The following is a 57,671-nucleotide window of genomic DNA, read 5'->3' as shown; positions in this document are numbered from 1 at the left end:
TCAGCCATGTATATGCGGACAGGTTCCTGTAAGCTTCCTGCATGGCAGGATCTGCTGCATGGGAAATCACTTCCATTTCCAGGATTGGGCGGGCCTCTCCTCCCTCCTGTTCCAGGGCATGCCCAAGGCTGTCTGTAAAATGCCGTGTGCCAATCATGCCGATTCTGTATCCGGCCAGAGGACCGGTAAAACTGCATTTCATATCGCAGTTCATATGAAAGGAGGCGGTTTCGCCCACAACAATGACGGCCGGGGTGCCGATCCCCTCCTCCATGACCTTGGCGTGAATCCCTGAAAGCGGCGCCCGGACTACCTTCTGGTCCGGCAGCGTGCCCTTTTCAATGACAGCCGCAGGCGTGTCCGGGGCCAATCCTCCCCCAATCAGCCTGGCTGTAATGGCCGGAAGCTGTCCCAGGCCCATTAAGAACACCAGAGTGCCCGGCAGGGACCCGTATGTTTCAAACTCAGGGGGGAGACAGTCCTTTCCGTCCAGGGTGTGGCCTGTAATCACATGGAAGCTTCTGCTTACCCCCCGGTGGGTTACGGGTATCCCGGCGCATTCCGGGACCGCTATGGCGGATGTCACGCCGGGAACGGTTTCGTAGGGAATACCGTGGGCTTCAAGTGCCTGGATTTCCTCGCCGCCCCGCCCGAACACAAAGGGATCCCCGCCCTTTAAACGAACCACTGTAAGCCCTGAAAGGGCCAGTTCCACCAGAACCGCGTTTATCTCATCCTGTTTCATGGAGTGATGCCCGGCCTGCTTGCCCACATAGATTTTGCGGCATGTGGAGGGCACCCATTCCAGGAACCGTCTGGATGCCAGATGGTCATAGACCAGGGCGCCGCAGGCGCTAAGAAGCGCCCGGCCCTTCAGGGTCATCAGAGACGGGTCTCCCGGACCTGCGCCTACCAGATATACCATTCCCGTATTCTCCATATCACATCAATCCTTTCCATGCTTCTAACGCCAGTTTTTCCATATCCTCCCGGGACGTACCGCCGGTAAGATGAATCCTCTTTACCTCTCCCCTGCGGCTGCTGATGCCCCATACCTCCAACTGCCCATTATCAGGGACAGAGTAGATGCCGATAGGCTCATGACATCCGGCATCCAGCAGTTTAAGGACTCTCCGCTCCAGTTCCAGGCACAGGCGTCCGTGGGCATGGTCCATGGCCTGGGTGAGGCTGTGAGCCATGGTTCCTGCTTTTGCCTCCACCGCCATCAGGCCCTGGCCTCCGGCAGGTATGAATTCTTCCGGATTGAGAAAGGTATATTCGTAGGTATCCTGTTCAAGCAGTCCCAGTCTCTTTAATCCGGCAGCCGCCAGGATGATGCAGTCAAAGTTCCCCTCTTCCAGTTTTCTGAGCCGGGTATGCACATTGCCCCTGAGGGTGCTGCATTCTGTCCCGGCAGCCCCCGGCCACAGTGTTTTACACATCAACCCGGCCTGAAGCTGCCGCCTTGGGCTGGAGGTGCCGATGCGGACCATGCTCTCCGGCTGAATCTCATGGCCTCTCATGGTGACCAGCACATCTCTCGGGTCTTCCCGCCCGGATACCGCTGCAATGGTCAGTCCTTCGGCCAGCTCCATGGGAAGGTCCTTGGCGCTGTGGACCGCCAGGTCTATGACCCCTTCCTGTATGGCCTGCTCGAACTCAGATACAAAGACACCCTTGCCCCCGAATTCCTGTAAAGGCTTGTCCAGTATCCGATCGCCCAGGGTATCCTTTGTCACGATTTCCACCTGTATGCCAGGACAGACCTGCCTTAATTCATCAGCTACAAGCTGTGTCTGAATCAGCGCCAGCGCGCTTTTTCTTGTTCCAATGCGGATGATATCATTCATGTTTCTGTTCCAGCTTTCTGTTTATTATGATTTGCGCCTGTTCCTGTGTGAGACAGCCGTTATGGCTGAGCCCTTCCTCCGCCAGCTCGTAAAACAGGGCTGAACGGACCTGGGGCGAGTCAGGGAACAGGTCTTTGACCGTCTTTCTGTAAGCCCCCAGCCGGGCTGTCAGATCTCCCAGGCTGTCCGGCATTGCGGACTGGATTCTGGCCTTCAGATACCTGGCTATGACAGGGCTCATGCCGCCGGTAGAAATTCCCACCACCACAGGACCGTCCCGCACAATGGACGGGAAGATAAAGGAACATTCCTCCTTCACATCCACCACATTTACAGGAATCCTTTTTGAACGGCACAGGGCGGATATCCTGCTGTTAAGGCCAGGCTCAGACGTGGCCGCAATGACAAAGTCGGCCCCGTCCAGGTCCCTGTCCCCGAATTCTTTTCTTGTCAGCTTAAGGACGTCCGTGTATGCATTGTCTTGCGCCAGCGCATCCAGACCAGGGCACATGTCCGGGGATACCACCTCGATGACCGCTCCATAGGGAAGCAGATCCCGCACCTTTCTCAAGGCCACGCCTCCGCCGCCCGCAATCAGCCATTTCATTCCCTCAATATCTGCAAAAAACGGAAAATATGCCATGAAGTTTGCTCCTCCCATTATATCCCCGGGCATATCCGTCCGGGCGAAAGTACCGAAAAAGACGCAGACAGCCATTCACGAAACCTCCTGTCTGCGTCTCTTTCCTGCTATTTTTATCTGTCACATAATGCGGATCAGCGCATGTCATGCTGCTTTCTTCGTTCATCTAACAGGCGCTCGAAATCCTCTTCCGTATAACCTATATCCGCCAGACGCTGTCTGCGCTTTTCCCTGAGGATGCGCTGGCGTTCCCGCTCCGCTGCCTGCCGTCTTTTAAACCAGAATACTCCGCCGCCTGCAAGCAGTGCCAGAACCAGGACCGCGCCGCCGCCTATGAGCACTGCCCTTGGAAGCGTAAAGCCGGTATTTCCCTCCTGTCCGTCCTCTGCAGGCCGGCTCTCCGGTGGAGTGTCCCCGCCGGGCTCAGAGGGAGTTGCGTTTACTGCCTGCGCACTGGAGCTGTAAATCCACGCGTCCCCAACCCTGCGCTCGTTATAGGTGTAGACCAGTCTGGCCACGGCTTCCTGGGGATGGCCCTCAGGCAAATCCGTCTCAAGTGTCTTGTTCGCATCTGTAAACTGCGCGTCATTGGGGATGGTGATGACTGCTCCGCTGTCAATGGAGAGTTCCGAAGGATTATATGTCTCCGCCCCAATGGTTACAGGCGCGCTGCCTGTGACGTATTCGGTTTCATTGTCAGCTATGTTCACATTCTTGAATTTTGCAAAGCAGAAATCCAGAATGGTCTTTGTATCCGAATAGTGGGTTTTCTGGGTACTCTTAAGAGTGACTGCAATCTGGCCTCTGCCCTCCCGTCTGGCGTAGGTGACAAGGGTCTGTCCGGCCTGGGATGTCCAGCCGGTCTTACCTGCAATGGCGTCGGGATAATAGTTGGAATCGTCTGACAGCAGCATCTTGTGCTCGATGGAAAATGTCCGCCCATTGGGATTGTTGGTAGTGGCTGGTATGGAAGAAGTCCTGGCTGAGGCAATCTCCAGCACGGTGGGGTTCTGGAAACAGGCCCTGGCTATGATGGCCATGTCGTAGGCCGTGGTGCGCTGGGTGTCGTCGTTCAAACCGGAGGGATTGGCAAAATGGCTTTCATTACAGCCAAGCTCCTCAATCCTCTGGTTCATCATGTCCACAAAAGCCTGTCTGCTGCCCGCCACATACTCCGCCAGGGCGTTGGCCGACTGGTTGGATGACTGGAGCAGCATGGCGTAGAGACATTGGCGGACGCTTAATACATCCCCTTCCTCCAGGTTGAACTTGTTGCCGGCCCCGGATTCCACGTTGTATATGGCGTCATGGGAAAATGTAACCGGCGCGTCCAGGTCATTGGTATTTTCAATAACCACAAGAGCTGTCAGCAGTTTGGTGATGCTGGCCGGAATCTTTTGCTCGTGTATGTTCTGGGCAAACAGCACGGCCCCGGAATCCATATCCATGACAATGCCTGCCTCTGACTGAACCCCTGTATCTATGGGCCAGTCCGGTTTTGCAAAGGCAGTGATGGTGGTCATTGAAAAGACCATGATTAGACTTGTGATTATGTAGGATATACGACGCATAATTACCTCTTCTTTTTCATCAAAATAAAACAGCCTATCCATGATTATATTTTAATAAAGGGCCGCTGTCAATGAATTAAAATTTCTAATTGTATCTCGTTGAAAAACTAATTAGCCATGCAATGGGAATTGCGGTATACTTTAACTGGCACACCCTGGAAACAGTGCCATTATTTTATACATCATTGGAGGAACCGAACTTATGGAAAGCTTTTCGAGAATGCTCAATGCCCAGATGGTACTTCTGGTTTACCTGGCTGTGGGGATGTACTGCATGAAGGCAGGACTCATTGACCGGGAAACCAAGAAAAAACTGGTGGACATCATACTTAAAATCACCCTGCCGTGCATGATTTTTAATTCCTTCAACAAGCCCCTGACCCCGGAGGTGCTGATACAGACAGCCTTAATCCTGGTGGTGGCTGTTGCCATCTCCATCCTCTCCTTTCTGTTGGGAAAAGTTATATATAATAAATACCCGCAAAAGAAAAAGAGTATCCTTCAATACTGTACTTTGGTCAATAATTCAGGGTTTTTAGGAATGCCTATGGTGTCGGCGGTATATGGAAGCGACGGTCTTTTTGCCGCATCCATCTTTATCATTCCCAACCGTATCTTCATGTGGACCGCGGGCCTGGCCATGTTCACCACCGCTGATTTCAGGACAAAATGCAGGAATATCCTTCTGAATCCCTGTATCGTCACTGTATTTCTGGGCATTATCCGCAGGATGACCGGATTTCCGGTTCCGGGCTTTTTAGACGAGGCCGTTGCCAATATAGGAGCCGTCACCACACCTCTTTCCATGATGGTGATTGGCACCATGCTCATCGGGGTTCCGTGGAAAAAACTTCTGGAGCCAAGTATTTTTTATCTGGCTTTTGTGCGTCTCATAGCGCTGCCCTTAGTGGCCCTGTTTATATTGAACCTCATTCACGCGGAGCCCATGCTGGCAGGTGTCTCCCTTATCCTTACCGGTATGCCTGCGGGAAGCACCAGTGCCCTTCTGGCAGCCAAATACGGGGCGGATGAGGATTACGCCTCCCGCTGTATTGTCACCACCACCATCATGTCCCTGGCAACCATACCGGTTCTGATGCTGCTTTTATGAGAATACAGATGAAACGAACAGGGCAGGACAACAATACATGTCGGGACGGTCCGGCACCTGGTATTTGCCATGTTCCGGCTGGTAATCATAAATGCAAAGCTCCCTGTTGAATGGGCTTAATGCATAGGTGTGATGCTCATGGATGACGAAATTCGGAATTGCGGCCTCAATCTGCAGGGCTGCCGCAGGTTCCGATATCCGGCTGGATCACCTGGATTGCATTTTCCTTAAAATAATCCGCATACTGCCATCTTGTATAAATCCGTTCCCCGTTTGCAACGGTCAGTCCCGTGTTATCGTGAACATATTTGCTGAGCTGGGGCGTGGGGGTCGTGGGCTCCTCGAAGTAAAAGATATCATATTTTTTTGCTGTCAGGCCAATCTGAGTGGATGACTGTGCGTCTGTAAAGGAGTGATTTTCAATAATAATGTCCACATCAGGCCCAATCGCTTCACGGACAGCCTTCAGCCTGGACGATTAAAAGAATCGGGAAATTAGAAACCACGCTGCTCCTTGTCTCAAAGCTGCATCCCTATGCTGCCCGCAAGACAATTGCCTGGAAAAACAACGCGGTACATTCAAATGCCTGTGTCAAGTTTTTAGATACTGTACTGGATTATTATCAAAATGTGTGATTTACAGAAAACAGTATGAGCAGACAGCGGGGAAATTCTGTCTGCTCAAGTATATGCAATATACAGCTTGCCGTCTTACATTTCAGCTGGTCCTTCAAGTCCTGTCAGACCGAACATTCCGTTGAATACTCAGAATCCGCTGTCGTTGAAACAGCTGAATGCAATGGCGTTTCAGACAGGATCTAGCGTACCAGGCAGGGTTTCTTGGAATTAAACTTCCAACCCGGAATCAGATACTGCATGACAACGGAGTCATCCCTGCCGCCCAGACAGTTGTCCAGATACAGCTGATGGGCTTTCTTTACCTGTTCCAGGTCCACATCAATGCCAAGTCCCGGTTTCCTGGGAACTTCCACACAGCCGTTTACAATCTGCAGGGGTTCCTTGGTCAGGCGCTCCAGTCCCTCCTGCCAAATCCAGTGGGTATCCAGCGCATTATATTCACCCGGCACGGCTGCTCCCACCTGGGTAAACATGGCCAGCGAAATATCAAAATGGTTGTTGGAATGGCTGCCCCATGTATATCCGAAATCATGGCACATCTGGGCAACCCTTACAGAACCGTTCATGGTCCAGAAATGGGGGTCGGCCAGAATAATATCCACTGCCTGGGATTCCAGGGAATGACCCACCTCTCTCCAGTCTGTCGCTATCATGTTGGTAGCTGTGGGGAATCCGGTACGGCGGCGGAACTCGCTCATAATTTCACGGCCCGAATAAACGCCCTCGGCCCCGCACGGGTCCTCACAATAGGTCAGGATGCCCTGCATACCTTTTACATACTCCACGGCTTCCTCCAGGAGCCATCCTCCGTTGGGATCCAGGTCTATTCTTGCATCCGGAAACTCCTTCTTTAAGGCGCGGATTACTTCCATTTCTTCATTCCCTGCAAGGACTCCGCCCTTTAACTTGAAATCCTGGAACCCGTATTTCTCCTTTGTGGCTCTGGCAAAAGCCACAATCTTGTCTGCGGTGAGCGCCTCCTCATGGCGGATTCTGTACCACTGGCAGTCCGCGTCCGGTTCGGCATCGTATGCCAGGTCCGTCTTATTGCGGTCCCCCACAAAGAACAGGTAGCCCAGCATTCTTACCTTGTCCCTCTGCTGTCCATCGCCCAGCAGCTCACATACAGGAACATCCAGATGTTTTCCCAGCAAATCCAGACAGGGCGCCTCAATGGCTGTGATAACATGAACTCCGGTCCTCAGGTCAAAGGTCTGATTTCCTCTCACGTCCTCCTCACCTTTTGAATCCAGGTATCTCTTTATCTTTAACAGAGTGCTTTTATACTCGCCAATCCTGGTTCCTTCCACCATCGGAATGCATTCCTCCAGGGCCTTGGTAATCTTTTGGCCGCCAGGAACCTCACCCACGCCCATCTCGCCGTTATCCGCGTAAAGAACCACCACATTCCTTGTGAAATAAGGTGCGTGGGCGCCGCTCAGGTTCAGCTCCATGCAATCCTTTCCTGCTACCGGATACACTTCCATCTTTGTGATTACAGGTGTTGTCATAATCGTTGCTCTCCTTTTATTTGATAGGATTTGATTGAATTTCGTTGTTGTTATCTTTATTTTATAAGAGAATGTACACTTAGTCAAATTACTTAAATTTATTTTCATTCTTAGAAAAACTTATTGTTTTCGGCTGCCCGGCTTTTGGGAAAACCGTGTTTATATGAAGGCCAATACGGAAAAATGTTCAAAAAAAGCGGCAGTAAAAACTGCCGCTTCCGATTTGTTTACCCCAACATTATATTGATTATAACATGCAGCTACGGAGGGTTCCAGTGGTTGGGATTAAATTAATGAATGGATTTTTCATCAGGTTATCGGCGCAGGATTAAAGATGCACAAATCATTGTGCAGTTTATACTTCTCCGCAAAGCTCTGCTTCCTGCCGCTGGCCACATCCACAATCTCATGGAACAGCTGGGTTCCGATGTCCTGGATGGTGGCGTCTCCGGTGGCAATGGGGCCTGCGTTTACATCAATCAGGTCCTGCCACTGCATCTTCATGTCATTTCTGGAACACACCTTGATGACCGGGGCAATGGCCAGGCCGTAAGGAGTTCCTCTTCCTGTCATGAACACCTGAAGTCCGATGCCGCTGGCCAGCTGGCAGGGTCCGCAGACTATGTCGCTGGCCGGTGTGGCAGCGTAAATCAGCCCCTTTTGGGAAGGTTTTTCCGCCGGAGACAGTACTTCCACGATGGGGGAGGTGCCGGACTTGGCAATGGAGCCCATGGCCTTCTCCACGATGTTGGAGAGCCCGCCCTTTTTGTTGCCCGGAGTGGGGTTGGCGCTGCGGTCCACCTGGCCGTTTTCCAGGTAATGGTCATACCATTTCATCTCGGCTGCCAGTTTCTTCCCCACTTTCTCGCTGACGCAGCGCTCTCCCAGAAGGTACACGCCGTCCCTTACCTCCGTCACCTCGGAAAACAGGACCGTGGCGCCGCCCTTTACCAGCATGTCCGCGGCATAGCCTGCGCTGGGGTTGGCCGTGACGCCGGAAAAGGCATCGCTGCCCCCGCACTGCATGCCAATCAGAAGTTCGGAAAGGGGCAGTGTCTGGCGCCTTCTCCGGTTAAGCCTGGCCAGCTTCCTGTCCGCCATCTCCATCAGGGAATTTACCATATCGTCAAAGCCCCTTTTCTCCTGCAGTATGATGACATTGTCAGGGGAAATATCCGCCTGGTCAAGGAGCATTTCCACGGTGAACTTTTCACAGCCCAGCCCCACGACCATCAGCTCCCCGCCAAAATTGGGATGCTTGGCCAGGTTTCTCAGGGCGCGGATGGGGACCTTTGCCTCGGGTGCATTGATGGCCACACCGCAGCCGTAAGCATGGTTGATGGGGACGATGTCGTCCACATTGGGATATTTCGGAAGCAGCTCGCTCTTCATCCTGGCCACGGCTATATTCAGAACGCCTGTGACACACTGGACCGTGGTGCTGATACCCAGTATGTTGCGGGTTCCGGCATATCCTCCATTTGGATTTACATACCCTTCCCAGGTGTCCACAGGCGGTTTTGGCAGATCTGTCACCAGATTGGCGGCAAATTTCATCTCGTCCACTGAGGGCGGGGTGGGAAGCTCCAGCATCTTTTCGTTAATCCACTGCCCTTTTCCGATGGGGTTAATGGCATATCCCAAGACCACGCCGTACCGGATAATCTTACCGCCTTCCGGTATGTCGCACAGGGCTATCTTATGGGCCTGCGGAATGTCCTGCTTCGCGCGCACGCCGTCCATGACCAGGGTTCCGGCCGGAATGTCATTGACCGCAATGGCCACGTTGTCTTTATCGCTGATTTTAATGTATAAAGGACTGCTCATTTTTGTCTCCTCCTGCTGTGATTGGATTCAAAATCTATGGTATTTTTCATTGGCTTAATTATATCAATGGGGTACTCATAAGTAAAATTATTAAATTTAAGCTTTCTCTTAGAATTATTAATAGTTCTGTTTTGCTTTCAAGGGCTGTGTTTCTTTGCTATAATAACGTTAAAGAACCGGCAAAAAACTGGTTCAGCGCAAGGAGGCCAGCCAATTGGACACAAAATACCTGAGTTATATATTGACCATAGCCAAAAAGGAGAACATGACAAAAGCCGCGGAGGAACTGTTTGTATCCCAGTCCACTCTGAGCCAGTATCTGTCCAAGCTGGAGAGCGAACTGGGCACCCCGCTCTTTTACCGGAGCAAGGGCAGGCTTACTCTCACAGCAGCAGGCAGGCTCTATATTGACGCGGCGGAAAAGGTCATGGCCATTAAGGACAATCTTTATCAGAACATACAAAACCTGGACAACCGGGGACACATCACCATTGGAGTCACCTCCCAGTTTGCCCTCAGGATGCTGACAGAGCTGATTCCGCCTTTCAAATCCAGATTCCCGGATGTGACCATCGAGATATCCGAAACCAATGTTCCCTCCCTTACCCAGCTTATTCTGGAGGAAAACATTGACTGCGGCATCATGGCTCTCAATACCGTGGAGCCCTTTTCGCGGGACCAAGCCCATGTGCTCAGACGGGAGGAAATATTCTTTGCCATCCCCAGAACCCATCCCTACTGCAGGATTAATCCGGGGCGGCCCGTTACCATACCTGAGTTTGCCAGGTATTTCAGCGAGGATAATATACTGATGTCCAAGAGGGGCTCCACTCTCCGCTGTCTGACCGACCAGATTATCGAGGCCGCCGGCTGGATTCCCAGTACCATGTGCGAGACCAACAGCATCATAGCCACCCGCAGCATGGTGGCTATGGGAATCGGCATCACCTTCATAGGAGCCTCCTGTGCCATAGACAGGGAGCATGTATCCTACTATCCGCTGGAGCCCAGGCTGTACCGTTTGAACGCCTTTGTGACCAGAAAGAACTGGGTCATGAACCGGCCGGAAAGCACTCTCTGCCACGATATCCTCCACTACTTCTCCAATCAGGGTTAAACGTCATGGCCCCGGAACAGATGGATTCTGTCCGGGGCCATGTTTTCCGTCCCTGCTGCCTGAAAGCCTGGATTAGATGGTTATTTTGCTAAATCGTCTGCAATCTCCTTGATTTCAGTGTAGATTCTCTCATCGTTTTTCTCGGAGTCGGCTGCGCTTAAGTAATATGGCTCCATCTCCACTTTCTTGATGGCTTCCTGGGCTTCCGGATCAGATGTCATCTCTTTTACCAGGTTGTCATACCATGCGATTACGCTGTCAGGTGTTTCCTTTGGAAAGTAGAAGGAGAATTCGCAGTTAGGGTATACCAGGTCAACGCCTTGCTCTTTCAGGGTTGGGATGTCCTTAATCAGGTCATATCTCTCCTCAGTTGGAGCGCCCAGACATACAAACTGTCCTGCTTCCAGATAATCCTTGCAGTTGATGTAAGCGCCCGGCATCAGGTCCACCTGTCCGGACAGCATAGCTGCCACCTTGTCGGAGTTGGATCCCACGTCCACTAAATCCAGATCAATTCCCGCCGCCTCCTCAAATGCCAGCAGCTCGTAGTAGGTGTAGGCGCCAACCTCGGTACATGCCTTTAGCTGTCCGGGAGCTGCCTTGGCTGCCTCGATGAACTCGTCCAGGGTCTTGTATTTATCCGGGTTTGCATACATCTGCTGTGCAGGATCAAGTGCAAATGTGGGTCCTAATTTAAATGCAGTGTAGTTATAATCCGTTACACCGGCAATGTTGGCTACGTTTACCAGATTGTGGCCGTACAGGAAGGTATGGCCGTCCGGCGCAGCGGAAAGCACCTGGTTGGCAGCCACGGAGCCGGCCGCGCCGTTTGCGTTTACAACGATAAAATCAGCGCCTGTCATCTTCTTGGCATACTCCGCGAATACACGGGCGGAAAGGTCAGTATTGCCGCCGGCGCCAGCCGGAACCACGATGGAAACCGTTGTGCTGGGGGCCCAGTCAGATGCCTGTGCCTCTGTATCTGCCGCGGCTGCCTGAGCGCCTGTCTGGGCAGCGGTGGTATCAGCTGCCGCTGCGGCAGTGCTGTTTGCAGTTCCTCCTCCACAAGCAGTCATGCTCAGTGCAATAGCTGCTGCCATCATTCCTGCTAACCATCTTTTTTTCATTGTTTTTACTCTCCTTTTCTGATGACCCATCCGGGTCTTTTGTTTAGTTGGTAATACCCCTCTATATGTACCCGCCCCGGATTCGGCTGATTTTTCGGAAATTCCGGTTCAGCCGATTGGGGCCGGAATCATATATAAATTTTCTTACTCATCCTGCTTTGAAACCTGCCGCATTTTCCTTGCCTTAGTCATCTTCCATTCTTTATAAATGGACCAGACCACAACGGCTATGGCGATGAAGAAGAACACATCGAATATAGGCCGCTTGAAGAATGCGCCAAAGGACTTATACTGCATGATACCGCGCCGCAGATAGGTTTCCACCATCTCGCCTATCAGGAAACAGAGCACAAAGGGCGTGGTGGGAAGTTTGAACTTGTGATATAAGTAGCCCACGGCTCCGAAGAGGATGATGGACTGTACATCGAAGATACGGTTGTTGGTGGCATAGGCGCCCACACAGCACAGAACCAGAATGAGAGGCATCAGGATGTGCTTCGGTATCTTGAGCAGCTGAACAAATCCCTTGATTCCAAAGAACTCGATTATCAGCATAAAAAGGCTGCACAGCATACAGGCTGCAAATATACCGTATACCACATCCGCGTTTTTGACAAAAAGCAATGGACCTGCTGAAAGTCCGTGAATCAGGAATCCGCCTAACATCATGGCTGTAACACCGTCTCCCGGTATGCCCAGTACCAGCAGGGGAATCATGGCCCCGCCGATGGTGGCGTTATTGGCGGTCTCTGTGGCAACGATACCGTCCGGGCAGCCTTTGCCGAATTCATCGGGATGTTTGGACATGTTCTTGGCAGTCACATAGGACAGCATGCCGGACGTGCTGCCGCCAATGCCGGGCAGGATGCCGATTCCTGTTCCTATCAGTGCGGAACGGATGGCGTTGGGAATCTGATATACAAACTCCTTCCATGTAAATCCAAAGCCTTTGATGGGCTTCATCTTCATGGCTTCCACCTTGCCGTTTCCCATGCTCTCTGCCGTTATCAGGATCTCGGAGATAGCGAAAATACCAATCAGGGTTGGAAGGGTGTCAAATCCGGCCATCAGTGAGCTGCTTCCAAAGGTAAACCTGGGAGTTCCGTCAATGGGCGCCATGCCGACCAGGGCAAATATAAGCCCCAGCATACCGGCCAGCACTCCCTTTACCATGGAACCGGAGGCCAGTACCGCCACCATTGTCAGCGCAAAGAATGAAATGCCGAAGTTCTCAGCCGGTGTGAACTTCAGGGCAATGTCTGCCAGCAGCGGCGCGCAGAAGGTGAGCACCAGGAAGGAGAACACGGAACCCAGGAAAGAGAATACAATGCCGTATCCAAGGGCTCTGCCGGCTTCCCCATTCTTTGCCATGGGGTGTCCGTCAAAACAGGTTGCGATGGATGACGCGGTTCCCGGCATGTTGAGCAGAATGGCTGAAATCAGACCTCCTGAGATACCGCCTATGTACACGGCCACCAGCAGGTTCATGCCCATGGAAGGCGTCATGCTGAAGGTCAGAGGCAGGAACAATGCCACTGCCATGGCTGCTGAGAGTCCCGGAATGGAACCGAATATTATTCCCACTGCCACTCCTGCCGCCATGAGCAGTAAGGATGTGGGGCGGCAGATGCTTACAAAGGCACCGCCCAAAGATGCTAATGCGTTCATGGTCTACCTCCTATAAGTTGATGGTAAAGATACCTGCAGGCAGCACAATCTTGAATCCGTAGCGGAACAAGAAAAATACCACGAAGGTAAACAATACGTCAGTGATCAGCAGCTGAATGACATCCTTTTTTCCTCTCCGTTCTTCCGGCGCCAGGATGAACATCTGGACGGGAAGATAGACCAGAGTGCTGATGATGAAGCCCACGGACTTGAGCACGAACACATAGACCAGGATAATGATAAAGCTTGTGAGCACCCTCTTGTAGTCGGCCTTTTCCGGTCCCTCGGCCTCAGCCTGGGCCACATATATTTTCATGTTTTTGATATTGAGCAATACCAGGGCTGCTGCCAGTACAAAGGTCATGACGCCGATGCACATGGGCATAAAATCAGGTCCGATATCCATGACCGTTGACTTGGGAAGCATCTTGGCCATGACCATCATGGCTGCGGATAATAAAATGAAGAATACTCCGACAATGATATCCCCATACTTTTTAATAAACATTCTCTCTACCCCTTTTTTTATGATTTGCCTGGATTTACCTGACCAGCGCAGGCTTTTTGCAGTCGTATTTCCAGCCGGGAATCAGATACTGCATGGCCATGGCATCATCCCTTTCATGGGAGGGAAGGCGGTTGTAGCGCCCATTGGCCTCCATGACCTTGCCCATGTCGATGGTAACACCCATACCCGGCTTATCCGGTACCTGAAGATACCCGTTTGCGATTTCCGGCGTATCCTTTAACAGATTCTGTCCGTCCTGCCAAATCCAGTGTGTGTCAAGTGCCGTGGGAGTTCCGGGAGCAGCCGCGGCCACATGGGCAAATGCGGTGAGGGTGATGTCAAAGTGGTTATTGGAATGGCTGCCCCAGGTAAGACCCCAGTCGTTTAAAATCTGGGCCATGCGGACGCTTCCCCCGAATCCCCAGAAATGCGGATCTGCCAGGACAATGTCCACGGATTTAAGGGCTGCTGCATGATAGAACTGCCGCCAGTCCGTTGCTATCATGTTGGTGGCCACAGGCAGCTTTACCGCATTCTTGAATTCCGCCATCACCTCCCGGCTGGAATAGCCTGCTTCCGGGCCGCATGGGTCCTCCACATAGGTAAGCACTCCCTCCATGGGCCTGCAGATGCGGATGGCCTCCTCCAGGCTCCAGGCCCCGTTGGGGTCAATGTTAATCCGCCCCTCAGGAAACGCCTTTTTCAATGCGCACATGGCTTCCATCTCTTCCTCTCCCCTGAGGACCCCGCCTTTCAGCTTGAAGTTTCTGAAGCCGTATTTTTCGTTTAATGCCTGCGCCTGCTCCACGATGCGCTCAGGCGTCAGCATTTCCTGCCGCCTGAGACGAAACCAGGCATCGCTGCTTCCTGTTTCATCGATATAGGGAAGGGCCGGCGCAGCCTTTTCCTTATCACTTACATAGAACAGATACCCCAGGGTCTCCACCTGGTCCCTCTGTTTTCCGTCGCCCAGAAGTTCACACATGGGCAAATCCAGATACTGGCCCAGAAGGTCCAGAAGGGCGCATTCGACTGCCCATTCAGCTTTGACAACGAATTTCAGCTTGCTGATATCCAATGTCTGGATACCCTCCCCATCGTCCTCCGCCGCCCGTGTACTGCTCTTGTGAATGGTATCCAGGATATTCCTGTATCTGCCCACTGGCTGTCCCACTACCAGAGGGATGCAGCTGTTCAGCGCCTCGCATGTGTAATCCCCGCCGTGAATCTCGCCAATGCCCGTGTGACCGGAGCTGTCCCTTAAGATGACCAGGTTCCTGGTGAACCAGGGCGCATGGGCTCCGCTTAATGTCATCAGCATGCTGTCATATCCGGCTACGGGAATGACCTGCATATCAGTTACAACAGGTGTGCCTTTGTGTTCCATCATATTGTTTGTCCCCTTTTTCTTGCTTTGTACATAGTGCTTACATACGAGTTGAGCGCATCCAGATAAGGATGTTATTATGTATGCTTTTTGCTGTATAATTCCTCTTTATGTATGCATTATAACAGGAACGATTTTCGGATTCCAATTGTTAATATTAATCGGGTCAATAAGAATCTCTAATTGCTGTCCTTACGTTTTCTTAATGTTATTCGCCCCAGCTCCCTTGTTTCTTAATGTTTTCTTAACACTGTCAAGTATAAACGACCAGATTCATCAAGTAAAGTTTATAAAACTTATATTTACTCTTAATAAATCTTATAGTTAATCTTGCACGCTTTCCCTTTATGGGTTAAAATAAATACATCGGGATGGAAAAAGGAGAATACCATGGACACACGGCAGATTGAATATATTTTAAAAATTGCGGAAGAAAACAACATTACCCATGCAGCTAATAAGCTGTTCATCACCCAGTCCGCTTTGAACCAGCAGCTCATTAAACTGGAACAGGAATTAGGCACTCCCCTGTTTCACCGTTCCCGCACCAACTGGCATCTGACGGAGGCCGGGGAAATTTACATCCGGAATGCCAAGGAAATTATGAGGCTGAAGCGGGAAACCTACCAGACCATCCACGACCTGTCTGACGGCAAATGCGGCCATCTCTCCGTGGGCTTTACGGCAGGACGCGGCATCAATATGTTTACAAAGGTATACGGCACCTTCCACCAGCTCTATCCCAACGTCATCATCGAGCCCCAGGAGGGCATTGTAAAGCATCTTCAGAAGATGATATCCATTGGCGGCCTGGACATTGCCTTCCTGACGCTTACGGACAAGGACAGGACCGACGATATCTATGAACCCATATACGAGGAAGAACTATATCTGGTTATTCCCGCCGGACATCCGCTGGCAAGCGTGGCGCCTGAGGAGGGGGAGGACTATGCCACCCTGGATATCCGAAGGCTCCAGTACGAGCCCTTTGTGCTCATGGACCGCCATTCCACCATGAACACCATGCTGAACCGTATTTTCTCGGAGGCAGGCTTTACACCCCAGGTCCTCTTTGAGACAGGCAATAACCATACCATTATCTCCATGATACGGGCCAACATGTGCTGCGGAATCCTGCCCTACTACTATGTGAAGGACATGGACCAGGACTTCTGTTGTTTCCATCTTCCCTCCCGCCCCACATGGCAATTTACGGCCAGCTACAAAAAAGGCCGCTATCTCAGCCGCCCCGCACGCAGCTTCATCGATCTGATGAAGGAACAATGGGGAGACCGGACAACGGCCTTACATACAGATTAAGACTTTATAAGGCTGGAGCCATACATAGGCAGGCGCCATACATAGACAGGCGCTTTAAATCAGCCCTGCCTGTTTCATCTCTGACTTGATTCTGTCCAGTACAGGGCCTTCAGGCGTGGCCAGGTTTGGCTTATAGGGAAGTCCGACGGAGCGTCCCCTTAAGTTAGCCATATCCTTTGCGGCCACAGGGAAGCTGGCTCCATCCATGGAAAGCCGGACCGGATTCAGCTTGAACTGGGCTTCCAGGGACCTTTTCAGGTCTCCGGCCACATATTTATTGTATACATCCACTATAAGCTCAGGCATGAAATTGGCAGCCGTGCACACGCCTCCCACTGCCCCATGGCACATGGAAGCGTAGAGCAGGGTGTCCTTACCGCCAAACACCTTGAATCCCACATCCCTTGTCCTGCGGATAAATTCAGCTGTCTGGGTTATATCGCCGCTGGTATCCTTCATTCCCACGATATTGGGAACCTCATGAGCCAGGCGCTCCACCAGCTTTCCGGACATGGTATAGTTCACCCTTCCCGGATTGTTGTACAGAAGCACAGGGGTCTCCGGCACACATTCCGCTATGGTCTTAAAATGAAGATAAAGCTCATCCTCTGTTGGTTTCAGAAACATGGGCTGCAGCACGGATATGCCTGCTGCCCCGTTGTCTGCTGCCATCTTAGCCAGACGGCAGCATTTTTTTGTGCTGATTGCGCCAATGCCGAAATAAACGGGCACACGCCCCGCTGCCTGGTCAATCATGATTTTAAGTCCGCGCTCCATCTCATCCTCTTCAATGACATAGAATTCGCCGTTGCTTCCAAAGGCCAGGATGCCTGACACCCCTCCTTCAATCACATAGTTCACCTGTTCCCGCAGCTTCGCCTCGTCAATAAACTCATTTTCATTAATGGGGGTGAGAATGGGTACAATAACACCCTTGATAAAATCTGTATTCATAACGCTTCTCCTTTATATCCGGGTCCAGGTCCGATTATGATTCAACTGTAGTATTGGCAATCTTTTCGTAATACTTGACAATGCTTGCGTGGTCTTCCTTCTCATAACCGTCAGCCTTCAATCCCTGCATGATTTCCATAAGCTGTCCTGTTAAGGGAACCGGAGAGCTGATTGCATGTGCGGCGTTCAGCGCATTGTTCAAATCCTTGATGTGAAGCTCAATGCGGAATCCCGGCTTAAAGTTCCTGCTCAGCATCATGGGTGCCTTCGCGTCCATGACAGTGGATCCGGCAAGTCCGCCGCGGATGGCCTGATATACCAGCTCAGGGTCGGTTCCCGCCTTCTTTGCGAAGGTAAGGGCCTCAGATACGGCAGCAATGTTCACAGCAACCACAATCTGGTTTGCCAGCTTTGCCACGTTGCCGGAACCCAGCTCGCCTACGTATACCACGGAACCGGCCATTACCATGAGCATGTCATAATACTTGTCAAACAGCTCTTTTTTGCCGCCTACCATGACAGACAGTGTCCCGTCGATGGCCTTTGGCTCTCCGCCGGAAACAGGAGCATCCAGCATGTCAATGCCCTTTTTCGCCAGCTCAGCGCCGATGGCCTTGCTCTCGGTCGGGTCAATGGAGCTCATGTCAATCAGTACTGTTCCCGGCTTGGCGCCGTCTGCAACACCGTTTTCGCCCAGCACGGCAGCGCGTACATGGGGAGAGTTGGGAACCATGGTGATGACCACCTCGCACTGCTCCGCCACTTCCCTGCCGCTTGCGGCAGATACAGCGCCGCATCCTGTCACTTCGTTTACAGCGTCCTTGTTAAAATCAAAAACAACCAGCTCATAACCGGCTTTTAATAAATTCTTGCTCATTGGCTTACCCATGATTCCTAATCCGATAAATCCTACTTTCATATCATTACCTCACCTTTCTTAGAAACATTTTTAGTTACATCTTTTTACAAACATTTTTTCCCGTCAGCTTGTTTTTCTGACCTATGCCCACATTATAGCTGTACCCTTCCTTCCTTACAATTGGCATTGTAAATGAAAAAGGCAGCTTGTTTTATACAAGCCGCCTATGATTTCAAATCGCATTTCACATTTGAAACAATCGTTTCATTTATAGTTCATTTATAGTTCGATATTGTATTTTTTCATCTTTCTCCACAGGGTTGCCTTGCTGATTCCCAGGCAGGCAGCGGCGCGCTCTCTGCTGCCGCCCTGGGCTGTCAGGGCCAGGCGTATCTGCCGTTCCTCCTCACAGGCAACCGGCCCCCCTATCCCCTGTCCGTCCGGCATCATCCGGACCGGAGCAGAAGAAGGAAACAGTTCCCGCAGCAGCTTCCTCACCAGAATCTCGTCGATGCTCCGCTTTTCAGCTGTCAGTATCAGCCGCTTTAAGAATGTCTCCAGCTGGAGAAGGTTTCCCTGCCACGGATATGATTTCAGGCACTGCATCCCACCCTGGGTCACCACATGGTAACGGGAATATTGGTCGCAGGCTTCCTTGACCGTGTCCCTGATTGCCTGTTCCAGATCCTCCGGCCGTTCCCGAAGGGGCGGCACCCGAAGGACCAGTCCCGTGAAGAGATAATACAGGTCCTGCCGGAACCCTCCTGAAAAAGCAAGATGACTCAGGTCCTCCGGTGTCAGGATGCTGGAGGCGATAACGCGGATATGAAAGCCCATGGTCCTGGCAAAATCCCTGCTGCCTGTCTTATAGCGAATGAGCTGGTACAGGCCGTATTGGCTTTTTAAGGACAGTGTCTCCACATCCTCCAGATACAGGGTACCGCCTTCTGCCAAAAACACGGCTCCCTTGTTTCCAAAGAGCATTTCCTCCTGCTCCTCCCAGGTAAGGCCTGCGCAGGAAAGGGCCAGGAAGGGGCCTTCACTGCAAATCCCTGTATTGTGGATGCTCTCAGCCAGCGCACGCCGCTCCGTGCCGGTTTCCCCATAAAGCAGCACAGGCTGTTCCGACTGGGAGTAAAGCCTGGCCAGGTGGACGCACTCCTTCATGGCCCCTGACTCCTGGAGTATACTTGAAAAACTTCTCCTGGCAATCAGGCCCTGAACCCTGTTTGCTCCATCCCGTTCCGGGCGCCGTTCACCGCGGCTCTGCTGCTTTACCTTGTGGCAGGTAAGAATGGCCCCCTCTGTCTCATTTCCCACGCGGACAGGGGCCAGAATGGCGAAGATGGAGGTCTTTCCGGCCTGCATGAAGGAGGAATAGCTCTCCTCCTTTCCCTCCAGGACCTGTGAAAGCTTATCCCTGTCTATGTCGGAGAACACCTGGGTAATGTGCCGGCCTGCCACCTGTTCACCGTCAGCTCCCAGTATGTCCCGCATTACCGGATTCACCGTGGTGATGACTCCTTTCCGGTCCATGTTCACCACCCCGTTAAAGGAATAGTCCAGAAGTGTCTCAATCTGGGCAGTGCTCCTCTTCTCTGCGCCCATGGCAAAATCCAGGCTCTCAGCCATGGAAAAGGCAGTGCGCAGGGAATCCTCGGTGATCGACAGGAACAGGGACGGGATATCTGCCTCCTTGGCAGTCTCAACCGCTATGTCCCCTCCAATCATAAGGTCAGCGCCCTCTTCCACGGCTTCCATGGCTTTTTGCTTTAACCCGGAACCATTGGCGGCAAAATAAGTGCGCAGCTTTATGTCATAGATCGTCTCAAAGTATGTCATGTCGCAGAACATGTTCTGAAAGCCCACCACAGCAATGATTGGCCTGGCCTTTTTTACTATCTGCCTGGCCTTTACCACCAGGAGAGCCATCTCCTGGGCAGTGGCCACGATTTCCACCACAGGCACATCCGTATACTGCTTGATGAGGGATGCCTGAAGGCCCCTGGCAATGATGATGTCCGCCCCGGCGGCAATGGAATTCCTGGCCTCCACCACCGTATTCTCTGTCTGGATGACACGCATCTGCGCAATGGCATACTTCTTTTCCTGAAGAATGTTGTGGGCCAGGTAGAGCATTTCCTCCCTTGGCACCAGAAGAACGATTTTCCCCATGCCGCTTTCCCCTTTTTACATGACTACTTGTCCAGACGTGCCTTTAAAAACTCCAGCCCTGCCAGTATCACGCCGCCCAGTATGAAAAACAGGATACTGAAGGTGGAGGGACTCATGGGCGCCCTGGGCACATCCAGGGTGGTGGGCCCCATGGTGATGGCATAGAGGGAGCCTGTCATCAGGCCGATGATGGCGTAAATGGTCTGGGAGCGGAACCGCTCCAGGCACATCTTGATGATTTTAATAATTCCCACGATACCTGTGACGACGCCCAGACCAAATACCATCAGGATGGGGAAATAGTCCATATTCATGTGCAGGAATTCCTTCACAGCACCTATGATGGGCACATAGAGCCCGAATATGAGAAGAAGCGTGGAACCTGAGATGCCCGGCAGCACCATGGCGGTAATGGCAATCATGGCAGTGAAGAACACATACACCACCAGTCCCAGTGACAGATGCTCCACTGATACACTGATGCCCTCACCGCCGGAGGGATTAAAATAGGTGATGCCGAATACCAGCAGGACTCCTATAATGGTAAATGCGATATTTCCGTACCTGCCTTTAAGCACTTCCTTTTCCTCACGGATCACCATGGGAATGGCGAATAAGGTCAGTCCAAGAAACAGGGAGCTGATTCGGTAGATGTGAACCTCAAAAAGGCTGGACAGAATCAGCACCGACATGCAGAAGCCGATGACCCATCCCACTCCCAGCTTTACCAGAAACAAAAAGGCAGCTTTCCTTCTGCCGTTGTCCCGGCCCATAAGGTCGTTCAGGGATTCAATGAATGTATCATAAAAACCCAGTAAAAAAGCAATGGTTCCTCCGGATACCCCCGGAACGCTGTCCGCCAGGGCCATGCAGAAACCTCTTATTCCATTTAAAAGCACGTAATCTTCCTCCTGTCATTTTGCTGCCATCCGGCATGACCGGGCGGCAGCATGATTTTCTCTGAATAATTATACAGGAATTGACAGAAAATTCAAGCACGGTTTTTCATTGCCGAGGTGCGCCAGATTCTGGAACGGGAGGGCTGGAGTCTCCACGCCATCATCAACACCCATTCCAATGCGGACCACATCGGCGGCAGCAAATACCTGATGCAGCAGACCGGATGCAGGATTTATGCCAGCAGCATCTATATCAGGTCCATGAAGCTTAACTGCTCTCCCGCTCCCTTGTCCTCGAATTCCTGAAGATAGGCAAAGAGCTTATTGATATCGGTTTCCATCTGCCGTTCTCTGCAAAGGCGCTTAAAGAGCGCCATAAGCTCTTTCCTGCGGGGGCTCCCCACCTCGTAGGCATTTCCATATGTATCCATGTACTGTTTCTTCAGGCCTGGATAATGTTCATCCAGCTTGCTGTAAAAATATTGTCTGTCTCCATCCCTTAAGGTTACTCCAATGTCAAAGGCAAGAATGCCGTGGACCCTGGCCCTTTCCCCGTATTCGATGATACCCTGGATGTTTTTTGCGGTGTCATTGATGAAGGGAAGGATGGGGCACATCCAGATGATGGCGGGAATCCCCTCGTCCCGCATGATTTCCAGCACCTGGGCCCTGCGGCTGGTGGTGCATACATGGGGCTCAATTATCCTGCACTGGTCTTCGTCGCAGGTGGTCAGGGTCATCTGGACCACGCACTTTGTTTTTTCGTTGATTCGCTTAAGCAGGTCCAGATCCCGCAGAATCAGGTCTGATTTCGTCAGGATGGAGACTCCGAACCCATAATGTTCAATGATTTCCAGACATATTCTCAATTAAGATTTGCATCTAAATCAACAACGGATATTTCCTGATTTCAAGTCCGGGAGAAGAATGTGTACGCCCACGCCACCAGAGAAGCGAAGAAAAAATCCGCAAAACTTCTGGATATGGTAGTCGGGCAGTAAAACATTTGCCCTTGTTTCAGCTCATAAGGGCAAAAACAAGGGCAAACCGTAAGGATTGAACATTTAGCGGTCAAAATTCCTTGAAAATACAAGGATTGGAGGAATGCCTTCCTAATCCGTTTAACTGCGGCTCACAGCCTTCCATCTGGCTTTCTGGCCTTCAAACTGCTCGTTCAGCCAGTCCACCCCTTTTGCTATGCCGTCCGCGTCAAAGGACAGAATTTGTTGTTCCTTTTCTTCCTCCGGAGTGGCGTCATAACCATAGGGCTCAGGCCAAATGGTAACTCCCAGGCGCGGTCCGTCCTCACCTTCCATATCCAGCTTTTCCATACGAAAACGCATGCCATTGTGGCTTCCGGTAAATTTTTCTTTTTTCAGGAAATTAATCGGCATGAAATTCTTCAGCTCCAGCATATGCTACCCTCTTTTAGACTACTTTTCATACTGGCTCAGATCCACCAGGTTCATGGTTAAATTCGTGATGGTGTCATCGTCCACCTGGGCTGCCGTATAAAGGGTGTACTTGGTGCTTCCCCACTCCCAGGAAGCCAGGCGGCCGCCGCTGTCCGTGGTCTTAATCAGGACTTCCAGGCTGGTTTCACCGTAATCATAGTTCTGTGTAATGGCCTCATCCTTAAAGCGCTCGAAAATCCCCGCAAAGTCCTCTGCCGTATCCGAGGCCCTGTAGGTGTATGCCACACCGTCCAGAGTGAACTGGGCATCCGCCACCTCCTGGTTGATGATGAAAAAGCTGGTATCCTCAGCCCCCTCAGGCAGCACCATATGGACGCCTATGGTCTCAAAGGCCAGGACATCCTTCACCTCCACCATGGGATTTGGCAGTTCCTGCGGCTCGGTTCCTGTCTCGGCCGTTGTCCCTGTCTCCGCGGGGGCGGATGTCTCTGCCTCAGAAGTCTTAACAGGCTCCTTCTGGCCTCCGCCGCATCCTGCGGCCAGCAGGGCTGTAAGCGCTATGGTCAGCAGAATACCCTTTCTGCCCAAAAGCCTTTTGATTCGATTCATGTAATTCCTCCTTCCATCCGCCCATGCACAGGCATCACTGCCCTTTCTGCATGGGAGCCACCGTCTCACAATATTCCTGCAGCACCCTGTGAAGCTGTCCCTGTGAAGTCTCGTCGCACAGCATCACTATCTTGTCCCCTGCCCTGAGCACTGTATCGCCTCTGGGCACAAACTCGGCCTCCCCGCGCATAAGGGACACCACCAGGGAGGTCCTTGGCCAGGCAATGGCTGAAACCTTCTTTCCCTCGGCTGCGCTTCCATGGTAAATCATGCCTTCCACCAGCACCTTTTCCCCTGTGAGCGTGACCTTCTTGTCCGGGTTCTGCTTTGCCAGAAGGCGGTGAAGGAGCTGGTCGTACACCGGTGCGCAGTGAACCATGTCCGGAACCAGATAGGCTGCCAGTGAAACCATGGACAGGGTCAGCAGATGGGAAAAGGATCCCGTCATCTCACTAATCAGTATGATGCCTGTAATTGGCGCCCGCACAATGGCTGAGAAATAGCCTGCCATGCCCAGGATGATGAAATTCCCCACCAGGCCGCTCAGAGAGGGGCTGACAAGGAGGGCCACATTGTAATATATGGTTCCTATGATGGCCCCCATCACCAGCAGGGGCAGGAAGATGCCTCCCGGCGCCCCGGAGCCGAAGCTTATCATGCTGAAGGTGAATTTGACCACCAGCAGCAGGCACAGGGCACCCAGAGCCATCTCCCCTGCGGACAGTTCTTCCACCAGGGCATGGCCGCCGCCCAGCGCGCCGCGGTATGTAAAGCCAAACACGCCTGCCAGCAGAAAGGGAATCAGAAGCTTCACTGTCCTCCAGGGAATCTTCCCGTACAAATCCTGGGTTTTGGACAGGGTGGTATTATATACCACGCCCATGGCGCCCATCAGCACGCCCAAAACAAGCACATGACCATAGGTGCCCAGGGGCATCATATGGGTGATGTGAAAGGAGAATACCGGCGTAAGGCCAAATACATTCCTGGATACGAAATCCGAAGTAATGGACGCTGCCATGGAGGAAAGGAGAAGCTCCGGTGAAAAATGCTTATGTACCTCCTCCAGGGAGAACAGTATGCCTGCGATGGGAGCATTAAAGGCAGCCGACAATCCGGCGCTGGCTCCGCAGGTAATGAGAAGCTTTTCCTCTGTTTTCACCCGTTTGGCGGCTCTGGAGAAGCCCTTTGCCGTCATGGCTCCCAGCTGGATGCTGGGCCCCTCGCGCCCCAGTGACAATCCGCATCCCAGGGATATAATGCCGCCGCCCAGCTTGGCAAGCAGCACACGCCACCATGTTTCATTGATTTCACCGATGATTTCCCCCTCAATCTGGGGAATGCCGCTGCCTGATATCAGGGAATCCCATTTAAGGAGAAGGGACACCACACATGCGGCGGCGGTCAGAATCAGAATCCATACCGGCACAAACCAGGTATGGCTCTTGCCATAGTCCAGTATCATGTTCAGCAGTATATCTGCGGAACCAATGAGATAGCGGAAGGCCACCACCACGGCGCCTGCCAGGGCGCCCACCACTACTCCCTCTAAAATCAACTCATAACGAAAACTCCGGTAACGGTTAATGGTATGAGTAACCGTATGTTCTTCCGGCTGCATAACGTTTCCCCCTGTATCCTGTCCGGCCTGAGGCCTACATCTCACTGTAGGTGCCCTTGAACTTTACAAGCTTGGGACGGTAGCCCGCGCTGGTAAGGGCAGATACAATCTGATTCTTATGGTCTGTTCCAAATGCCTCCATGGTGATGCGCAGCTCCACGGCAGCATTGCGGTTGATGCTGATGAACTGGTTGTGCTCCAGCTTGATGATATTGCCCTGCTCCTTGGCAAGAAGGGCGGATACCCTGGCCAGCTCTCCCGGCTTGTCAGGAAGCAGCACGGAGACGGTAAATACACGGTCCCTCTCAATCAGGCCGTGCTGTACAATGGAGGACATGGTGATGACATCCATGTTGCCGCCGCTTAAGATGGATACAATCTTCTTTTTCTGTACGTTCAGATGCTTTAGGGCAGCCACAGTCAAAAGGCCGGAATTCTCCACAATCATCTTGTGGTTTTCTACCATGTCAAGGAAAGCCACAATCAGCTCGCTGTCTTCGATGGTGATGATGCCGTCCACATTCTCCTGTATGTAAGGGAACAGCTTTTCGCCGGGACGCTTCACTGCCGTACCGTCCGCAATGGTGTTCACCTGGGGAAGTCCTACCACCTTTCCCTCCTTAAGTGATACATGCATGCAGTTGGCGCCTGCGGGCTCGACGCCTATGACCTTAATCTTCGGGTTCAGAAGCTTGGCCAGGGTGGAAACGCCGGTACAGAGACCGCCCCCGCCGATGGGAACCAGGATGTAGTCCACGGTGGGAAGCTCTTTGATGATTTCCATTGCAATGGTGCCCTGTCCCGTAGCCACGTCCAGATCGTCAAAGGGATGCACAAAGGTATATCCGAACTCGTCCGCCAGCTTATATGCGTGATCGCAGGCCTCGTCAAAAACATCCCCCTCCAGCACCACGTCAGCGCCGTAGCTCTTGGTGCGGTTCACCTTCATAAGAGGCGTGGTGGTGGGCATGACCACGGTGGCCTTCACGCCGGCCAGCTTGGCCGCGTAGGCCACTCCCTGGGCATGGTTGCCGGCCGACGCGGTAATCAGTCCCCTGGACTTTTCCTCCTCGGTCAGGGTGTGTATCTTATAGTAGGCGCCCCTCACCTTATAGGCTCCCGTGTACTGCATGTTCTCCGGCTTGAAAAATACCTTGTTTCCTGTCTGGGCTGAGAAATACTCACTGTATATCAGTTTTGTCTCTGTGGTCACATCCTTCACAAGCTCGGAGGCCTCTTCAAATTTTTCCAGTGTCAGTTCTTCCATATCTTGGTCCTTCTTTCCCTTACTTTTATCCTATACTATAGCACGTCAATGTATTAAATTCAAGGCTGCACATGGAACAGGGCATTTACAAAATCATTTGCATTAAACTTCTGCAAATCGTCTATCTTCTCCCCGATTCCGATGTATTTTACAGGAATTCCCAGTTCGGACTGGATGGCCACGGCAATGCCTCCTTTGGCTGTGCCGTCCAGCTTGGTCAGGATAATGCCTGTGATTTCAGCCACTTCCATGAACTGGCGGGCCTGAGCAAGGGCATTCTGTCCCGTGGTGCCGTCTAACACCACCAGAGTCTCCCTGTAGGCATCCGGATATTCCTTGTCAATGATGCGGTTGATTTTCTTAAGCTCTTCCATCAGGTTCTTCTTATTGTGAAGCCTTCCGGCCGTATCACAGATTAGCACGTCCGCCTTCCTGGACTTGGCTGCCGCCACTGCATCGTAGATAACAGCCGCCGGGTCAGAGCCCTCCTGCTGCGCTATAAGCTCCACGCCGGCCCGTAAGGCCCACTCTGTCAGCTGCTCAATGGCAGCCGCCCGGAAGGTATCCGCCGCCGCCAGTATGACCCTGCGCCCGTCGTCCTTAAGCTGTCCGGCCAGCTTGCCCACGGACGTGGTCTTGCCCACTCCGTTGACACCGATGACCAGAACCACGGACTTCCTGTGCTCGAATTCGTATGCGTTTTCCCCCAGGTCCATCTGCTCCTTTATGCTGTTGATTAAAAGCTCCTTGCACTCCTCCGGTTCCCGGATGTGCTGCTCCTTCACCTTCTTACGCAAATCCTCCACAATGGACATGGTGGTCTGGATTCCCAAATCTCCCATGATAAGGGTCTCCTCTATCTCCTCATAGAAATCATCGTCAATGGCGGAAAAACCACTGAAAATGGAATCTATCCCTGACACGATATTGCTGCGGGTTTTGGCCAGGCCCTCTACCAGGCGCCCGAAAAAGCCCTTCTTTCCCTCTGCCATAAATCATTCTCCTTTTTGTGTCTTACATATTAGGTCTTATATACAATCAATATATATGAATCATCATATCACAACTTGCACTATTTATCCAGGTCATCTGCAATGAGGTTCACGCTGACCAGCGTGGACACGCCCTTCTCCTGCATGGTGATGCCGTAGAGGCGGTCCGCTGAGACCATGGTGCCTCTTCTGTGGGTGATAACGATGAACTGGGTATTCCTGGTCAGCTTGTGAAGGTATCCTGCGAAACGGTCCACATTGGAATCGTCCAGGGCTGCCTCAATCTCATCCAGAAGACAGAATGGGGACGGCTTTAGGTTCTGGATGGCAAACAGCAGGGAAATGGCTGTGAGAGCCTTTTCACCGCCTGAGAGCTGCATCATGTTCTGCAGCTTCTTGCCCGGGGGCTGGGCAATGATCTGTATGCCTGCCTCCAGGATGTCCTCGTCCTCCATCAGTTCCAGTGTGCCCCGTCCGCCTCCGAACAATTCCTTAAAGACCTTGTCGAATTCAGCCCGTATTTCACCGAACTTCTCCTCAAACTGACGCCGCATCCCGGTATCCAGTTCCTCAATGATTTTCTCCAGCTCGGCCTGGGCAGTGACCAGGTCCTCGTGCTGGGTCCGCATAAACTCGTAGCGCTCCGATACCTCTTTGTAATCCTCGATGGCGTTGACATTGATGTTGCCCAGTCCCTTTATCCTGGATTTCAATTCATCTATGAGCTTCTTTACCTCAGGGACGGACTGGTATTCCTCCCTCTTAAGCTCCTGAGCCGTGGAATAGGTCATCTCATATTCCGACCACATATAGGCAGTGGACGCCTCCAGTTTTTCCTCCAGCTTTTCCTTCTGGGCCTGGATGCGGAACATATCCTTGTCCAGCTCTGCCAGACGGGCGGTCAGTTCCTCCCGTTTTGCCAGGAACGCCTTCTGCCTGGAGGACATCTCCTCCTTCTCGGCCTCATGGCCGGCCATCACCTGTTCCAGCTCCTTCATATGCACCATGGCATTCTGAATCAGTTCTCCCAGATGGGCAATCTCCCGGCGCTTGCCCTCAATCACCTGCTCGGAATTTCCCGTGCCTTCGGCCAGTGAGTCAAACTCCTCTGTAAGCTTCTTTATTTCTCCGGACACACGGTCTGAGTTTTCCCGTATAAAGTCCTGTTTCTGGCGCAGGTTGGCTGCCTCCATCTGCAGGGCCGACAGGGCAGCAGCGCAGGTCTCCCGCTCTTTCCTGGAGGTCTCCAGGATAACTGTCTTGTCCTCTATCTCCTGGTTGGCCTGAGTGCTCACCTGCTCCAGTTCCCTGGAGTCCTGGGTGAGAGCTGTACGGCTCTCATTGATTTCCTTTACCTGCTCCTCCAGCTGGCCGTGTTCGCGCACCAGGTCCGTGGATGACTCCGCTATCTCCGCCTTCTTATCCTCCAGCTGGGATATATTCATGCGGATGGTATTCTCCCGGATGGCCATGGACTGGATGTCGGCGCGCAGCTTCTCCAGTTCTCCCTTTTTCTCCTGGGCCAGGGATTCTTCCAGATTCAGTTCCTTTTGTATCTTCTCCACCTGTACCAGTGCCTTGCTGCAGGTATTCTCTAACTCCTCAATCTCCCTGCGCCGTCCCAGCAGGTTGCTGGAATTCTTAAAGGCGCCGCCCGTCATGGAACCGCCGGCGCTTAAGAGCTCGCCCTCCAGGGTGACGATGCGGAGGCTGTACTTATACTTTCTGGCCAGTGCAATGGCACTGTCGATGGTGTCTGCCACTACCACACGGCCTAACAGGTACCTGGCCAGGCCTTCATACCGGGAATCTACCTGGACCAGATCGCTGGCCAGCCCCAGAACACCCTTTTCCTTCAGGGCCGCGGGCTGGGAAAATGCTTGTTTGCCGTTTATGCTGGTCAGCGGAAGGAAGGTGGCCCTGCCGTATTTATTCTTCTTCAGATACTCAATCAGCTGTTTAGCCGTTGCCTCTGAATCCGTTACAATGTTCTGGATGCTTCCGCCCAGGGCTGTCTCGATGGCCGTCTCATACTTCTGGCTGGTGGTGATGATATCCGCCACTACCCCATGGATGCCGTGTACCCGGTCACGCACCTCCATGACCCTGCGGATGCTGTTGCCGTAGCCGTCATAGCGTTCCGCCAGGTTCTTAAGGGACTCCAGCTTGGTGTAGGCCATATGATACTCCTGCTGGGTGTCGTTTAAATTCCGGTTCAGTCGGTGGGATTCCTGCTCCGCCTTAAGGAGGGCGTCCTCAGTCTCCTGAGCCGCGAACTGCTTCTGCTCCAGCTCCTTATTCAGCTGGCCTAACAAAGCCCGTTCCCTGCCGATGAGCTCATCCTGCACCGACTCGTCGCTCTTGAATCTGAGAAGCTTCTGCGATACCTCGCTGCGCCGCAGATTCACCTGCTCCAGCATGGTCTCATAGCGCTGCTGCCTGGCTGTCAGGGAGGCTCTCTCGTTAAGGGCCTGTATGATGCTGCCCTTGGCCCCTTCGATGGCTTCCTCCAATTGACGGATGGCCTCATCCTGCCCCGCCAGGTCTGCGCCGGCTTCCTCCTGGCGCTTCAGGGCATCCCTTACCTGGTCGCCCATGGCCTTTAATTCTTCCTTGTAGGAGGCCAGCTGCTGATTTTTTGCAGCCAGTTCCCCGGTAATCACTTCCCGCCTGTGCTCCAGATGCTCCTGGTTCATCTCCTCCGTATGTATCTGTTCCTTCAGGACATTAATCTGGCCTTCCAGATTGCCCTTAAGCACCGTGCCCTGGCTCAGCTCATCCCGGTCAGCTGCCATGCGGCGCTCCAGATCCGCCAGAGTCTGCTCCAGCTCTTCGTATCCGGTCTTCAGGCGCTCAGACTCCCTGCCTGTGTCCTCCATATCGCCGGAGAGGACCTGATGGCGCTTCTCCACTTCCTCCAGCTGCTTTCCCGTTCCCTCCGTCTCCATGAGGAACAGGTTGGCATCGCATATCTTAAGGCTGTCCTTTAACTGAAGATACTCCCTGGCTGCCCTGGACTGACGTTCCAGGGGCCCTACCTGCTTCTCCAGCTCAGAGAGGATATCGCTTACGCGGACCAGATTGGCCTGCTCGTCCTCCAGCTTCTTCTGCGCAATGGCCTTGCGGCGCTTAAATTTAACGATACCGGCAGCTTCATCAAAAAGCTCCCGGCGTTCTTCCGGCTTACCGCTTAGTATTCTGTCAATCTGTCCCTGCCCGATGATGGAGTATCCCTCTTTGCCGATACCCGTATCATAGAACAGCTCGTTGATATCCTTTAGTCTGCAGGCGCTGCCGTTTATCATATACTCGCTCTCACCGGAACGGTAGAGACGGCGGGATACCGTCACCTGGTCATAGTCAATGGCCAGCTGATGGTCGCTGTTGTCCAGTGTGATGGCCACGTAGGCAAACCCCTGGGGCTTTCTCATCTCGGTTCCCGCAAAAATGACATCCTGCATACTGGCGCCGCGCAGCTGCTTGATGCGCTGCTCACCCAGTACCCAGCGCACGGCGTCGGCTACATTGCTCTTGCCGCTGCCATTGGGACCCACGATGCCGGTGATGCCGTTATGGAATTCAAATACCAGCTTATTGGCAAAGGATTTAAACCCCTGAATCTCAATACTTTTTAAATACATAGTCCACCTGCTTATTCTTCTGCTGCGGCTTCCTGTGCCTTAAGCTTCAGGATGCCGTTATAGGCAGCCAACTGTTCTGCTGCCTTCTTGGTACGTCCCGAGCCGCGGCCGACCTCCTCATCCCCTATTTTGGCGCAGACCTCAAAGGATTTATTGTGGTCCGGACCTTCCTCACGGATGATCTCATAGGACAGGGGCGCCTCCTGGCGGCTCTGCACCATCTCCTGTAAGATAGTCTTGCTATCATAAAAGAGCTGCTTGTGTTCAATGTCGTTTAAGATAAAACGATGAATGAACTCTTTTGCATTAGCAAAACCACCGTCCAGATAAATTGCGCCAATCAGGGCCTCCATGGCATCTGACACCACGGAATTGCGGTTCCGCCCGCCAGTGGCATCCTCGCCCTTGCCCAGGTACAGATATTGGCCCAGCTCAATGTCCCCTGCGCAGTAAGCCAGGGTGGGTTCGCACACAATGCTGGCCCTGATTTTCGTCAAATCTCCCTCCGGCAGCGTTTCATACTTGCGGTAGAGGAATTCGCTGGTCACGATTTCCAGGACAGCATCCCCCAAAAACTCCAGACGCTCATTGCATCTGCTGTGGTCCAGACGGTGCTCGTTGGCATAGGAGCTGTGGGTCAGGGCCTGGGTAAACAGGTTCTTGTTCTTAAACTCGTATGAAATCCTCTCTTCCAGTTCTCTTAAATGACTGTTCATAATGATCCTTCCTTCTTCAAATACCCTTGGGGCAGGCCTTTAAAACATACCTCTCAAACGCACAAAAAGGGCTGTGCTTACAGCCCCTGTGCCTGTCCGTTAGTTTAAAGCGTTCTTAATCTGCTCTACTGCATCGCCTACTGTCACAATCTGTTCTGCAGCCTCATTTGGAATCTCAATGTCGAATTCCTCTTCAATTCCCATGATAATCTGGAAAATGTCCAGTGAATCCGCACCCAGGTCATCTACGAATGTAGCTGCCATTGTCACTTCCTCGGGTTCAATGTTCAACACTTCTGCGATAATACCCTGTAATTTCTCAAATTCCATCTCTTAGCTCCTCTTTCTTAAATCTTGATTTTTACTTCGTCCTTCGGACTTATTCTTCGTTCTTCGGACTTATTCTTCGTTCTGAACGTCCAGGCACTGACGGATTTTGCCATTGATATCCTGTTCCCTAAACGTCACACATTGAATAATAGAATTGCGCACCTCCGTGCGCTTTGAATTGCCGTGGGTCTTGACCACAAGGCCTTTCAGACCCAGCAGGGGGGCTCCGCCGTACTGGCTGCCGTCAAAGGATTTAAGTGTTTCCCTGAGAGCCGGCTTCACCAACAGGGCGCCAATCTTGCTGCGCAGGGTGGACATCATACCGCCCTTCACCATGCTGATTAAGGTGGCCCCAACCCCTTCATACAGCTTCAGGATTACATTGCCCACAAATGCCTCGCAGACAATGACATCCGCTCCGCCATGGGGAATTTCCCTGGCTTCAATGCTTCCGATGAAGTTAATCCCCTTACATTCCTTTAACAGAGGAAATGTCTCCTTCACCAGCGCATTGCCTTTTTCTTCCTCCGCACCGATATTGACAATGGCCACCCGCGGGTTCTCAATTCCCATCACGTGCTCCATATAGATGGAACCCATCTGGGCAAACTGCACCAGATGGGACGCTCTGGCATCCACATTGGCTCCACAGTCAATCAAAAGTGATACGCCTTTCTCCGTAGGAATAAGCGGTGCCAGCGGCGGACGTTCCACCCCTTTATTGCGCCCCACTATCACCTGTCCGCCTACCAGGATTGCTCCTGAACTTCCGGCAGATACAAAGGCGTCGGCCTCCCCCTGTTTTACAAGGCTTAAGCCTACCACAATGGAAGAGTCCTTTTTCTTACGGATAGCGTTAACCGGCGGCTCCTCGGTGGCAATGACTTCCGTGGCGTTCACCACCTGAATCTGGTCCTTGTCATAGGTGTGCTTTGACAGTTCTGAAACAACTGCCTGCTCCTGTCCCACAAGAAGTACCTGGATGCCAGGTTTTGAGTTCACAGCCTCCACTGCTCCGGCTACCATCTCGCCTGGTGCATAATCCCCGCCCATGGCGTCTACCGCTACTTTAATCATAATGACTCTCCTTTCGGTCCTGCATACAACTTATAATATACTAGATATCATTCTATAAATCAATATGTTTTTTTACTGGTTTTGGGGGAATTGAAGGCCCCTGTTTGTGTCCGTTCCAGGCGTACATACGTCAGGAATATGCATACTTCTGCAACGTTTGGATTAGGAATTTCTATGAATTATGAAGGACAAATCTGCCGCGGTCCCATGGAACGCTCATCCTATATGCTTCCGGTTGCCGTTGGCTGTTCCTACAACCGGTGCAAATTCTGCACTCTGTTCCGACACCTGAAATACAGGGAGCTTCCCATGGAGCAGATAGAGGCGGAGCTGGAACGGGTCCGTAATCTGGGAGGGAATCCAAAGCACGTCTTTCTCGGTGACGGCAATGCCTTTGGACTGTTACAGTTCTTCCCCATTGCTTTCAATCACCTTCTTATACCAGTCAAAGGAATCCTTTTTTCTCCTGGATAAATCCCCTGTTCCGTCGTCGTATTTTTCCACATAGATGAAGCCGTACCGCTTTGCCATCTCTCCTGTGGAAGCGCTGACTAAGTCAATGCAGCCCCATGGAGTATAACCCATCAAGTCCACGCCATCCCTGACCGCTTCCTTCAACTGCTCAATATGCTTTTTCAAATAATCAATGCGGTACTCATCATGGATTTTTCCGTCCTCTTCAATCTTGTCATAAGCGCCCAGACCGTTTTCCACCACCATTAAGGGGATGCGGTAGCGGCCATAAAGCTCATTTAAGGTGTACCGTAAGCCCTTAGGGTCGATCTGCCAGCCCCAGTCGCTGGATTCCAGATATGGATTTTTGGCCCCTCCGGCTAAATTGCCGCCTGTCCGGACCTTGTCTTTGTCAGCGCTCTCGCAGTTTGACATGTAGTAGCTGAAGGTATAGAAGTCCACGCAGCCCTGCTTTAAAATTTCTGCATCCCCTGGCTCCATGTTAACAGTGATTTGATTTTCCTCAAAATACCGTTTCATAAAGTGAGGATATTCTCCCCTAACCTGTACATCCCCGCAGAACTGGTTCATGATCTGGTTTTTCTTCTGAGCCTTCAATATATCATTGGGATTGCAGGTGAGGGGATAGGTGGTGATATGGCAGATCATACAGCCGATTTGGCAGTCAGGGTCAATCTCATGTCCTGCCATGACAGCCAGGGCGCTTGCCACAAACTGATGGTGAATCCCTTGAAAACGCAGGGCCGGAATATCCTTCTGGTTCATAAAATCCGTGGTGCCTTCATTTAAAATTCCCAGGGACAAATAGCCTCCCATGGGCATGGTGCCTGCGTTGATTTCATTGAAGGTCAGCCAGTATTTCACCTTTCCTTTATACCGCTTAAATAAGACCTTTGCGTATTTCACAAAAAGCTCCACACATTCTCTGGAAGCCCAGCCATTGTATTTTTCCGTCATGGCAAAGGGCATTTCATAATGGGAAATGGTTACCAAAGGTTCAATATCATGCTTTAAGCATTCCTCTATGACATCATCATAGAATTTTAATCCGGCTTCATTTGGCTCCTCTTCCATTCCAGTGGGGAAAATCCTGGTCCAGGCAATAGAAAACCGGAAGCACTTAAAACCCATTTCTGCAAAGAGGGCGATGTCCTCTTTATAATGATGGTAGAAATCAATGGCCTCATGGCTGGGATAAAAGGTCCCCTCCTCCACAGCTCTCGTAATCCTCTTGGAGGTTGTGCGGGAACCTCCTGTGCACAAATCAGCGCAGGACACCCCCTTTCCGTCCACATTCCAGGCTCCCTCGCACTGGTTGGCGGCCACTGCGCCGCCCCATAAAAAGTTTTCTTTTAATACTGACATTGTTTCAATCTCCTTTCTATATTTTAATCCACCCAAAGGCTTTTATTTTCATAGCGCTGATCCAGGTGGCCGCTGAACCATCTGCCGTTCATCACATTTGCGATTACCTTTTCTTTTATTTCTTTGGATATGGTTTCATCCTGGTCCATTTCATCCATAATTACACCGTAAGACGTTTTTACAGACTTACATTCTGCCAGGGCTTTGCCCTCTGCGGCGTCAAGCACCATGGTAAGATGCGTTTTTTCGTCCCATGGGCTCCAGGCTTCAAGGCCCTGGCCGTTTGGATCTCCTGTGTAAAGGAAGTTTTTAAGGTACTGCAAAAACAGATTCCCCATGTCCACATATCCAGGCTGGTTAAAGGTATCAGGCAGCATGGGGGCATAATTGTTCTCTGTGGAAAGCATGGGTATAAAAATACCATGGAAAGACCCGTAAACAGGAATTGGATAGGCGGAGCTGGAATCTCCATAATTGACGCTGCATAAATAAATGGGGGATTCATAGGAAGAGCTCATCTTCTCAGCGGAAGCCTCTGTGTTAAAATATCCATACATTCTGCTTCCATATTTTATGGCAAAATTTTTTGCGGCAAGGAGCTCCTCCTCTGAAAGACCTTCCATGCCGCTTCCGGAATAATAACTATCTCCATAGGCAAACATGCTGAATTCTGTAGTTCCGGTGAGCATCAGAACAGGTACATCTATATACGCATCTGTTTCAAAGCCTTCCTTTGGAATCACAACACCATCGGCGTAAAGGTGGGGGAACACGTTCATCCGTATTCCCGCGTTTCCCATAAGGGCGCTTAAGCGTTCTGAAGAAATGCTGTATAAATAATCCCGCACCTCCTCCCCTGTTCCTAAAAGCCATTCCTCTGCCTCTGTTTCATCCCCTGCTTTCCCATCCTCTACAGCCAGAGGCGCAATGGCAGCTGCAATTTTTTTTGCGCTCAATTCCTGGTCGGACACGGTCATACCGCCGCTGAAAACCACGGCTTTTTGGAATTTTCCTTTAAACAGAGGGCTTATGAGCATGGCCATCACATCGCGCCCTCCCGCGCTGAACCCCGAAACCGTTATGTTTTCCGGATCGCCGCCAAACTGCTCAATATTTTCCCTTACCCAGTCAAGAGCCTTTGCTATATCCAGCATGGCAAAGTTGCCGGTGGCATGTTCCTCTTCCATAAGGGCGGGCAGACAGTTAAAGCCCAGAAGTCCCAAACGGTAATTCACTGATACAAAAACCATATCATTTTTCACTGCCATTTCAGTTCCTATTAATTCCCTGGTATTTCCGGTTTGATTGTTGCCTCCATGGATAAAAACCATAACAGGAAGCTTTTTGGCCCCTTTCCTGCTGTAAACATCTAAGTTTAAGCAATCCTCCGTTCCGATAACCGCTTCATTTTCAAGCTGAAGGGCAGGCTCCTTAAAATCCGTGGCGGAAAGCTTTTCCGTCCAGACATCCGGATCCAATGGTGCCTTCCAGCGGAGACTGCCAGAAGGTTCCTTCCCATAAGGAATGCCGTACCATACCAGCGCCTCCCCCTTTTCAGTCCCTTCAACCGGACCAAAAGCAGTATCCTTTCTCTTTTCCTCTGCAGCCTCCTGCTGGGCTGATGTCTCCGGCGCAGCAGCCGGCGCTTCCGGAGCCGGATTCTCCCCGGCCGCAGTCTCCTGCGTCATAACCGCTTGTCCTCTTCCCATGTTTTCCCCCTTGCAGCCGGATGCCAGCACAGCTCCCGCTATTAAGAGCAATAGCCATTTTTTCTTCATAACCACACCTTCTTTTCTTTTATACAATGGTAAGCAATACCTCTCCTGCTGCAATTTCTTTTGTTTCCGCCGCCTTGATGCTGATAAAATCAGCGGGGTTGGAAATCAGCACAGGAGTGATCACATCATAGCCCTTTTCCTTTAATAAGCTTAGGTCAAATTCCAGAAGCAGATCTCCCGCCTTCACCCTGTCGCCCATTTTACAATGAAGAGTAAAGCCTTCTCCTTTTAAATTTACCGTGTCCAGGCCCACATGAATTAAAATCTCTGCCTGGTTATCTGCAGTGATTCCCACCGCATGTTTGGAATCCATGACCGCGCTGATCATTCCATCTGCAGGAGCATATACCTTTCCGTCAGAAGGAATAACGGCTGCTCCCTCTCCTAAAACGCCGCCGGAAAATACCGGGTCCGATACCTCCTTTAAAGAAATTACAGCGCCGTTTAAAGGGCTTTTGATTTCAATGCGCTCCACCAAAGGCTTTATTTCCTGTGGCGGGGTCTTTGTCTCCTCTGCGCTGGTGGCTTCCTTCTCTCCCACTTCTGCCGGGTCGGGTTTATAAAGCGCAAGGCTGACCAGGAAAGAAACGCCCAGGGATATAGCCAGGGCGATAACGCCGTTAAGAAGATTTGCCAATCCCTCTCCGCCGATCATCTGAATGAGCGTCAGAGCGGAGGGGGAACCTCCCATGGTATACCCCACCAGATGGGTGATTCCGGAATAAAGCCCGGAGGCTCCTGCGCCGCAGACTGCCGCAATCATGGGTGTTTTGTATTTTAAAGTAATTCCATACATGGCAGGCTCAGTGACGCCCGCCACAATGGCAGAAATCCCAGCGGCTGATGCTGTGGATTTTACAATATTATCTTTGGTCTTGACGGCTACAGCCATGGAGGCTCCGCCCTGAGCTAAATTGGAGCAGAACATGGTGGTAATTAATACCGCGTCGTAACCAAAGCTGGCCAGACTGATGGTACAGATGGGGATCAGAGCATAGTGCATTCCGGTCATAACAATAAAAGGCATGATTGCGGAAAGCACGGCAATGATTAGCCAGTCAATCTTATTATAAAGGAAATTAACTCCATCCGCCAGATAATTTCCCACTATGGCTCCAATAGGGCCAATCACTACCAGAACCACGGGAACAGAAACAAATATGACAATTAAAGGCTTTAAAAACACCTTCACCATATCTGGGCAGATCTTATCCGCAAACCTTTCAATCCACCTCATAAACGGAACCATCAAAAGCACTGGAAGGACAGAAGAGCTATACGAGGCCGAGGTTACGGGAAGCCCGAAATAAGAGGTGTTTCCCTGTAAAAGCAAGGCCCCAAGATCGGGATGAAGCAGTACGGCGGCCATCACCATTGCTAAAAAGGGGTTGCTGTTCAGCCTCTTAGCCGTTGTGTATGCCAGCATGATCGGCATAAAATAAAAGAAAGCGTCTCCCACTGTGTTCAGGATCATATAGGTGCTGCCTGTGGTGTCCACCAGATTGAAGGTGGTGAGCAAGGTCAGAATCACCTTAATCATACCGCATCCCAGCATGGCCGGAAGAAGGGGCGTCATGCAGCCCGCCACAAAAGCGCAGAGCCTGGAAAACAGGTTTTCCTTTGGACCGCCGCTTTCCGCCCTCCCTCCGTCTGAGAAATCACCCAGCTTTTGAAGCTCGGCAAACACATGAGTGACCTCATTGCCAATGACCACCTGGTACTGACCTCCCTGTTTGATGACCCGTAAAACTCCGGGAATTTTCTCCACCTCTGAATCCTTTGGAAGCCCCATGTCCTTTAACACAAAGCGCAGCCTTGTGATGCAGTGGGTCAGACCCTCCACATTTGCCTTTCCGCCGACCATTTCTAAGATTTGTCCGGCTGTTTTCGCATAATCGAATGCCATTTTTTCTACCTCCTCTTTATTTTTTAAAAGCCATAGCTTTCAGCTGCAAAAAAAAACCTGACAAAGCCTGCCTTCTTCCGCCGGGCTGAAAATTACAGCCTCTGGCGGACAGCAGAGAATTGTCAGGGTCATGCCCCTCCCGGAAAGCCAGTCAGGTAACACTCCTGTATTCTATTTTAGAATTATTGTCTGGTTATTTTTTCAATATGAATCATCAGGTAAAGCATCTCTTCCCTGTTCAATTCATAATGATACACATCGTGAATAAAATCTGCTATCTTTACAATACATTTGTAGGATTGGGGATACTTTTCCTTGATCAGATGAAACCATTCATCCTCTGAGCCGGCGCATTGCTTTCCCTCAAACATCCTCTTGGCAAAGAATTTTAAATGAGTGATAAACCTCTGGTAATCCCAGCTTTCCTCATCCATCCGGATCTGGTAGCAGGCCTCCACAATCTGTGTGATCTCCTTAATGAGCCTTGTGATGGCTTCCAGATTCTCTACCTGGCTGTCTCCAAGCTGGGAGCATACATAATGAAAGGCTAAGAACGCCGCCTCATCCGGCTCCATCTGGATATGAAACCTCTTTTTCACCAGCTCAAGCCCCCGGCAGCCCACCTGATATTCCTTGGGATATAAATGCTTTACCTCCCAAAGCATGGGATTTTTTAAGACTGCTCCTGATTGATAGCGTTCCACTGCTCCTGCCAAATGATCACAGATAGGAATCAGCACCCGTTCCGAAACCTTAAGCTCACAGACTTCCCTGGCGTAATGGGTCATCTGCTCCGCGATCTCCCAATATTCCTCCGGCAGCTTTGCAAAAAAGTCCTGAAACCTCTTAATTTCGTTCTTGTCATTGGGCGTAAAAATGCGCTCTACCTGGGTGCTTACTATGGAATCCCTTTTTCTTTTGTTAAATCCGATTCCCTTTCCCTGGAGAATAATTTCCTTCCCTTCCGGGTTGCGGGATACAACCATGTTATTATTCAGCACCTTTTCAATTACCATACCGGACCTTCCCCCATGTGTTTTGTAAGTCAAATCTCCCATCCCAAACAGCGGGCGTTCTATTTGCAGCTCCCCAAGCGGCGAGATATTTGACTCTCGCAGCAACAGCCATACAGACATGCAAACATGTCAACGCAGCTCGTTGTTGGCAGAAATAAAAAAACAAGTTCCACAAAATAAAACTCCGCCATCCACCATGGAGTCATTTTCTTGTAGACCTTGCCCGCATTACCGGTCACAAACTACCATCTATTCACTATGCGTAGTATAACATTCTTGTTTTTTATTGTCCAGATGTAAAAATGCACACTTTTCAACTATTTTTTTGTGCATTTTTACATCTGAAAAGATTGTTTTCAGCCGGTTTTCCAAGATATCCTTGCTCAAAACCGCCTCAATCTGCCGGTTAACCAGTTCTTCCATCGCTTTTACACGCCATTCCGGGAAATGCTCATCTCCGCGGAACGTAAACTGGAATCCTTTCATTCCGACCAGGTCAGAGCGGATTGCGGAAGTCACGGCCTGCTGCCCCATCCTTGTAAAATCTTCTCCGATGCGGGGACCGTACTGCTCCATCTTCCTTCCGATATCCAGGAACTCCTCCTGTTCCACATAAGGCAGCATGGACATGTTCATGTCAAACACCGGCGCCATTGTGAACGGCTGCAGCGTATCATTATCCACCAGAACGCCATGATTTCCTGCGTGGCGGTCAACATTAAAGGTCAGTGAATCAATGACGATCATCCGCCGGAAGGCATCCTCACTCCCCATCTTACTATAAAATTGCATTAAATCATTTGGAGAGCTGTGGTTGATTTTAAAACGGGCAGCAGGGACATATCCATATTGCTCGCTCGTAAAAAGCCTGCATTTTGATGCCGGTTCTCCATGCATATTGATAAGGGCGTAGGAAACCGCCTCTGAAAGCAGTTTTCCCGCAAGTTCTGCCCCTAAAATCTCACAGTATGGTTCCAGTCCTGCATTCCTTGCGCCAGAGCTGCCGCGTTTATACAGATAAATCCCATCCTCTTCCCGCATCCAGCATTTCCGGAAGCTTCCATCTGTGGATAATTCAGGCGAGGTATTGCTGAGCTTGATTCCGTACAGCCCAATTCCTTCAAACGCCAACTTCGATATCACTTCGTTGAACTCGTTGCAATAAAAGGATACGTCCTGCCAATGGACGTCCTCCTGTTCTTCTTTTATCCAAAAGGTGTCATTTATGGAAGCCGCATGTGTAACCTTAATAAACCCTTCCGTCCTGTCGCATCCGCAATCCTTCATGATCTGACGGAGGTGGGTATTATGTTTCGATGCCTTCCGGTTATCCAGCCACGCTTCGATATAGTCAAATCCTATTGGCAGATGTTCTTCTGTATGCTTTTGGAAGGAATATGTGTTCCCAAATCCGCTGTCTGTGATAGAAAAACGGGCCACTTCCCGGTCTTTGTTCATAAGCAGATACATTTTTGGCACCTCCTTTTTTGTGAGCTGTTCTGTAATGATCTAATTATATACAAATTAGTGAGCGATGTAAAGTTGGTATTCCGTCTGTGAGACTATCCCGTTTCTATGTTTCAGCATCCCCATACTTACTACAGCTTTTTAGCATAAACACCATTTTCTCTGACAAATCCCATCTTCCTTAGATACGCTTCATGGCTTTCTTCGTTTCCGGAAAATACCAGTTTACGGATTCCCTGCTTCTGCAGCTTTGAATACAGATACTCCCCCACGGAGCAGTCACGATATGCCGGTGTGGAATAGTCAAGCAGCACCTCCAGAGTTCCGTCTTTTTGCCTGTTTCCTAGCATCAGCCCTGCAGGCGTTGCGTCACAGCAAACAAGATAAGCAGCGTTTCCCCTTACCTCCAGGTTCAGGCCGGGAAAGCAGCTTGTTATATCCTCTCTGTAGCGCTCCAGGAAATAATCGAAAAATGCTTCATCCGTATTGCCTTTTATCAGGTCAAACTGTCTGTCAGGCTTTTTAAGACGCACCAGGTAATAAATATTGATGCCTACCAGACAGAGATTCATCAAGGCTGTGGGATAAGACTGAATAAGCAAGGCATATACAGCAAACATAAAAGAGCCGATAGAGTTCACAATTCTCAGCTTCACCACGGATGACATAAGAAATGCAATCAGCACCAGGATTGAGCTGATATATCCAACCAGTTCTATGAGCATATGATTACTCATGTTTTACCATCCTTCTGTACAGTATTCCTTTATAAAATGGCATCTTTTTTCTTACACAAGATCCTTAAGAACAGAGCTTCCTATGGTGCCCTCCGGCATGTCAACCCCGAAGTTCTCCGCAATGGTCGCGCCAATCACAGCAAATGTCTCCATATCCTCCAGCCTGCCGCAGCCTGCCATGGACGGGGAATAGGCAATAAAGGGAACTCGCTCTCTTGTATGGTCAGTTCCTGTATGGGTAGGATCGTTTCCATGGTCTGCAGTGAGGATCAGCAGGTCATCCTCACGAAGCACAGTCAACAGCTCCCCTAATTTCTCGTCAAATTTCTCCAGCTCCTTTGCATACCCTTCTACATCGCGGCGGTGTCCCCACAGTGCGTCAAAATCCACCAGATTCACATAGCACAGACCTTTAAAGTCCCTTCCTGCTATCTCTATGGTCTGCTCCATTCCATGAACGGAGCTTTGGGACTTATTGAATTCCGTAAGGCCTTCCCCGTCAAAAATATCGAAGATTTTGCCTACGGAGATCACGTCCAACCCCGCGTCCTTTAATGCATTCAGAGCAGTCCTTCCATAAGGCTTCAGCGCATAATCATGACGGTTGCTGGTGCGCTTAAATTCTCCTTTCTTCTTACCTACATATGGTCTGGCAATGACACGGCCCACCTTCCACTGGTCTTTCATGGTGATCTCTCTTGCAATCTCACAGCAGCGGTAAAGCTCCTCTAATCCAAAGGTTTCTTCATTTCCACAAATCTGCAGTACAGAGTCCGCAGAGGTATAGACAATCATGTGGCCTGTGGCGATTTCCTCCTCTGCAAGCTCGTCCAGGATTTCGGTTCCGCTGGCGCTCTTATTCCCGATAATGATGCGCCCCGTTCTTCTGGACAGCTCGTCCAGCAGTTCCTTTGGAAAACCGGTTTCCGTAAATGTACGGAAGGGCTTTGTGATATGAAGCCCCATCATTTCCCAATGCCCTGTCATCGTGTCCTTTCCGGTACTTGCCTCATTGAGATACATATAGTATCCAAGAGGATGCTCTACAGCTTCTGCCTGTTTTAAAGGATGAAGATTTGCTATTCCCAATTTCTGGAGATTCGGAATGTGAAATTCCTCTATGGATTCCGAAATATGTCCCAGGGTGTCTGCTCCTGTATCTCCATAATCCCCCGCGTCCGGCAGGGCGCCAGCTCCGAGGGAATCAATTACGATTGTAAAAATTCGTTTAAACTTTTTCATTTTCAACCTACCTCTTATAACCTTCCAGATTCTATTTCTTTTCTGTCTATCTTGCTGTATCCTGCTTTTATCTGACATCGATGCTTCCAGTGGTTTTTTATCTCTTACCTTTTACATAAGCTACGCCGTCAGCTTTTGGAGCAACCGATTTGCCTACAAACATAATAAGACTTACAACGGTCAGCACATATGGCAGCATGGCAAGGATTTCTGTTGGAATGGAAATCGCCCCGCCGCCGAGAACCACAGTCAAAGCCTGGGCAAAGCCAAAGATCAGACATGCTTTGTATACGCCCTGTGGTTTCCATTTTCCAAAAATAACGGCCGCCAGAGCGATGAATCCCTGCCCTGCTATAGCAGTCTGGGAAAACTGCGCTACAATCCCAAGAGTTACGGCAGAGCCGCCAATGCCAGCCAGAATGCCGGATAGGATCACGCAGATATACCGTGTTCTGTAGACATTGATGCCAAGGGTATCTGCTGCTGCCGGATTCTCACCTACCGCAAGGATTCTCATTCCCCATTTGGTACGGTAGAGAACAAACCACATCGCAGCCGCAAAAGCCAATGCCACCAGAACCATAATGTCAATATTCAGATTTGCCTTCATGCCTCTGACGCCGCTGCCCAGAAGCTTCGGCAGCTTGTTGGGAACGGGATAAGAGACGGTAGCTCCGTCAAACGTAAGCCTGCAGAAGAACACGGCCAGCGCCGGTCCTAACAGATTTATGGCAACACCGCTGATAGTCTGATCCGCCCGGAAGGAAATTGAAGCAATCCCATGAAGCAGAGCCAGAGCTCCTCCCGCAATCCCTGCGCACAGTACGCCGGCCCATGGATTGCCGCTGTAATAGCCCACAGCCGCCCCCACAAAAGCGCCGATGGTCATCATTCCCTCTATTCCAATATTAATTACACCGGAGCGTTCAGATATAACGCCTCCAAGCGCCCCAAAAATCAGAGGAGTGGAATACATCAGGGTTACGCCTATTAATAATGTAATCGTATTTATCATGATTATATCCACCTCATTTCGTCAATTTCTCAGCAAAAACCCGTATTATATCCTTTAATGCGATCAGGAATATAATAATGCCAATCATAATATCGATAATCTCTGACGGTGCGCCTGTGAAATATTGCACGGACTGTCCGCCGTAAAGCAAGCCGCCAAACAGCAGGCCTGAAAAAATACATCCGATAGGGGAGCCGCCGGCAATAAACGCAACGGAAAGTCCATTCAAACCGTAGGATTCAAAGGCTGATAATTGTGTAATATTGTGGGGGTTATTGCCTGAAATTGAAATTGCTGCCGCAATTCCTGCCAGCGCTCCGGCAATCACCATGGTCTGGATCATATTTCTCTTCACATTGATTCCGGCAAATTCTGCCGCAGCTTTGTTGAGTCCTACTGCCCGCAGTTCATATCCCTTTGTTGTTTTAAAAAGAATAAAGGAGATCACAAGCGTCAGAGCAAGGGCGATCAGGATACCTGCATTCACATCGGTCCTAAGAATATCCCCAAGCGCCGGATGCCGCTTCATAAATTCCCCGGCAGCCTCCGTTGTCTTCCAGTTCGTAAAGAAGGAGATAAAACCGGATTCGTTGATCCTGTAGGTACCATCTGTATCCGGCTTATGAAAGGCCTCCATTTTGCACACAAAGTTGGAAAGGTATAAGGCGATCCAGTTCAGCATGATACCGGTAATAACCTCATTGATGCTGAATCTTGCTTTGAGCCAGCCTGCAATCCCGCCGTAGATGGCTCCTGCAAGGACGCCTGCCAGCAGTACCAGAGGAATCTGGAGCAGAGGATGGAAATCACAGACAATTCCCACTATATTTGCAGCAATAGCGCCCACAATATACTGCCCCTCTGCTCCGATATTAAATAATCCCATTTTATAGGCAAAGGACACGCTCACTCCTGTAAGGATCAGCGGAGTGCTCTTAATAATGACATTGGATATATACTTTGGCCTGCCAAAGATACCATTCAGCAAAGCTCCAAATGCAGAAAACGGATTGTATCCGGCCATCCCCAGAATGACAGCAGACACAAGAAATCCAAAAAAGATGGCAATCAGGGTCGCTGTGATCGGTTTCTTGAGTAATTTAGCTGTTTTTTCCATCTAACGTACCTCCCGCCATAATCAAACCGATTGTTTTCTCATCTACCTCCTCCGGTTCTACAATACAGCGGATTGAACCGCCGTAGATGATTCCGATGGTATCCGAAACATTCATGACTTCGTCCAGCTCAAGAGAGATCAGAAGAACCGCTTTCCCTTTGTCACGCTCTCTGACAAGCATCTTATGCACATATTCTATGGCGCCTACGTCCAGTCCCCTTGTGGGCTGCACAGCGATGAGCAGGTCGGGATTGTTCGCAATTTCACGTCCGATGATGACCTTCTGCTGATTACCGCCGGACAGGCCGCGTATTGCAAGCGCTTCACAGTTATCCGGACGGACATCATACTCTTTTAAGAGGCCGGAAGCAAAGGTTCGGATTTCATTTTTATTCAGTATACCATTTTTCGAGAAGGGAGCTTTCATATAGGTATCCAGTACTGTGTTTTCCTCTACTGAAAAATCAAGTACCAGGCCACGTTTCTGCCTGTCTTCATGAATGGTAGACACTTTGGCGTCCATAGTTTCTCTGGTCGTCCTGTTCTCAATTCTCTGGCCGTTAATCTTAATGGTTCCGCTTTCCACACGGATCAGGTTCGTGATGGCCTCCACAAGCTCCTTCTGCCCGTTTCCATCAATTCCCGCAATTGCGAAAATCTCCCCGCGCCTTACCTTCAGGGACAGGTTATTCAGTACATACACGCCGCGGCTGTCTTTGGCGGATAGGTTGTCGATCTCCAAAATCACATCTCCCGGATTTGCCTTTTCCTTGTCAACCACCAGCCTTACTCTGTGGCCCACCATCATATCCGCCAGATCTTCCTGGGAAACCTGCTTTACATCCACTGTCTTAATATATTTACCGCGCCGGATAATGGTACAGTAATCGGCAGAGGCTTTAATCTCCTTCAGCTTATGGGTAATAATAATAATGGTTTTTCCGTCATCCACCAGCTTGTGCATAATATCAATCAGATCATTGATCTCCTGAGGGGTGAGAACGGCTGTCGGCTCATCCAGAATCAGGACATCCACACCTCTGTAAAGTGTTTTCAGAATTTCCACCCTCTGCTGCATACCGACGGAAATATCAGAAATATACGCATCCGGGTCTACCTCCAGACCGTATTTTTTCACCAGCTCCAGCACTTTCTTTTTGGCGCATTCCAGATCCACAACACCAAATTTTCTGGTTGTTTCCTGTCCAAGAATGATATTCTGAGCAACTGTAAAATTGTCCACAAGCATGAAATGCTGGTGTACCATGCCGATTCCATGGGCAATGGCAACGTTGGGATTTTTCATATCTGTTTTTTCCCCATACATATAGATTTCTCCCTCATTTGCCTGGTACAAGCCGTACAAAATATTCATAAGTGTTGTTTTTCCGGCGCCGTTTTCTCCTAAAACCGCATGAATAGAGCCCTTCTTTACATCAAGCTGAACCTTATCCAATGCAGTATAGGCTCCGAATCGAATGGTAATATCATGCATCTGAACCGCATAATCTTTCCTCACTTCCATTCTTATCCCTCCTGTCCCTTTAATTCAGCTAGAAATGTCTCATACGCGTCTTCCGTTGCCGGAGGGATCAGCTTCCCGTCAATGATCATTTTCTGTATTTTCATTGCTTCCTCATAAACTTCCGGAGACATGTTCGGAATTTCTTTCGGAATGCCTACGCAGCCCTCTGCCAGTCCATAGCTGAAGGTTTTTCCTCCGATCTTCTCTCCGTCCATCGCCATCGTAGAGAGCAGTTCCACCGCAATATTTACATTCTTCATGGCGGAGGTCAGCACATTCTCCGGCGCAAGATAGGACTGATCCGTATCAACGCCAATGACAAATGCGCCGTTCTCCTTTGCGGACTCAATGACACCGTATCCTGCGCCTCCCGCAGAATGGAAAATAATATCGCAGCCGCTTGTGTACATCTTGTTTGCGATTGCTTTGGCCTTGGCTGCGTCAGAATAGCTTTCCGCAAACTGCTGCTGTACTTCCACCTGGACGCCCCGAACCCTTGACGCATAGGCGACACCCGCAAGATAGCCGTACTGGAAAAGATCATTATTGAAGCTCTTCATAGGCCCTACATATCCCACCTTATCTGTGGCCGTGCTCATTCCTGCAATATATCCCACCAGAAAAGAGGACTCTTCCGCCCGGAAGGTCACGCCGGAAATATTATGGGGACATTCCTCATAGGTCGTATCTACAATGGCAAAGCTGATATCTGGATTCATTTTCGCAATCGTTGCCAGAGCGTCTGCCTGATCGTACCCAATTCCCCAGATCAGGTCACTGTATGTATCGGTTGCCCTGTCCAGATTTGTCAGGTAATCCGCAGTCTGCTTGGATTCCAGAACCCTTACATCTGCGCCTGTATGCTCTTTCAGTGACTGCAGCCCTTCCCAGGCTGACTGGTTAAAAGACTGATCATTAATTCCTCCTGTTCCCGCAACCATAGAGACGCGGAAAACAGAATCATCCTTTTGGGACATTCCGCAGCCTGTCATCATGCAAAGAGCCAGCACCGCAGGTATTACCCTCTCCCATTTTCTCATTTGCCCACCCGCTTTCTTTTATGCGATTTCCAATGCAATCTTCATCATATCTGTAAAGCCTGTCTGGCGTTCTTCACTGGACAGCCCTTCTCCGGTAAAGATGCCGTCCGAAATCGTCAGTATACAGAGGGCTTTTTTGCCTGCTCTTGCAGCGTTCATATACAGCGCTGCGGATTCCATCTCTGCAGCCAGTATGCCCATTTTCGCCCATTTTTCCATATCCCCCGGGTCATCATTGTAGAAAAGATCAGAGGAAAGAATATTTCCTGCTACGGTTTTAATTCCAAGCCTTTCTCCGGCTTCTGCTGCGGCTCTAGCAAGGCCGAAATCCGCTATGGGAGCGAATACTCCCGGAAGTTTGTACTGCTCGGCATAGGATGTCACTGTGCTTGCCCCTACACCGATCACAACATCTCTCAGCTTTGCTTTGTCACTTAAGGAGCCTGCCGTACCGATTCTGATAATCTGGTCAACCTCATAGTAATGGAACAGCTCGTAGGAATAGATTCCAATGGAAGGCATTCCCATACCGCTTCCAAAGACGGTGATTCTTTTTCCACGGTATTCCCCTGTATACGCCAGCATGTTTCTTACACTGTTTACACATTCATAATTTTCCAGGAAGCGCTCCGCAATAAATTTTGCTCTTAAGGGATCTCCCGGCATCAATACGCTTTTTGCAATTTGCTCCCTGCCTGCTTCAATATGTGGTGTTGGTATTTTCACTTTGCTTTCTCCTTTTTCTTATTTTGCATCATGGGCTGCATTTCCTGTCACTCATTTCAGTTGAGCAGATTTTGTTTTGTATGCTCCTTAAGCTTCAGATATTGTTCTTTTGTAAGGCATATTTTTCCGAGCTCCGTTGTGATCAGGCCGTCCTTTTCAAGGCTTTGTATATTTCTCTGAATGGTTCTCACGGTAAATCCGATTCGCTCTGCGAGCTCCGGCTGCGTCTTTTTTATCTTGCAGAAACTTCTTTTGGGCACTCTTTCAAATACTTCAATCAGGTAGAGAATCAGCCGTTCCTTACATCCCAAAAACCGGTACTTGCGCTCTTCGGAGGTTTGATAGGTTAGGTTGCTCATAAGATTCCGGGTTCTCATAAACAAAGCATTAATGTCTTCCTTCATCCATTTAAGATATGCAGAGGCAGAAATGGCCAGCAATTCACAGGGGGCTGTGGAGCGGATCGTCACCCGGTAGTCTTTAATATCTCCAAAAACTTCATAATCTCCCAGCACCTCAGTTTCTGAATATTCCATAAACATGTATACATTTCCAAGCATCTGCAAATCCAGTCCGCTGACCTTCCCCTTCAAAATAATATACACATATTCACAGGGCATTCCTGCCTGGATCAGCGTATAGCCTTTGGGAATCTCCATATATCTCATATGTTTGATCACATAGTCCGGACACTTTTCAAACAGGGCATTCAGGTAATGAAAATGTCCTTTCCCCAATTTTTGAATGTGCTCTATAAATTCCTGCTTTGATTCCACTGTTTCACCTTCTCTCTGTACGTGGACAGAAGCTTTTGAGTAATTTGCTTATCGCTTCTGCAGCTCTTGGTGTAAGTAAATTGTATGATTCTTTTTCTTTCTTCCAAACGACATATGTCGCTATTTCTGCAAACTCACATCTTTTCCACATCATACACAATTTTTATCGTTCATTTTTGTATATCTTTCACAATCAACATTTTTATACACAAAAAGGTGATGCCCTTACAGCATCACCTGTTAATCCATAATCTATTTACGAAGGCTCTACCAGCTTTCCCCTTGCGCCAGGCTGATTACATCTCACCTAATCCGCTCTTGATTGCCTGGGACAGGGTTTCCATAGCTGCCCTCATCCTCTCTCCACATTCGATGATAACATCACACTTAAACTTCATGGCTGTTTGGGAAAGAACGCCTGCCGGAAATGCAGCCCGGATGAATTTACAACTGTCAACTTTTTACTAAGCATAGTACTATTCTCTTTATCACTATTTTATACTCGAGGACACACCATATGCTTATGTCTCCTAGAAAAGATTTTATTACATCTGCCTGTCTATGTCAAGTTTATCAAGGAAATGTTTTACTCCAAAGCCTGCCCCTTCCCCGCCTGTTTCCCGCGCCTAGTACTACGTAATCTACCCTGCGGCCGAAACAATCTGTATCATCCACGCGAACAATCACACCTTCCTTGATCAACACTTTGATGACAGCACGCGTATCACGTTTGTTGATGAAATGATTACTCCACACATTCAGTATTTATGCGGGTTTGCGAGGCGTGGCAAACCTCTTTATCACTACCAATTTATAGTAACAACCAGCTCCTGATGGTTTTCTGAGTCATCTTCATGTTCGGCATGGACTTGAGTTTTCACTAAATCGCGATTTTCATCTACGATTTCGCTCCACCCTTCTTCCATGCTTGGATAATGCTCGATTATACGCTGTTTTAACATATCCATGCGCTCTGGACTGATTTCATATTCCGGCTTCGCGTTTTCTATATTCATGATATACAGTTCTGTGCTCTTGACGCCGGCATCCTTTGCAATCTCCAAAAAATCTCTTCTGGCTCTTTCCGAAAGATTTGATGCATCATAAATTACGGTGGCTCCGCTGATCAATGCAGCTTTTGTTCGTGCTTGTGCGATTAAAAATACCATGTTGTTGTCTGATGTCAGGCCTTGCTCTTCGATTTCTTTGCGGATACTGTTTGCAGAAATCACCGTCACTGTCTTCTCATAACCGGAATGATTTTTAAGTTCTTTCATCACCTGCTTTCTATCCAGCACGAAAGCGGAAGCACGAATGGCATCACTGATGGTATATAACACGTCTGCGCTGATAAATCTTCTGCCTTTTTGCTGCTGCACCTGTGCCAGCTCTGCCGCTTTTGCAGTTTTCCCGGATCCCGGTACGCCGCACAGGACTATGAGTTTTTGCGATGAGTGCACGTCCTTCTCTTCTTCTCTCAGTTTTTGTTTTTCAGCATTGCGCTCCTGATACAAAGAGATTGTTTTCCCCTGTTGGAATTCATAGAGCATCTGCATTTTCTTTTCATAGTTTTGGCTGATAAACTCTGCCTTTTGTTCCGGTATCCCAGCTTGCATATAGAGCGATCGAATCTCATCAGGAGGCGGTAAAAGATCCAGTTTGACAACATTGCGATTCTTGACTTTTGCGAGCATTTTATCTTCGGTATCATAAAAGCTCGTGATTTTACGTTCCAATAACCCCACTCTTGAGTACGGCGCCGTCCTGTCATCCGAAAAAAACATACTGTTTCCGGAATCGAAAATAGGAGCCGGTCCGATCAATCGCATCGTGTCAGGATCGCGCAGCACTCCAAAGTTCAACAGATGCTCATCTGTATTGCTGATGATAAAATCAGTCATCGTTTGATAATCCATGAACTTTTGGATGCAGTCGCGGTCAATGCCATACTGCGCGCATAAGTCAATATAATGATCGTACAGAGCTCGGCTGATTTGCGGCTTTTGACTCTCCATCAGCTCATACGCTGAGATCAACTCGATCGTATCGGACGTAAATGCCTGACAGCGGCTGATGATCCCATGCCCTTCCACGATTTCCGCTGAATATTTTACAAACGGGATCTCGTTGTTCTGCCTCGTATGGATCTGCGTTGCCAACACTTCATTGACAGACTGTTGCCCGTAATATTTGCTGCTTTCCTTGACCAAAACTGCCGTTGGCTGATCCAAATCCCAATATTTTTCCATCTGGCCGCCCAAAGAAGCGTTGTAATCATAAGAGGTCGCATTATGATACGGCACTTTTCCTTCGTTGTAAACGCTCAAATTGGAGAATTTAACCTGATCATATTTTAAGTTTGCATCTGCAGGACATACCCAATACGTATCAATCATGCTGAGCGCCAGATTCTTTGCCAGATACATCTCTGCGTTCAAACAGCCAGACTTCTTGATGACCTCGCGGATCATATTCCTGGAAGCCGGAACCGATCTCATTTCCCACCACTTTTTAATTTTTTGAACATCTGCTTGCCCCATATACGGAGAAAATCCTGTGTGATGATCTTTATATCCAGCAATGCGGCCGGTCGTCTCATCAAACGATATTGTTCCACATACCGTGTCTTTATGCATAAGAAAATATTTAACCATTCAGCATCACCTCCACTTCTTTCTGTTCCAAATACTCGTCAATAATCAGTTCTGTCATGTCCCGGTATACTGCATAGAAACGTGCTTGTGAATAATCCCCCTTATCTAAAACCGCTTCTTTTCCATCATCCCAGATATGAAGTTCCGCAAGGTGATCCTGGCTTGACTTCCACTGATATTTAATCGCCCGGTATATCCCTGACATATTGATGATCAAGGATGCTTCATTCAAAATTTCATCCATCGTACACTTCAAATACAACGAAAGGCGAAATACTGTGTCAGCAGCGCATTTATTGATGTTAATTTTTCCATTGATTAGCTCTGAAAGCGTTGTGTATGGAATACCCGTCTGTTTGCTGATCTGGTATACTGTTTCGCCGCATGCACTTACATGATTACAAAAATTTTCATTCATCACAGTTGCCTCCTGTATTCACTATAACGTCATAACGTTACAGTGTCAAGGATTATTTCTGCCTACCTGTTATCTCTCCGTCTCGTCATGCGACACTGCAGGGGCAGTCGATATGATGCAGGCATGTCTTTTTCGATCAGCTTGTCGATATCCTCCGGTGACAAAGGCGGCCCAAGCCGGTCATAGACATTTTCCTTTAGAAAGAAAACTGATAAAATTCCCTCTGCTCTGGCAGGAGTTTCTCGACCAATTTCCCGTAAAATAAAAAAATGGCATCCGCAGTCAGCAATGCAGATACCGTCGTCTGTTCTTCACTCTTTCTCCTGGCTTCCTCTTCCGATTCATACAACTCCAGTTCCGGAAGCTGTACCGCCAGTTCCCATTGTCACACTTCCTGATAACAGGCAATATTTCTTCTCCGGCATAAGGTTCAATTTTAACTCGGCCTGCGTTTCTTTAACATCAATCTGTATAATTGTTTTCCCTGCAGCCCTGTATTTATTAACAGAGTACACTTCTTTTTCATCTGCGGCTTCCATCACATCATAAGCCACTCTTTCATCCATCTGCCCATCTGCGGTAATATATTTCAGGTCCATGGAATAGTAGTCTGTCAATGCTACTGCGGAATGCGGAACATCTGCATCAATAATATAAGACATTCCTTTCTCCACAATCGTCCTGCTTCCATCTACATTAAAATCAAAGGAGCCATTAAAACAGTAACCAAATTGGATATGTGGATGATGATGGTTGTCTAACAGCACATCTTTATCTACCCGGAACAAAAGTACCATATTTTTCCCAAATATTGCGCTTGCCCGTACAAATCCCGGCTTTAACTCTTTCATTTTCTCAATACTTTGTAACTTCATTGCACTTCTCCTTATTTCTAAACACACACCAGACAATTTTAGCATTGTACTTATGGAATATAAAGTGGATTCCCTCCTGCTTATATGCATTGAATGAGGTTTTATTCGTTACTGCGAGGTCTGCATTCCCTTTAAGGACCTCCTTCAGCGCAGTAGTTGTTGATGCTGTGATTATTTTTTCAACATGTTCGTCTTTTATCATCCCTTCACTCAGTTCTTCAATAATATGCTCAACCGCATGGCATGTAGCCACCTTGACATTTTTATCCGGCTGTATCTGGTATCCGTTTCTGCAAACCAGACCATACTGGGGTGTCGGAAAGATAAAATTCAGACAATTTTCCAGGTTCACATCCCAAAAGAAATCCGTCACTCTCTCATATGCGCTTGGCACAAGTGCCAGATCAACTCCGTTCCCATGATGGATTGAGTTCAACAACGCTTTAAAATCAGGAAATAACCTGAAATCATATATTGCTGCTCCGCCAATACTATCACACAAATACTTTGCCGCCTGTACGCTGGAAGTGGCTTCCGGTCCCATAGTCCCGATCACTATCCGCTCTTTTTCTGCTATATACTCCCGCACAAAATCATATTGTTCGATAAATGGCTTCACAAGGTTTTCATCTATCATTGCCAGGCTCCTTATCTCAGTAATGGCAAGCTGCCCGTAAGTTTATTTACTTTCTTTTTCGGTCCGCAGATACATACCCCTAAATAATTTAGATCTACTGTGTCTACATCTTTCATTTTTCCGATAAACTCCTCATATGTTTTACAGGATTGTGCAACATCTGAAAAATCAATACACAGTAAATCAGAAAATGCTTCCTCATACAGCCTGTTTCTGATTTCCCGGATTCCATCTGCATCCCCCTTTAAAATGGGAACCGGAAATTCAATGATTCCTAAATGTTCATGTGCATTTTTATCCATCACATCTTTTCCTACTACCTCCGGAAATTTTTCTCCCAAAGTAATTCCCATGATCGCCGCCGTATTTGCAATTAATCCCAACGGCAGTTTTTCATCAATAATCATCACACATTTTTCGTCTTTGACTACCATTTTTTCAAACCTCCTGACCATCCAAAGCTGTCTGCTTTGTTTTTCCCCTGTACTCTGAAATAAATAATCCGGTCAATGTCAAAACTGTGCCGACTGCTGACATGGCAGTTATCTTTTCATGCAGAACGATTACGGAAGTTACTACCGTAATCACAGGCACCATATAAATATAAATACTCGTTTTCACAGCTCCTAAAACCTTCACAGCAATATTCCATGTTACAAAGCACAGGGCAGAAGCCCCAACACTAAGATAAAGAATATTAAATACTACTGTTGGATTGTAAAACTGCCTGATCTGTACATTGTAACCGAATACAAACAATACAGGAATCATAAATACAAGTCCATAAGCAAAAACTCTTCTGGTTGACTGAATGGTACTATACCCATATTGCCCGATTTTTCTTGTCAGTACGGAATAGATTGCCCATACAAATGCCGCAACCAGCGACAGCAAATCTCCCAACGGGTTGATCTCCACCGATTCCTGTCCACTGAAACTGATACAGATGATACCCGCCATAGCCACTAAAAAACCAACAAAGAAATTAGTCCTCAGCCTCTCATCCCTTATCACTAAACGGGAAACAATCGCAGTAAAAAACGGGGCAACGGATATGATCACTCCCACATTTGCAGCCAGTGTAAAAGTCAACGCAATGTTTTCCAATAAATAGTAAAGGCATACTCCGCATAAACCAGCAAGGGCAAACGTAAGCTCCTGTTTCTTATCCTTAATATGTAAAATCTTAGGGCACGCAGCCATCAGTATGAGGAATCCTAATATAAATCTTATAAACAGAATCTCTATCGGCTCAAATTCCCTCAACAGTATTTTCGTTGAAATAAATGTAGTTCCCCATATCAAAATGGTCACGAATGCGGCTAAATGTCCTTGTGTTTCTTTTGATTTCACACTTTCCCCTCCATATTCCCAGCTTCTTTAATTACTTTCTGATAGGATTTTGGGGTCAAACCAATCAACGATTTAAACAGGTTCGTGAAATGGCTCTGGTCCGTAAATCCCGTCTTCAATGCGATATCTATGATTGGCATCCCTTCTTCCAGCATTTTTTTTGACTTTTCAATCCTTACTGTTTCCAGATACTTATGCGGTGAAATCCCTTTTACCTTTGTAAATGTCCGCAGAAGATAATATTTACTGAATCCTGCTGCCAAGCTCAGCTCATCCAACGTAATATTCCGGAAAAAGTGGTTTTCTAAATATTTACATATTTTTTCAATCTGCTCGGGCGCTTTTTCACTTTCTACTACTGTTACCTGTTCGGAATAATCATTGACCAGCCTTTCCATCAGAAAAAGAAACGTTTCTTCCTTTTTAAAATCCTGATGCTCTGTTAAGATCATATCCTTCAAATCATATAACGAAAGCTCGATCTCTTCCATACGGATCACATTTTCATTAAAGTGGGGAAGCGATGCCTTACCGGTAATCTCAGTCATAACCCGCCGCATGGTATCGGTACTGATATTAAAACTAAAATAATGCAGATCGTCATCTCCAAACTGTTCACATCCATGTATTTCCTGTGGGTTTATCAGCAGGATATCTCCAGCGTTCAGCGTATAATAGTTATTATTACATATAAATTCCCTTACACCGGCTTCAACCAATCCAATTACATACCCTTCATGAAAGTGATTTCCAAATTTCTGTGCGATACCTTTAAATTCATATACTTCCACCTGTAGATCTGTATCGTAGTAGATAATTCTTTCTTCTTTTTTCATGATGTCTCCTCTTTGCCCGTATGACTACAGAGCATTCATTTTTCTGAACACAACTAGTTTACTACAAAATAAAATTCACTTTCTTGTAAAAAATTGCTCTTTTATTATATCAGATATCATGAAAAAACAGCCCTGCTTATCTTCGATTTACTGCTTCTCTGCCTGGATTTACTTTTGGCTCATATCCATTCTTCGCATATTCTTCCACAGTCATGCCATACTGCTTCGTATCCGCTTCAATCTCCTGCATGACCTGCTCCTGGTATGCTTTTTTCTCTTTTGTTTCTTCGTAATCTCTGATATCGGGCATCTTTGGAAGTGTGCCGCCCTGGGACAGCACCCGTCGGCTTTCCTCTATGAATGCGGTATCCAGTCCATGCAGCAGCTACACGAAAAAATCTCCGACATGAACAGCCGCTACTATGACCTGCGGGGAAAGATTGTCAAGGCCGAGCGCGATCGCCGCCCTCACCGAGCGCGGGGAGATGTGGGCACAGTACAACAAGTACAAGCCCATCCACAAACAGCTTGCCAAGTTAAAACCGGCGAAGCGGGAACTGTTCGAGCAGCGCCACAGCCGGGAACTGATCCTCTACGACGCGGCGGCCCGGTATCTGAAAGAATTGAAGGACAGCGGCGAGGAAATCACCCCCAAAGCATGGTAGCGCGAAATCGACCTGCTGGCCGCCGGAAAGCAGGTGGACACCATCGACATGAAGGCCATGCGGGAGGAACTGAAAGCAGTGGAACGACTCCGCAAGGCCGCCGACCATCTGGCCCGGCAGGAACAGGACAAGTCCCATGACCGGGGGCCGGAACTTTGACAAACACAGAAAACCGCCGTACAGGTTTTTCCCATACGGCGGCAGCTTTCATTTGCCGAACAAGTCGCTGTGCGACCCGGTGCGGGCCAGCGTCAGCACCAGCACATCATCCTCTATGCGGTAGATGAGCAGCCAATCCGGGAGGATATGACATTCCCGATGGCCCACCCAATCGCCGGACAGATCGTGATCGCGGTTTTTCTCCGGCAGCGGTTCACCCATTGCCAGCAGCGCCACGACCTGTTCCAGCAATTCAATTTTCAGGCCGCGCTTGATTGCTCGCTTGTAGTCCTTCTTAAAGCCGGTTGTGTACTTGACGGTGTACTTTGTTTTCCTCATTTTTTCAGGTCGGCAAACAACTCGTCAAGGTCATTGTAACCCTTTACAGACGGGTCTTTTGCAATCCTTTCCGCTTCCTGCATGGCAGCAATCGTTTCTTTGTTGGGCTGTTCCAGCTTCACTTCAAAGGGAATGCCGCCTTCACGAAGCGACTGGCGCACAAAGATGTTGAACGCCGTGGATAAATTCATGCCGAGTTCCGCAAACAAGGCGTCGGCCTGTGCTTTCAAATCCGCGTCCATGCGGATACTGATGTTTGTGGTATTTCCAGCCATTTCATCAACCCCTTTCTGCTGGTACTTTTAGTATATGCCATTTGCACGAAGAAAACAATACTTTGCACGTATATTTAACAGTAAATTCATTGAAGGAGGTCGCTGTATGAAGCAGATTATTTTACCCGTCACTGTCCATCCTATCGCTTCCTGCGCCTGGCTTTCCGTAAAGTCCTTTTGGAGCAGCTCTCCCTTAAACTTGGACCGTCTTTTAAGAAACTTAAAAACCAGATTTACAAAGACCATCCCGATATGTTTAATGTCAGGGCCAAACCCAATCCGTGCTCCCCTGATATCACTATTCAATATATCAGCAGATATCTGGGCCGGCCCGTCATTGCCACTTCCAGGATTGATGCCTATGATGGGACTTCTGTGACCTTCCACTATCAGCGCCATGAGGACCATGAAACTGTAACCGAATGCATCCCCGCCATTGACT

53 protein-coding genes and 4 pseudogenes (1 of these 57 running past the window's edge) are annotated in these 57,671 nt (G+C 49.5%); 8 read left to right on the top strand and 49 right to left on the bottom strand.

What is annotated here, in order from left to right:
- The 4 genes from cobA to G614_RS0115095 all read right to left on the bottom strand — a co-directional run.
- Nucleotides 1-940: the 5' portion of a uroporphyrinogen-III C-methyltransferase gene (gene cobA, locus G614_RS0115110; protein WP_027642621.1), read on the bottom strand. The gene continues 641 nt to the left of window position 1, outside the view; only the first 940 of its 1,581 coding nucleotides appear in the window; the start codon lies at nucleotides 938-940; its stop codon lies beyond the left edge, outside the window.
- A 1-nt stretch (nucleotide 941) separates the two neighbouring features.
- Entirely contained in the window at nucleotides 942-1,850 is a 909-nt protein-coding gene (hemC, locus tag G614_RS0115105; protein WP_027642620.1) for a hydroxymethylbilane synthase, read from the bottom strand.
- A complete protein-coding gene (locus G614_RS0115100; RefSeq protein ID WP_044917898.1) occupies nucleotides 1,843-2,493 on the bottom strand; it encodes a precorrin-2 dehydrogenase/sirohydrochlorin ferrochelatase family protein in 651 nt (216 codons plus the stop codon). Before G614_RS0115100 ends, hemC begins: the two co-directional genes overlap by 8 nt.
- Nucleotides 2,494-2,627: 134 nt before the next feature.
- Nucleotides 2,628-4,064 (bottom strand): serine hydrolase, encoded by a 1,437-nt coding sequence (locus G614_RS0115095; RefSeq protein WP_027642618.1) that lies wholly within the window; start codon nucleotides 4,062-4,064, stop codon nucleotides 2,628-2,630.
- A 202-nt stretch (nucleotides 4,065-4,266) separates the two neighbouring features.
- On the opposite strand from G614_RS0115095, the gene G614_RS0115090 reads away from it, so the two are divergent.
- Nucleotides 4,267-5,175, top strand: a complete 909-nt coding sequence (locus G614_RS0115090) for an AEC family transporter (protein WP_027642617.1) — start codon at nucleotides 4,267-4,269, stop codon at nucleotides 5,173-5,175.
- Nucleotides 5,176-5,341: 166 nt separating this feature from the next.
- On the opposite strand, the gene G614_RS32790 is transcribed toward G614_RS0115090, so the two are convergent.
- From G614_RS32790 to garD, 3 genes are all read right to left on the bottom strand, one after another.
- Nucleotides 5,342-5,611 (bottom strand): enolase C-terminal domain-like protein, encoded by a 270-nt coding sequence (locus G614_RS32790; RefSeq protein ID WP_027642616.1) that lies wholly within the window; start codon nucleotides 5,609-5,611, stop codon nucleotides 5,342-5,344.
- Nucleotides 5,612-5,993: 382 nt separating this feature from the next.
- Nucleotides 5,994-7,325, bottom strand: coding sequence for an enolase C-terminal domain-like protein (locus tag G614_RS0115080; protein ID WP_002583217.1), 1,332 nt, complete (start codon nucleotides 7,323-7,325; stop codon nucleotides 5,994-5,996).
- A gap of 309 nt (nucleotides 7,326-7,634) precedes the next feature.
- Nucleotides 7,635-9,152: a galactarate dehydratase gene (gene garD, locus G614_RS0115075; RefSeq protein ID WP_027642615.1), complete on the bottom strand. Its 1,518-nt coding sequence runs from the start codon at nucleotides 9,150-9,152 to the stop codon at nucleotides 7,635-7,637.
- Between the two features lie 214 nt (nucleotides 9,153-9,366).
- Between garD and G614_RS0115070 the strand changes: the two genes are divergently transcribed.
- A complete protein-coding gene (locus G614_RS0115070) occupies nucleotides 9,367-10,269 on the top strand; it encodes a LysR family transcriptional regulator (RefSeq protein ID WP_027642614.1) in 903 nt (300 codons plus the stop codon).
- Between the two features lie 80 nt (nucleotides 10,270-10,349).
- Here the strand turns inward: G614_RS0115070 and G614_RS0115065 are convergent, their stop codons facing one another.
- The 4 genes from G614_RS0115065 to G614_RS0115050 form a co-directional block, all read right to left on the bottom strand.
- Nucleotides 10,350-11,396, bottom strand: coding sequence for a tripartite tricarboxylate transporter substrate binding protein (locus tag G614_RS0115065; RefSeq protein ID WP_242828101.1), 1,047 nt, complete (start codon nucleotides 11,394-11,396; stop codon nucleotides 10,350-10,352).
- A gap of 144 nt (nucleotides 11,397-11,540) precedes the next feature.
- Nucleotides 11,541-13,064 (bottom strand): tripartite tricarboxylate transporter permease, encoded by a 1,524-nt coding sequence (locus G614_RS0115060; protein ID WP_027642612.1) that lies wholly within the window; start codon nucleotides 13,062-13,064, stop codon nucleotides 11,541-11,543.
- A gap of 10 nt (nucleotides 13,065-13,074) precedes the next feature.
- Nucleotides 13,075-13,572 carry a tripartite tricarboxylate transporter TctB family protein gene (locus G614_RS0115055; RefSeq protein ID WP_027642611.1) on the bottom strand — a complete coding sequence of 166 codons (498 nt, stop codon included), beginning with the start codon at nucleotides 13,570-13,572 and terminating at the stop codon, nucleotides 13,075-13,077.
- A gap of 34 nt (nucleotides 13,573-13,606) precedes the next feature.
- A complete protein-coding gene (locus tag G614_RS0115050; RefSeq protein ID WP_027642610.1) occupies nucleotides 13,607-14,962 on the bottom strand; it encodes an enolase C-terminal domain-like protein in 1,356 nt (451 codons plus the stop codon).
- 387 nt (nucleotides 14,963-15,349) lie between these two features.
- On the opposite strand from G614_RS0115050, the gene G614_RS0115045 reads away from it, so the two are divergent.
- Nucleotides 15,350-16,279, top strand: a complete 930-nt coding sequence (locus G614_RS0115045; RefSeq protein ID WP_002583224.1) for a LysR family transcriptional regulator — start codon at nucleotides 15,350-15,352, stop codon at nucleotides 16,277-16,279.
- Between the two features lie 54 nt (nucleotides 16,280-16,333).
- Here the strand turns inward: G614_RS0115045 and G614_RS0115040 are convergent, their stop codons facing one another.
- The 4 genes from G614_RS0115040 to G614_RS0115020 form a co-directional block, all read right to left on the bottom strand.
- Entirely contained in the window at nucleotides 16,334-17,233 is a 900-nt protein-coding gene (locus tag G614_RS0115040) for a dihydrodipicolinate synthase family protein (protein WP_022201812.1), read from the bottom strand.
- 34 nt (nucleotides 17,234-17,267) lie between these two features.
- A complete protein-coding gene (gene garR / locus G614_RS0115035; RefSeq protein ID WP_027642609.1) occupies nucleotides 17,268-18,152 on the bottom strand; it encodes a 2-hydroxy-3-oxopropionate reductase in 885 nt (294 codons plus the stop codon).
- Between the two features lie 219 nt (nucleotides 18,153-18,371).
- Nucleotides 18,372-20,267 carry a sigma-54-dependent Fis family transcriptional regulator gene (locus G614_RS0115025; RefSeq protein WP_027642608.1) on the bottom strand — a complete coding sequence of 632 codons (1,896 nt, stop codon included), beginning with the start codon at nucleotides 20,265-20,267 and terminating at the stop codon, nucleotides 18,372-18,374.
- A 23-nt stretch (nucleotides 20,268-20,290) separates the two neighbouring features.
- A complete protein-coding gene (locus G614_RS0115020; RefSeq protein ID WP_330366910.1) occupies nucleotides 20,291-21,166 on the bottom strand; it encodes a DUF368 domain-containing protein in 876 nt (291 codons plus the stop codon).
- 114 nt (nucleotides 21,167-21,280) lie between these two features.
- On the opposite strand from G614_RS0115020, the pseudogene G614_RS34470 reads away from it, so the two are divergent.
- Nucleotides 21,281-21,415, top strand: a pseudogene (locus G614_RS34470) (MBL fold metallo-hydrolase); the annotation flags it as partial.
- Here G614_RS34470 and G614_RS27605 read toward each other — a convergent pair.
- From G614_RS27605 to plsX, 10 genes are all read right to left on the bottom strand, one after another.
- Nucleotides 21,415-22,035 (bottom strand): radical SAM protein, encoded by a 621-nt coding sequence (locus tag G614_RS27605; RefSeq protein WP_049948065.1) that lies wholly within the window; start codon nucleotides 22,033-22,035, stop codon nucleotides 21,415-21,417. The pseudogene G614_RS34470 and the gene G614_RS27605 sit on opposite strands and share 1 nt — an antisense overlap.
- A 252-nt stretch (nucleotides 22,036-22,287) precedes the next feature.
- Nucleotides 22,288-22,581: a hypothetical protein gene (locus tag G614_RS0115010; RefSeq protein WP_027642606.1), complete on the bottom strand. Its 294-nt coding sequence runs from the start codon at nucleotides 22,579-22,581 to the stop codon at nucleotides 22,288-22,290.
- 18 nt (nucleotides 22,582-22,599) lie between these two features.
- Nucleotides 22,600-23,190, bottom strand: coding sequence for a hypothetical protein (locus G614_RS0115005; protein WP_027642605.1), 591 nt, complete (start codon nucleotides 23,188-23,190; stop codon nucleotides 22,600-22,602).
- 34 nt (nucleotides 23,191-23,224) lie between these two features.
- Nucleotides 23,225-24,811: a ClC family H(+)/Cl(-) exchange transporter gene (locus G614_RS0115000; protein WP_027642604.1), complete on the bottom strand. Its 1,587-nt coding sequence runs from the start codon at nucleotides 24,809-24,811 to the stop codon at nucleotides 23,225-23,227.
- 34 nt (nucleotides 24,812-24,845) lie between these two features.
- The gene (gene ilvA, locus G614_RS0114995; protein WP_027642603.1) at nucleotides 24,846-26,078 is read right to left on the bottom strand and encodes a threonine ammonia-lyase; all 1,233 of its coding nucleotides are present in this window, start codon (nucleotides 26,076-26,078) and stop codon (nucleotides 24,846-24,848) included.
- 59 nt (nucleotides 26,079-26,137) lie between these two features.
- Nucleotides 26,138-27,070 (bottom strand): signal recognition particle-docking protein FtsY, encoded by a 933-nt coding sequence (ftsY, locus tag G614_RS0114990; RefSeq protein ID WP_027642602.1) that lies wholly within the window; start codon nucleotides 27,068-27,070, stop codon nucleotides 26,138-26,140.
- An 80-nt stretch (nucleotides 27,071-27,150) separates the two neighbouring features.
- A complete protein-coding gene (gene smc / locus G614_RS0114985; RefSeq protein WP_027642601.1) occupies nucleotides 27,151-30,711 on the bottom strand; it encodes a chromosome segregation protein SMC in 3,561 nt (1,186 codons plus the stop codon).
- 11 nt (nucleotides 30,712-30,722) lie between these two features.
- Nucleotides 30,723-31,427, bottom strand: coding sequence for a ribonuclease III (gene rnc, locus G614_RS0114980; protein WP_027642600.1), 705 nt, complete (start codon nucleotides 31,425-31,427; stop codon nucleotides 30,723-30,725).
- 99 nt (nucleotides 31,428-31,526) lie between these two features.
- Entirely contained in the window at nucleotides 31,527-31,757 is a 231-nt protein-coding gene (gene acpP, locus G614_RS0114975) for an acyl carrier protein (protein WP_002564308.1), read from the bottom strand.
- Between the two features lie 69 nt (nucleotides 31,758-31,826).
- Complete coding sequence (gene plsX, locus G614_RS0114970; protein WP_027642599.1) at nucleotides 31,827-32,834, bottom strand: phosphate acyltransferase PlsX; 1,008 nt, start codon at nucleotides 32,832-32,834, stop codon at nucleotides 31,827-31,829.
- 174 nt (nucleotides 32,835-33,008) lie between these two features.
- Between plsX and G614_RS30095 the strand changes: the two are divergent.
- Nucleotides 33,009-33,236: pseudogene (locus G614_RS30095) on the top strand (radical SAM protein); the annotation flags it as partial.
- On the opposite strand, the gene G614_RS0114965 reads toward G614_RS30095, so the two are convergent.
- The 22 genes and pseudogenes from G614_RS0114965 to G614_RS31325 form a co-directional block, all read right to left on the bottom strand.
- Entirely contained in the window at nucleotides 33,237-34,673 is a 1,437-nt protein-coding gene (locus tag G614_RS0114965; RefSeq protein ID WP_027642598.1) for a glycoside hydrolase family 1 protein, read from the bottom strand.
- A gap of 23 nt (nucleotides 34,674-34,696) precedes the next feature.
- Nucleotides 34,697-36,451 carry a carboxylesterase family protein gene (locus G614_RS0114960; protein ID WP_027642597.1) on the bottom strand — a complete coding sequence of 585 codons (1,755 nt, stop codon included), beginning with the start codon at nucleotides 36,449-36,451 and terminating at the stop codon, nucleotides 34,697-34,699.
- A gap of 19 nt (nucleotides 36,452-36,470) precedes the next feature.
- A complete protein-coding gene (locus G614_RS0114955) occupies nucleotides 36,471-38,357 on the bottom strand; it encodes a beta-glucoside-specific PTS transporter subunit IIABC (protein ID WP_027642596.1) in 1,887 nt (628 codons plus the stop codon).
- A gap of 182 nt (nucleotides 38,358-38,539) precedes the next feature.
- On the bottom strand, nucleotides 38,540-39,373 hold the full coding sequence (gene licT, locus G614_RS0114950; RefSeq protein ID WP_027642595.1) for a BglG family transcription antiterminator LicT: 834 nt from the start codon (nucleotides 39,371-39,373) through the stop codon (nucleotides 38,540-38,542).
- A 249-nt stretch (nucleotides 39,374-39,622) separates the two neighbouring features.
- A complete protein-coding gene (locus G614_RS27600) occupies nucleotides 39,623-40,843 on the bottom strand; it encodes a hypothetical protein (RefSeq protein ID WP_049948064.1) in 1,221 nt (406 codons plus the stop codon).
- A gap of 128 nt (nucleotides 40,844-40,971) precedes the next feature.
- The gene (locus G614_RS0114940; RefSeq protein ID WP_027642594.1) at nucleotides 40,972-41,577 is read right to left on the bottom strand and encodes a YgjV family protein; all 606 of its coding nucleotides are present in this window, start codon (nucleotides 41,575-41,577) and stop codon (nucleotides 40,972-40,974) included.
- Between the two features lie 51 nt (nucleotides 41,578-41,628).
- Nucleotides 41,629-42,819 (bottom strand): phosphopentomutase, encoded by a 1,191-nt coding sequence (locus G614_RS0114935; RefSeq protein ID WP_027642593.1) that lies wholly within the window; start codon nucleotides 42,817-42,819, stop codon nucleotides 41,629-41,631.
- 97 nt (nucleotides 42,820-42,916) lie between these two features.
- Entirely contained in the window at nucleotides 42,917-43,834 is a 918-nt protein-coding gene (locus G614_RS0114930; protein WP_027642592.1) for an ABC transporter permease, read from the bottom strand.
- 13 nt (nucleotides 43,835-43,847) lie between these two features.
- Entirely contained in the window at nucleotides 43,848-44,951 is a 1,104-nt protein-coding gene (locus tag G614_RS0114925; RefSeq protein WP_027642591.1) for an ABC transporter permease, read from the bottom strand.
- Nucleotides 44,935-46,476, bottom strand: a complete 1,542-nt coding sequence (locus tag G614_RS0114920; protein ID WP_027642590.1) for an ABC transporter ATP-binding protein — start codon at nucleotides 46,474-46,476, stop codon at nucleotides 44,935-44,937. The genes G614_RS0114925 and G614_RS0114920 overlap by 17 nt, the downstream gene beginning before the upstream one ends.
- A gap of 2 nt (nucleotides 46,477-46,478) precedes the next feature.
- On the bottom strand, nucleotides 46,479-47,516 hold the full coding sequence (locus tag G614_RS0114915) for a BMP family lipoprotein (protein WP_027642589.1): 1,038 nt from the start codon (nucleotides 47,514-47,516) through the stop codon (nucleotides 46,479-46,481).
- 18 nt (nucleotides 47,517-47,534) lie between these two features.
- A complete protein-coding gene (gene deoD / locus G614_RS0114910; RefSeq protein ID WP_027642588.1) occupies nucleotides 47,535-48,236 on the bottom strand; it encodes a purine-nucleoside phosphorylase in 702 nt (233 codons plus the stop codon).
- 62 nt (nucleotides 48,237-48,298) lie between these two features.
- Nucleotides 48,299-49,018, bottom strand: coding sequence for a Crp/Fnr family transcriptional regulator (locus G614_RS27595; RefSeq protein ID WP_049948063.1), 720 nt, complete (start codon nucleotides 49,016-49,018; stop codon nucleotides 48,299-48,301).
- A 359-nt stretch (nucleotides 49,019-49,377) separates the two neighbouring features.
- Nucleotides 49,378-49,490, bottom strand: a pseudogene (locus G614_RS35045) (HPr family phosphocarrier protein); the annotation flags it as partial.
- A gap of 331 nt (nucleotides 49,491-49,821) precedes the next feature.
- Complete coding sequence (locus tag G614_RS0114900; protein ID WP_027642587.1) at nucleotides 49,822-51,672, bottom strand: AAA family ATPase; 1,851 nt, start codon at nucleotides 51,670-51,672, stop codon at nucleotides 49,822-49,824.
- On the bottom strand, nucleotides 51,665-52,090 hold the full coding sequence (locus G614_RS29295; protein ID WP_027642586.1) for a helix-turn-helix transcriptional regulator: 426 nt from the start codon (nucleotides 52,088-52,090) through the stop codon (nucleotides 51,665-51,667). The genes G614_RS0114900 and G614_RS29295 overlap by 8 nt, the downstream gene beginning before the upstream one ends.
- A 341-nt stretch (nucleotides 52,091-52,431) precedes the next feature.
- Nucleotides 52,432-52,965 (bottom strand): cupin domain-containing protein, encoded by a 534-nt coding sequence (locus G614_RS27585; RefSeq protein WP_044917869.1) that lies wholly within the window; start codon nucleotides 52,963-52,965, stop codon nucleotides 52,432-52,434.
- On the bottom strand, nucleotides 52,946-53,602 hold the full coding sequence (locus G614_RS0114880) for a hypothetical protein (RefSeq protein ID WP_027642585.1): 657 nt from the start codon (nucleotides 53,600-53,602) through the stop codon (nucleotides 52,946-52,948). Before G614_RS0114880 ends, G614_RS27585 begins: the two co-directional genes overlap by 20 nt.
- 11 nt (nucleotides 53,603-53,613) lie before the next feature.
- Nucleotides 53,614-54,036, bottom strand: coding sequence for a DUF2000 domain-containing protein (locus G614_RS0114875; RefSeq protein WP_027642584.1), 423 nt, complete (start codon nucleotides 54,034-54,036; stop codon nucleotides 53,614-53,616).
- A 4-nt stretch (nucleotides 54,037-54,040) separates the two neighbouring features.
- Nucleotides 54,041-54,955 carry a DMT family transporter gene (locus G614_RS0114870; RefSeq protein ID WP_027642583.1) on the bottom strand — a complete coding sequence of 305 codons (915 nt, stop codon included), beginning with the start codon at nucleotides 54,953-54,955 and terminating at the stop codon, nucleotides 54,041-54,043.
- Nucleotides 54,952-55,791, bottom strand: a complete 840-nt coding sequence (locus tag G614_RS0114865; RefSeq protein ID WP_027642582.1) for an AraC family transcriptional regulator — start codon at nucleotides 55,789-55,791, stop codon at nucleotides 54,952-54,954. Before G614_RS0114865 ends, G614_RS0114870 begins: the two co-directional genes overlap by 4 nt.
- A gap of 136 nt (nucleotides 55,792-55,927) precedes the next feature.
- Nucleotides 55,928-56,101 (bottom strand): hypothetical protein, encoded by a 174-nt coding sequence (locus G614_RS31325; protein WP_155245055.1) that lies wholly within the window; start codon nucleotides 56,099-56,101, stop codon nucleotides 55,928-55,930.
- Nucleotides 56,102-56,276: 175 nt separating this feature from the next.
- Between G614_RS31325 and G614_RS32780 the strand changes: the two genes are divergently transcribed.
- On the top strand, nucleotides 56,277-56,456 hold the full coding sequence (locus G614_RS32780; RefSeq protein WP_044917866.1) for a hypothetical protein: 180 nt from the start codon (nucleotides 56,277-56,279) through the stop codon (nucleotides 56,454-56,456).
- A 33-nt stretch (nucleotides 56,457-56,489) separates the two neighbouring features.
- Nucleotides 56,490-56,615 (top strand): hypothetical protein, encoded by a 126-nt coding sequence (locus tag G614_RS33370; RefSeq protein WP_268840739.1) that lies wholly within the window; start codon nucleotides 56,490-56,492, stop codon nucleotides 56,613-56,615.
- A 48-nt stretch (nucleotides 56,616-56,663) separates the two neighbouring features.
- On the opposite strand, the gene G614_RS0114845 is transcribed toward G614_RS33370, so the two are convergent.
- Together G614_RS0114845 and G614_RS0114840 are read right to left on the bottom strand one after the other, a co-directional pair.
- A complete protein-coding gene (locus tag G614_RS0114845) occupies nucleotides 56,664-56,954 on the bottom strand; it encodes a type II toxin-antitoxin system YafQ family toxin (protein ID WP_027642579.1) in 291 nt (96 codons plus the stop codon).
- Complete coding sequence (locus G614_RS0114840; RefSeq protein ID WP_027642578.1) at nucleotides 56,951-57,229, bottom strand: type II toxin-antitoxin system RelB/DinJ family antitoxin; 279 nt, start codon at nucleotides 57,227-57,229, stop codon at nucleotides 56,951-56,953. Before G614_RS0114840 ends, G614_RS0114845 begins: the two co-directional genes overlap by 4 nt.
- Nucleotides 57,230-57,370: 141 nt before the next feature.
- Here G614_RS0114840 and G614_RS30085 point away from each other — a divergent pair.
- A pseudogene (locus G614_RS30085) lies at nucleotides 57,371-57,671 on the top strand (transposase); the annotation flags it as partial.

Source organism: [Clostridium] clostridioforme AGR2157, assembly GCF_000424325.1.
GTDB lineage: Bacteria > Bacillota > Clostridia > Lachnospirales > Lachnospiraceae > Enterocloster > Enterocloster clostridioformis_A.
Note: the sequence above shows the minus strand (reverse complement) of the source record. Positions and strands in the feature narration are given on the sequence as shown.

What these genes read in the sequence shown, in the direction of transcription:
- G614_RS0114930 (WP_027642592.1), bottom strand. Translation starts at nt 43,834, where the DNA reads ATGATAAATACGATTACATTATTAATAGGCGTAACCCTGATGTATTCC.
- G614_RS0115040 (WP_022201812.1), bottom strand. Translation starts at nt 17,233, where the DNA reads ATGAATACAGATTTTATCAAGGGTGTTATTGTACCCATTCTCACCCCC.
- G614_RS0114965 (WP_027642598.1), bottom strand. Translation starts at nt 34,673, where the DNA reads ATGTCAGTATTAAAAGAAAACTTTTTATGGGGCGGCGCAGTGGCCGCC.
- acpP (WP_002564308.1), bottom strand. Translation starts at nt 31,757, where the DNA reads ATGGAATTTGAGAAATTACAGGGTATTATCGCAGAAGTGTTGAACATT.
- G614_RS0115000 (WP_027642604.1), bottom strand. Translation starts at nt 24,811, where the DNA reads ATGCAGCCGGAAGAACATACGGTTACTCATACCATTAACCGTTACCGG.
- G614_RS0115055 (WP_027642611.1), bottom strand. Translation starts at nt 13,572, where the DNA reads ATGTTTATTAAAAAGTATGGGGATATCATTGTCGGAGTATTCTTCATT.
- G614_RS0114840 (WP_027642578.1), bottom strand. Translation starts at nt 57,229, where the DNA reads ATGGCTGGAAATACCACAAACATCAGTATCCGCATGGACGCGGATTTG.
- hemC (WP_027642620.1), bottom strand. Translation starts at nt 1,850, where the DNA reads ATGAATGATATCATCCGCATTGGAACAAGAAAAAGCGCGCTGGCGCTG.
- rnc (WP_027642600.1), bottom strand. Translation starts at nt 31,427, where the DNA reads ATGAACAGTCATTTAAGAGAACTGGAAGAGAGGATTTCATACGAGTTT.
- G614_RS0115080 (WP_002583217.1), bottom strand. Translation starts at nt 7,325, where the DNA reads ATGACAACACCTGTAATCACAAAGATGGAAGTGTATCCGGTAGCAGGA.
- G614_RS0114935 (WP_027642593.1), bottom strand. Translation starts at nt 42,819, where the DNA reads ATGAAAAAGTTTAAACGAATTTTTACAATCGTAATTGATTCCCTCGGA.
- garD (WP_027642615.1), bottom strand. Translation starts at nt 9,152, where the DNA reads ATGAGCAGTCCTTTATACATTAAAATCAGCGATAAAGACAACGTGGCC.
- G614_RS0114940 (WP_027642594.1), bottom strand. Translation starts at nt 41,577, where the DNA reads ATGAGTAATCATATGCTCATAGAACTGGTTGGATATATCAGCTCAATC.
- licT (WP_027642595.1), bottom strand. Translation starts at nt 39,373, where the DNA reads ATGGTAATTGAAAAGGTGCTGAATAATAACATGGTTGTATCCCGCAAC.
- garR (WP_027642609.1), bottom strand. Translation starts at nt 18,152, where the DNA reads ATGAAAGTAGGATTTATCGGATTAGGAATCATGGGTAAGCCAATGAGC.
- G614_RS0114960 (WP_027642597.1), bottom strand. Translation starts at nt 36,451, where the DNA reads ATGAAGAAAAAATGGCTATTGCTCTTAATAGCGGGAGCTGTGCTGGCA.
- G614_RS0114915 (WP_027642589.1), bottom strand. Translation starts at nt 47,516, where the DNA reads ATGAGAAAATGGGAGAGGGTAATACCTGCGGTGCTGGCTCTTTGCATG.
- G614_RS0115095 (WP_027642618.1), bottom strand. Translation starts at nt 4,064, where the DNA reads ATGCGTCGTATATCCTACATAATCACAAGTCTAATCATGGTCTTTTCA.
- G614_RS0115065 (WP_242828101.1), bottom strand. Translation starts at nt 11,396, where the DNA reads ATGAAAAAAAGATGGTTAGCAGGAATGATGGCAGCAGCTATTGCACTG.
- ilvA (WP_027642603.1), bottom strand. Translation starts at nt 26,078, where the DNA reads ATGGAAGAACTGACACTGGAAAAATTTGAAGAGGCCTCCGAGCTTGTG.
- G614_RS0114880 (WP_027642585.1), bottom strand. Translation starts at nt 53,602, where the DNA reads ATGATAGATGAAAACCTTGTGAAGCCATTTATCGAACAATATGATTTT.
- smc (WP_027642601.1), bottom strand. Translation starts at nt 30,711, where the DNA reads ATGTATTTAAAAAGTATTGAGATTCAGGGGTTTAAATCCTTTGCCAAT.
- G614_RS0115010 (WP_027642606.1), bottom strand. Translation starts at nt 22,581, where the DNA reads ATGCTGGAGCTGAAGAATTTCATGCCGATTAATTTCCTGAAAAAAGAA.
- G614_RS0114875 (WP_027642584.1), bottom strand. Translation starts at nt 54,036, where the DNA reads ATGGTAGTCAAAGACGAAAAATGTGTGATGATTATTGATGAAAAACTG.
- G614_RS0115090 (WP_027642617.1), top strand. Translation starts at nt 4,267, where the DNA reads ATGGAAAGCTTTTCGAGAATGCTCAATGCCCAGATGGTACTTCTGGTT.
- G614_RS0114845 (WP_027642579.1), bottom strand. Translation starts at nt 56,954, where the DNA reads ATGAGGAAAACAAAGTACACCGTCAAGTACACAACCGGCTTTAAGAAG.
- G614_RS0115100 (WP_044917898.1), bottom strand. Translation starts at nt 2,493, where the DNA reads ATGGCATATTTTCCGTTTTTTGCAGATATTGAGGGAATGAAATGGCTG.
- G614_RS0115005 (WP_027642605.1), bottom strand. Translation starts at nt 23,190, where the DNA reads ATGAATCGAATCAAAAGGCTTTTGGGCAGAAAGGGTATTCTGCTGACC.
- G614_RS0114865 (WP_027642582.1), bottom strand. Translation starts at nt 55,791, where the DNA reads ATGAAAAAAGAAGAAAGAATTATCTACTACGATACAGATCTACAGGTG.
- G614_RS32780 (WP_044917866.1), top strand. Translation starts at nt 56,277, where the DNA reads ATGTGGGCACAGTACAACAAGTACAAGCCCATCCACAAACAGCTTGCC.
- G614_RS27600 (WP_049948064.1), bottom strand. Translation starts at nt 40,843, where the DNA reads ATGTATCTGCTTATGAACAAAGACCGGGAAGTGGCCCGTTTTTCTATC.
- G614_RS0114955 (WP_027642596.1), bottom strand. Translation starts at nt 38,357, where the DNA reads ATGGCATTCGATTATGCGAAAACAGCCGGACAAATCTTAGAAATGGTC.
- G614_RS0115060 (WP_027642612.1), bottom strand. Translation starts at nt 13,064, where the DNA reads ATGAACGCATTAGCATCTTTGGGCGGTGCCTTTGTAAGCATCTGCCGC.
- G614_RS0115045 (WP_002583224.1), top strand. Translation starts at nt 15,350, where the DNA reads ATGGACACACGGCAGATTGAATATATTTTAAAAATTGCGGAAGAAAAC.
- G614_RS0114925 (WP_027642591.1), bottom strand. Translation starts at nt 44,951, where the DNA reads ATGGAAAAAACAGCTAAATTACTCAAGAAACCGATCACAGCGACCCTG.
- plsX (WP_027642599.1), bottom strand. Translation starts at nt 32,834, where the DNA reads ATGATTAAAGTAGCGGTAGACGCCATGGGCGGGGATTATGCACCAGGC.
- G614_RS0114920 (WP_027642590.1), bottom strand. Translation starts at nt 46,476, where the DNA reads ATGGAAGTGAGGAAAGATTATGCGGTTCAGATGCATGATATTACCATT.
- G614_RS0115025 (WP_027642608.1), bottom strand. Translation starts at nt 20,267, where the DNA reads ATGGGGAAAATCGTTCTTCTGGTGCCAAGGGAGGAAATGCTCTACCTG.
- G614_RS0115050 (WP_027642610.1), bottom strand. Translation starts at nt 14,962, where the DNA reads ATGATGGAACACAAAGGCACACCTGTTGTAACTGATATGCAGGTCATT.
- G614_RS29295 (WP_027642586.1), bottom strand. Translation starts at nt 52,090, where the DNA reads ATGAATGAAAATTTTTGTAATCATGTAAGTGCATGCGGCGAAACAGTA.
- G614_RS31325 (WP_155245055.1), bottom strand. Translation starts at nt 56,101, where the DNA reads ATGCCCGATATCAGAGATTACGAAGAAACAAAAGAGAAAAAAGCATAC.
- G614_RS27585 (WP_044917869.1), bottom strand. Translation starts at nt 52,965, where the DNA reads ATGAAGTTACAAAGTATTGAGAAAATGAAAGAGTTAAAGCCGGGATTT.
- G614_RS0114900 (WP_027642587.1), bottom strand. Translation starts at nt 51,672, where the DNA reads ATGGTTAAATATTTTCTTATGCATAAAGACACGGTATGTGGAACAATA.
- ftsY (WP_027642602.1), bottom strand. Translation starts at nt 27,070, where the DNA reads ATGGCAGAGGGAAAGAAGGGCTTTTTCGGGCGCCTGGTAGAGGGCCTG.